Source organism: Deinococcus planocerae, from assembly GCF_002869765.1.
Classification (GTDB): Bacteria; Deinococcota; Deinococci; order Deinococcales; family Deinococcaceae; genus Deinococcus; species Deinococcus planocerae.
In genome coordinates, this window is the sequence record NZ_PNOR01000032.1 from 1 (window position 1) to 47,920 (window position 47,920).

45 protein-coding genes, 2 tRNA genes and 1 pseudogene are annotated in these 47,920 nt (G+C 69.9%); 26 read left to right on the top strand and 22 right to left on the bottom strand.

Going from position 1 to position 47,920, the window contains the following annotated elements; all coding sequences use genetic code 11:
* Positions 1 to 191: 191 nt before the first annotated feature.
* Together A7B18_RS16185 and A7B18_RS16190 are read right to left on the bottom strand one after the other, a co-directional pair.
* Entirely contained in the window at positions 192 to 1,010 is an 819-nt protein-coding gene (locus A7B18_RS16185) for a metallophosphoesterase (protein WP_102127741.1), read from the bottom strand.
* Positions 1,007 to 1,273, bottom strand: a complete 267-nt coding sequence (locus A7B18_RS16190; RefSeq protein ID WP_102127742.1) for a hypothetical protein — start codon at positions 1,271 to 1,273, stop codon at positions 1,007 to 1,009. The genes A7B18_RS16185 and A7B18_RS16190 overlap by 4 nt, the downstream gene beginning before the upstream one ends.
* A 131-nt stretch (positions 1,274 to 1,404) precedes the next feature.
* Here A7B18_RS16190 and A7B18_RS16195 point away from each other — a divergent pair, with 131 nt between their 5' ends.
* From A7B18_RS16195 to A7B18_RS16205, 3 genes are read left to right on the top strand one after another with little or no spacing between them, the layout of a single operon-like run.
* Positions 1,405 to 2,289, top strand: a complete 885-nt coding sequence (locus A7B18_RS16195; RefSeq protein ID WP_102127743.1) for a metallophosphoesterase — start codon at positions 1,405 to 1,407, stop codon at positions 2,287 to 2,289.
* Positions 2,290 to 2,316: 27 nt separating this feature from the next.
* Positions 2,317 to 2,907: a BglII/BstYI family type II restriction endonuclease gene (locus tag A7B18_RS16200; RefSeq protein ID WP_102127744.1), complete on the top strand. Its 591-nt coding sequence runs from the start codon at positions 2,317 to 2,319 to the stop codon at positions 2,905 to 2,907.
* 29 nt (positions 2,908 to 2,936) lie between these two features.
* Positions 2,937 to 3,605, top strand: a complete 669-nt coding sequence (locus A7B18_RS16205; RefSeq protein WP_219722147.1) for an MT-A70 family methyltransferase — start codon at positions 2,937 to 2,939, stop codon at positions 3,603 to 3,605.
* A gap of 4 nt (positions 3,606 to 3,609) precedes the next feature.
* On the opposite strand, the gene A7B18_RS16210 is transcribed toward A7B18_RS16205, so the two are convergent.
* The 3 genes from A7B18_RS16210 to A7B18_RS16220 form a co-directional block, all read right to left on the bottom strand.
* Positions 3,610 to 4,770, bottom strand: a complete 1,161-nt coding sequence (locus A7B18_RS16210) for an HD domain-containing phosphohydrolase (protein ID WP_102127746.1) — start codon at positions 4,768 to 4,770, stop codon at positions 3,610 to 3,612.
* Positions 4,771 to 4,871: 101 nt separating this feature from the next.
* Positions 4,872 to 6,104, bottom strand: coding sequence for a serine hydroxymethyltransferase (gene glyA / locus A7B18_RS16215; RefSeq protein ID WP_102127747.1), 1,233 nt, complete (start codon positions 6,102 to 6,104; stop codon positions 4,872 to 4,874).
* Between the two features lie 123 nt (positions 6,105 to 6,227).
* A complete protein-coding gene (locus A7B18_RS16220; RefSeq protein ID WP_102127748.1) occupies positions 6,228 to 7,691 on the bottom strand; it encodes a potassium/proton antiporter in 1,464 nt (487 codons plus the stop codon).
* 242 nt (positions 7,692 to 7,933) lie between these two features.
* Between A7B18_RS16220 and pheS the strand changes: the two genes are divergently transcribed.
* Positions 7,934 to 8,953: a phenylalanine--tRNA ligase subunit alpha gene (gene pheS / locus A7B18_RS16225; protein WP_102127749.1), complete on the top strand. Its 1,020-nt coding sequence runs from the start codon at positions 7,934 to 7,936 to the stop codon at positions 8,951 to 8,953.
* Positions 8,950 to 9,483 carry a GNAT family N-acetyltransferase gene (locus A7B18_RS16230; protein WP_219722148.1) on the top strand — a complete coding sequence of 178 codons (534 nt, stop codon included), beginning with the start codon at positions 8,950 to 8,952 and terminating at the stop codon, positions 9,481 to 9,483. Before pheS ends, A7B18_RS16230 begins: the two co-directional genes overlap by 4 nt.
* Before the next feature lie 62 nt (positions 9,484 to 9,545).
* On the opposite strand, the gene A7B18_RS16235 is transcribed toward A7B18_RS16230, so the two are convergent.
* Positions 9,546 to 9,908, bottom strand: coding sequence for an endonuclease domain-containing protein (locus A7B18_RS16235; RefSeq protein ID WP_281260166.1), 363 nt, complete (start codon positions 9,906 to 9,908; stop codon positions 9,546 to 9,548).
* Between the two features lie 144 nt (positions 9,909 to 10,052).
* Between A7B18_RS16235 and A7B18_RS16240 the strand changes: the two genes are divergently transcribed.
* Complete coding sequence (locus A7B18_RS16240; protein ID WP_102127751.1) at positions 10,053 to 12,512, top strand: phenylalanine--tRNA ligase subunit beta; 2,460 nt, start codon at positions 10,053 to 10,055, stop codon at positions 12,510 to 12,512.
* A 24-nt stretch (positions 12,513 to 12,536) separates the two neighbouring features.
* On the opposite strand, the gene A7B18_RS16245 is transcribed toward A7B18_RS16240, so the two are convergent.
* The gene (locus A7B18_RS16245) at positions 12,537 to 13,520 is read right to left on the bottom strand and encodes an NUDIX domain-containing protein (protein WP_102127752.1); all 984 of its coding nucleotides are present in this window, start codon (positions 13,518 to 13,520) and stop codon (positions 12,537 to 12,539) included.
* 40 nt (positions 13,521 to 13,560) lie between these two features.
* Between A7B18_RS16245 and A7B18_RS16250 the strand changes: the two genes are divergently transcribed.
* On the top strand, positions 13,561 to 14,850 hold the full coding sequence (locus A7B18_RS16250; protein ID WP_102127753.1) for an O-acetylhomoserine aminocarboxypropyltransferase/cysteine synthase family protein: 1,290 nt from the start codon (positions 13,561 to 13,563) through the stop codon (positions 14,848 to 14,850).
* Between the two features lie 24 nt (positions 14,851 to 14,874).
* Here A7B18_RS16250 and A7B18_RS16255 read toward each other — a convergent pair whose 3' ends face one another.
* The 5 genes from A7B18_RS16255 to A7B18_RS16270 form a co-directional block, all read right to left on the bottom strand.
* Entirely contained in the window at positions 14,875 to 15,858 is a 984-nt protein-coding gene (locus A7B18_RS16255) for a hypothetical protein (protein ID WP_102127754.1), read from the bottom strand.
* 172 nt (positions 15,859 to 16,030) lie between these two features.
* Positions 16,031 to 16,783 carry a TM2 domain-containing protein gene (locus A7B18_RS16260; protein WP_102127755.1) on the bottom strand — a complete coding sequence of 251 codons (753 nt, stop codon included), beginning with the start codon at positions 16,781 to 16,783 and terminating at the stop codon, positions 16,031 to 16,033.
* 79 nt (positions 16,784 to 16,862) lie between these two features.
* Positions 16,863 to 17,228 (bottom strand): GIY-YIG nuclease family protein, encoded by a 366-nt coding sequence (locus A7B18_RS21535; protein ID WP_146009566.1) that lies wholly within the window; start codon positions 17,226 to 17,228, stop codon positions 16,863 to 16,865.
* Between the two features lie 2 nt (positions 17,229 to 17,230).
* Positions 17,231 to 18,622 carry a nicotinate phosphoribosyltransferase gene (locus A7B18_RS16265; RefSeq protein ID WP_102127756.1) on the bottom strand — a complete coding sequence of 464 codons (1,392 nt, stop codon included), beginning with the start codon at positions 18,620 to 18,622 and terminating at the stop codon, positions 17,231 to 17,233.
* Between the two features lie 108 nt (positions 18,623 to 18,730).
* Positions 18,731 to 19,795 carry a bifunctional nicotinamide-nucleotide adenylyltransferase/Nudix hydroxylase gene (locus A7B18_RS16270; RefSeq protein WP_102127757.1) on the bottom strand — a complete coding sequence of 355 codons (1,065 nt, stop codon included), beginning with the start codon at positions 19,793 to 19,795 and terminating at the stop codon, positions 18,731 to 18,733.
* A gap of 113 nt (positions 19,796 to 19,908) precedes the next feature.
* On the opposite strand from A7B18_RS16270, the gene A7B18_RS16275 reads away from it, so the two are divergent.
* The 6 genes from A7B18_RS16275 to A7B18_RS22690 all read left to right on the top strand — a co-directional run bounded on the left by A7B18_RS16275 (position 19,909) and on the right by A7B18_RS22690 (position 23,811).
* On the top strand, positions 19,909 to 20,406 hold the full coding sequence (locus A7B18_RS16275; protein WP_102127758.1) for a YbjN domain-containing protein: 498 nt from the start codon (positions 19,909 to 19,911) through the stop codon (positions 20,404 to 20,406).
* A 60-nt stretch (positions 20,407 to 20,466) separates the two neighbouring features.
* Complete coding sequence (locus tag A7B18_RS16280; RefSeq protein WP_102127759.1) at positions 20,467 to 20,907, top strand: methylglyoxal synthase; 441 nt, start codon at positions 20,467 to 20,469, stop codon at positions 20,905 to 20,907.
* 102 nt (positions 20,908 to 21,009) lie between these two features.
* Positions 21,010 to 22,068: a PP2C family protein-serine/threonine phosphatase gene (locus A7B18_RS16285; protein WP_102127760.1), complete on the top strand. Its 1,059-nt coding sequence runs from the start codon at positions 21,010 to 21,012 to the stop codon at positions 22,066 to 22,068.
* A 48-nt stretch (positions 22,069 to 22,116) separates the two neighbouring features.
* Positions 22,117 to 22,494: a RidA family protein gene (locus tag A7B18_RS16290; RefSeq protein WP_102127761.1), complete on the top strand. Its 378-nt coding sequence runs from the start codon at positions 22,117 to 22,119 to the stop codon at positions 22,492 to 22,494.
* Between the two features lie 108 nt (positions 22,495 to 22,602).
* Positions 22,603 to 23,382, top strand: a complete 780-nt coding sequence (locus A7B18_RS16295) for a PSP1 domain-containing protein (RefSeq protein WP_102127781.1) — start codon at positions 22,603 to 22,605, stop codon at positions 23,380 to 23,382.
* 75 nt (positions 23,383 to 23,457) lie between these two features.
* Entirely contained in the window at positions 23,458 to 23,811 is a 354-nt protein-coding gene (locus A7B18_RS22690; RefSeq protein ID WP_245872926.1) for a hypothetical protein, read from the top strand.
* Between the two features lie 46 nt (positions 23,812 to 23,857).
* Here A7B18_RS22690 and A7B18_RS16305 read toward each other — a convergent pair.
* Positions 23,858 to 23,934, bottom strand: a tRNA-Pro gene (locus A7B18_RS16305).
* An 86-nt stretch (positions 23,935 to 24,020) separates the two neighbouring features.
* On the opposite strand from A7B18_RS16305, the gene A7B18_RS16310 reads away from it, so the two are divergent.
* Complete coding sequence (locus tag A7B18_RS16310; protein WP_102127762.1) at positions 24,021 to 25,247, top strand: aminopeptidase; 1,227 nt, start codon at positions 24,021 to 24,023, stop codon at positions 25,245 to 25,247.
* 252 nt (positions 25,248 to 25,499) lie between these two features.
* On the opposite strand, the gene A7B18_RS16315 is transcribed toward A7B18_RS16310, so the two are convergent.
* The 3 genes from A7B18_RS16315 to A7B18_RS16325 all read right to left on the bottom strand — a co-directional run bounded on the left by A7B18_RS16315 (position 25,500) and on the right by A7B18_RS16325 (position 27,288).
* On the bottom strand, positions 25,500 to 26,390 hold the full coding sequence (locus A7B18_RS16315; protein ID WP_245872927.1) for an ROK family protein: 891 nt from the start codon (positions 26,388 to 26,390) through the stop codon (positions 25,500 to 25,502).
* A 122-nt stretch (positions 26,391 to 26,512) separates the two neighbouring features.
* The gene (locus A7B18_RS16320; protein ID WP_102127783.1) at positions 26,513 to 26,776 is read right to left on the bottom strand and encodes a hypothetical protein; all 264 of its coding nucleotides are present in this window, start codon (positions 26,774 to 26,776) and stop codon (positions 26,513 to 26,515) included.
* 29 nt (positions 26,777 to 26,805) lie between these two features.
* Positions 26,806 to 27,288, bottom strand: coding sequence for an acyl-CoA thioesterase (locus A7B18_RS16325; protein ID WP_102127764.1), 483 nt, complete (start codon positions 27,286 to 27,288; stop codon positions 26,806 to 26,808).
* A gap of 50 nt (positions 27,289 to 27,338) precedes the next feature.
* Here A7B18_RS16325 and A7B18_RS16330 point away from each other — a divergent pair, with 50 nt between their 5' ends.
* The 3 genes and pseudogenes from A7B18_RS16330 to A7B18_RS23125 all read left to right on the top strand — a co-directional run.
* Entirely contained in the window at positions 27,339 to 27,722 is a 384-nt protein-coding gene (locus A7B18_RS16330; protein ID WP_245872928.1) for a cell division protein FtsB, read from the top strand.
* 25 nt (positions 27,723 to 27,747) lie between these two features.
* On the top strand, positions 27,748 to 28,068 hold the full coding sequence (gene cutA, locus A7B18_RS16335; protein WP_102127766.1) for a divalent-cation tolerance protein CutA: 321 nt from the start codon (positions 27,748 to 27,750) through the stop codon (positions 28,066 to 28,068).
* Positions 28,069 to 28,174: 106 nt separating this feature from the next.
* Positions 28,175 to 29,605, top strand: a pseudogene (locus A7B18_RS23125) (diguanylate cyclase domain-containing protein); the annotation flags it as partial.
* 103 nt (positions 29,606 to 29,708) lie between these two features.
* On the opposite strand, the gene A7B18_RS16345 reads toward A7B18_RS23125, so the two are convergent.
* Positions 29,709 to 29,784: transfer RNA gene (locus A7B18_RS16345), tRNA-Trp, on the bottom strand.
* Between the two features lie 341 nt (positions 29,785 to 30,125).
* Between A7B18_RS16345 and nth the strand changes: the two genes are divergently transcribed.
* From nth to A7B18_RS21540, 5 genes are all read left to right on the top strand, one after another.
* A complete protein-coding gene (gene nth, locus A7B18_RS16350) occupies positions 30,126 to 30,794 on the top strand; it encodes an endonuclease III (RefSeq protein WP_102127767.1) in 669 nt (222 codons plus the stop codon).
* A complete protein-coding gene (locus A7B18_RS16355) occupies positions 30,791 to 32,029 on the top strand; it encodes an MFS transporter (protein WP_102127768.1) in 1,239 nt (412 codons plus the stop codon). The genes nth and A7B18_RS16355 overlap by 4 nt, the downstream gene beginning before the upstream one ends.
* Before the next feature lie 76 nt (positions 32,030 to 32,105).
* Positions 32,106 to 32,822, top strand: a complete 717-nt coding sequence (locus A7B18_RS16360) for a zinc ribbon domain-containing protein (protein WP_102127769.1) — start codon at positions 32,106 to 32,108, stop codon at positions 32,820 to 32,822.
* 223 nt (positions 32,823 to 33,045) lie between these two features.
* A complete protein-coding gene (locus tag A7B18_RS16365) occupies positions 33,046 to 37,539 on the top strand; it encodes a TSCPD domain-containing protein (RefSeq protein ID WP_102127770.1) in 4,494 nt (1,497 codons plus the stop codon).
* A 9-nt stretch (positions 37,540 to 37,548) separates the two neighbouring features.
* The gene (locus A7B18_RS21540) at positions 37,549 to 38,436 is read left to right on the top strand and encodes a DUF4062 domain-containing protein (protein WP_146009567.1); all 888 of its coding nucleotides are present in this window, start codon (positions 37,549 to 37,551) and stop codon (positions 38,434 to 38,436) included.
* A 477-nt stretch (positions 38,437 to 38,913) separates the two neighbouring features.
* On the opposite strand, the gene hpt is transcribed toward A7B18_RS21540, so the two are convergent.
* Positions 38,914 to 39,441 carry a hypoxanthine phosphoribosyltransferase gene (hpt, locus tag A7B18_RS16370; protein ID WP_102127771.1) on the bottom strand — a complete coding sequence of 176 codons (528 nt, stop codon included), beginning with the start codon at positions 39,439 to 39,441 and terminating at the stop codon, positions 38,914 to 38,916.
* Positions 39,442 to 39,502: 61 nt separating this feature from the next.
* Here hpt and trpC point away from each other — a divergent pair, with 61 nt between their 5' ends.
* The 3 genes from trpC to A7B18_RS16385 all read left to right on the top strand — a co-directional run bounded on the left by trpC (position 39,503) and on the right by A7B18_RS16385 (position 41,598).
* Positions 39,503 to 40,291, top strand: a complete 789-nt coding sequence (gene trpC / locus A7B18_RS16375) for an indole-3-glycerol phosphate synthase TrpC (protein ID WP_102127772.1) — start codon at positions 39,503 to 39,505, stop codon at positions 40,289 to 40,291.
* 95 nt (positions 40,292 to 40,386) lie between these two features.
* Positions 40,387 to 41,115: an MBL fold metallo-hydrolase gene (locus tag A7B18_RS16380; RefSeq protein WP_245872930.1), complete on the top strand. Its 729-nt coding sequence runs from the start codon at positions 40,387 to 40,389 to the stop codon at positions 41,113 to 41,115.
* A 27-nt stretch (positions 41,116 to 41,142) separates the two neighbouring features.
* Complete coding sequence (locus A7B18_RS16385) at positions 41,143 to 41,598, top strand: hypothetical protein (RefSeq protein WP_102127774.1); 456 nt, start codon at positions 41,143 to 41,145, stop codon at positions 41,596 to 41,598.
* 466 nt (positions 41,599 to 42,064) lie between these two features.
* Here A7B18_RS16385 and A7B18_RS16390 read toward each other — a convergent pair whose 3' ends face one another.
* The 3 genes from A7B18_RS16390 to A7B18_RS16400 form a co-directional block, all read right to left on the bottom strand.
* Entirely contained in the window at positions 42,065 to 42,724 is a 660-nt protein-coding gene (locus tag A7B18_RS16390; RefSeq protein ID WP_102127775.1) for a potassium channel family protein, read from the bottom strand.
* A gap of 80 nt (positions 42,725 to 42,804) precedes the next feature.
* Positions 42,805 to 44,196: a TrkH family potassium uptake protein gene (locus tag A7B18_RS16395; protein ID WP_180970201.1), complete on the bottom strand. Its 1,392-nt coding sequence runs from the start codon at positions 44,194 to 44,196 to the stop codon at positions 42,805 to 42,807.
* Positions 44,197 to 44,199: 3 nt separating this feature from the next.
* Positions 44,200 to 45,597, bottom strand: coding sequence for a TrkH family potassium uptake protein (locus A7B18_RS16400; protein WP_102127777.1), 1,398 nt, complete (start codon positions 45,595 to 45,597; stop codon positions 44,200 to 44,202).
* Between the two features lie 52 nt (positions 45,598 to 45,649).
* Here A7B18_RS16400 and A7B18_RS16405 point away from each other — a divergent pair, with 52 nt between their 5' ends.
* Positions 45,650 to 46,723, top strand: coding sequence for a methyltransferase domain-containing protein (locus A7B18_RS16405; RefSeq protein WP_102127778.1), 1,074 nt, complete (start codon positions 45,650 to 45,652; stop codon positions 46,721 to 46,723).
* 7 nt (positions 46,724 to 46,730) lie between these two features.
* Here the strand turns inward: A7B18_RS16405 and A7B18_RS16410 are convergent, their stop codons facing one another.
* The gene (locus tag A7B18_RS16410; protein ID WP_102127779.1) at positions 46,731 to 47,360 is read right to left on the bottom strand and encodes a DNA-3-methyladenine glycosylase; all 630 of its coding nucleotides are present in this window, start codon (positions 47,358 to 47,360) and stop codon (positions 46,731 to 46,733) included.
* Positions 47,361 to 47,920: the final 560 nt, after the last annotated feature.

Consider the following 47,920-nt stretch of genomic DNA (forward strand, 5'->3'; position numbering starts at 1 on the left):
CGCGCCTGACCTTGCCGCCCGCCCCCGCCACGCGCAGCTCGGCCTGGGCGCGGCGGGTGAGCTTGCGGGCGGCGTGGACGGCCCCCGGGTCCCCGGCCTTGAGCCTGGGCCAGACGTCCTCCAGCCGGTCGGCGGTGGGGCTGCGTTTCGTCATGTCTCTTTCCCTCCAGACGGCGCCCGGGCGGGGGCGCTCAGTAGACGGCGGGCAGGGGCACGGGCCGGGTGGGCAGCGCCTCCCCGAAGGCCGCGTACCGCCGCGCCGCCCCGGGGTCCCCCGGACCATACAGGATGGTCACGGGCGGCGGCGAGAGCACGTTGACCGGCAGCAGGGCGAGCCGCCCGGTCTCGTAGGCCCCCAGGTCGAGGTAGACGTGGCGGTCCACCTGCACCGGGGACTGGACGGGCGTGTGCCCGTGCACGCTGTACGTCACCCCGGAGGGCAGCGGGAAGGGCCCGTCGAAGGGCCGCAGCCACAGCGCCGCCGCCTCGGGGTTGGGGTACTGGCGGTGCGGCACGGGCGGGCTCGCGTGCGCCACGAGGACGCTCAGCCCGGCGGGCGGCTCGCCCACCACCTCGCCGCTCGCGGTGACGTACACCACCCGGCGCAACACATCCAGGTATTCGGCGAGGGGGGCGGGGAAGCGTTCCAGGGTCAGCCCGCCGAGCTCGCGGCGCACGCTCTCGCCGCCGTTGCCCATCCACCAGCGGAAGCCCTCCAGCGCGCGGCGGTAGTCGCCGGGGTCGCCCGTCTCCTGGAAGCGGCGGTACCACTTGAGTCCCTCCCAGGCCATCCGCTCGTGGTTGCCCATCAACAGGGTCGCCCGGCCCTGGCGGTGCAGGTCGAGCAGAATCTCGGCGCAGTCCACGCTGTGCAGCCCCCGGTCGATGGCGTCCCCCAGGCTCAGGAAGTGCGTGTCGGGCCCGAAGGTGTCCCCCGCGTAGCCCACCGCCGCCGCGAGGAGGTCCGCCCGCCCGTGCAGGTCGGGGATGATGACGACGGGACGGTTCACGCGCCCTCCCCGTCATCCGGCGCGTCGCTGAAGTCGAGCAGGGTCTGTTTACTCCGTTCGCGCAGGAGGCGCGCGCCATCCGGGTCGGGGGTGAACTCCACGCCCCGGGCGGTCACGCTCACCCGGTAGGCCGCCCCGTCGCGCGCTCCCGGCAACCACTCCGCCGGAAGCTGGAACGTCCGGCCCCGGGTGTCCTCCACGTCCGCCAGGCCCGCGTCCTCGTCGAGTACGTCCACTACCAGTCCCTCGCCCGCCCACGTCATGCCCGCCAGTCTACCCGGATGAACACCGAACGCTTCCCCCTTTGGGGGGATGCCCCCCGCCCCCGCGTCTGCTGGGATGGGAGCGTGATGCCGCCTTCCCCCGCACGCCCCCCTGCCCTACCCTGGAGCCCATGACCCGCCCCGACTCCCCCCCCGTCACCCGCCGCCGGGTGCTGCGCGGCCTGCTGGGCGGCGGCGCGGCCCTGGGGGCCCTCGGCGGGGCGGGCGCGGCGCAGGCCTACGCCTTCGGCGTGACGCGGGAGCAGGCGACCCTGCCGGGCCTGCGTTCTCCCCTGCGCGCCGCCTTCCTCACCGACCTGCACTACGGGCTGTATGTCGGCCCCGGAAGCGTGCGCGCCTGGGTGGACGCCACGAACGCCGAGCGCCCCGACCTCGTGCTGCTGGGGGGCGACTTCCTCGACATCCCTTCCGGCGACTCGCCCGCCGCCCTCTTTCCCGAACTCGCCCGGCTGCGCGCGCCGCTGGGGGTGTACGGCGTGTGGGGCAACCACGACTACGACTCCTTCGGGCGCCGCGACTCGCGCCGGGGAGGCCGCGCCCGCCCCGACTGGGAGGCGCGGCGGGAGAGCCTGACCGCCGAGTTCGCCCGCGCGGGCGTCACCCTGCTCGTGAACACCGGGCAGGCGGTCCGGGACGACCTCTGGCTGGGCGGCGTGAACGACTTCTGGCAGCGCGACGCCGACCCGGCGGCGGCCCTGGCGGGGGCGGGGGAGCGGGCCACCCTGCTCCTGAGCCACAACCCCGACGTGCTGCCCGAGCTGCCCGCCCGCGTCGGCCTGACCCTGTGCGGGCACACCCACGGGGGCCAGATTCGCCTGCCGCTCGTCGGCGCCGTGCACGTGCCCAGCCGCTACGGGGGGCGCTACGCGATGGGCTGGGTGCAGGGGGCCTTCGAGAGCCCCGCCTACGTCAGCCGCGGCCTGGGCACGAGCGGCGTGCCAATCCGCAACCTCTGCGAGCCGGAGGTCACGGTGCTCACGCTGACGGGGGAGTGAGGGGCTAGTCTGGGACCGTGATGCCCTGTGGCGCTTGATTTGATTCCCGCTTCCCTCCGCGAGAAGTACGAGGTGCATGAGTGGAGGCACGCCTGCGCCATCCTGGCCGCCGACTTCCCAAGCGAGTGGAACGACCTGTTGGAACTGCTCGGCAGTTTTTGGCTGTGCCGGTCCTGGCTTACGTCGGGCGGGGGCAACAAGAGCCGCGTGGCCGACGCCATCGACCGGTTTTTGGCAGAGCGGGGCTGGCGCGAGAAGAAATTCGACACGGCGGTCACCGTGGACGGGGTACGCAAAGACAGCCCCACGCACAGGGTGGACTGCTTCAAGAATCGAGTCGCTCTAGAGGTCGAGTGGAACAACAAAGATCCTTTCTTCGACCGTGATCTGAACAACTTCCGGTTGCTTTTCGACCTGCGGGCCATCAGCGTGGGGGTCATCATTACCCGCTGTGATCACCTGCAAGACATCTTCAACCGTCTGGGGCGGGGAAGCAGCTACGGCATGAGTACCACGCACATGAGCAAGCTGCTGCCCCGCATTGAGGGCGGCAGCGGCGCGGGCTGCCCCATTCTGGTGGTCGGGATCAGCGAGCGGGTCTACCGGGAGGACTGCTGATGGCTGGGGAAGTCACCGTGGATGGGGCCGTGCCAACGCCTGCCGACGACTTCCGCCGGGACGTGCAGGGCCGCTTTGCCACCATCCTCGCCGCCCCGCCGTGGCAGTTCACGAACCGTACCGGCAAGGTCGCGCCCGAGCACCACCGTTTGAGCCGCTACCCGACGCTCGACATAGAGGCCATCAAGACCATTCCTGTCGCGGAGGTCGCCGCGCCCACCGCCCACCTCTATCTGTGGGTACCTAACGCCCTGCTGCCCGAGGGACTGGAGGTGCTGAGCGCTTGGGGCTTCACGTACAAGACCAACCTGATCTGGCACAAGGTCCGCAAGGACGGCGAGCCTGACGGGCGGGGGGTCGGCTTTTACTTTCGGAACACGACTGAAATCATTCTCTTCGGCGTGCGCGGCCCGAATGCCCGAACCCTGGCACCGGGGCGCAGTCAAGTCAACATCCTCAAAACGCAGAAGCGCGAGCACTCCCGCAAGCCCGACGAACAGTACCGGCTCATCGAGGCTTGCAGTCCCGGCCCCTACCTCGAACTGTTCGCGCGGGGCGCCCATCCCGGCTGGACGGTCTGGGGCAACCAAGCGGATGAGGCATACACGCCCACCTGGGACACTTACGCCAACCACTCCGGGGTGAAGCGGGCCGCGCTGAGATTGCCCTCCCTCTTCCACGACGGGGCCGACGACTGACCCGTCACGCTGACGGGGGAGGGGACGGGGTAAGGGGTCCCGGTCCCTCCCCGCCCAGCACCCGCAAGAAGGCCGCCACCACCGCCGGGTCGAACTGGGTGCCGCTTCCCGCCTCCAGGTAGCCCACGGCCTTCGCGTGGGTCCAGGCCCGCTTGTAGGGCCGCTCGCTCACCAGGGCGTCGTACACGTCGCAGGGGGCGAAGATGCGCGCGCCCAGCGGAATCGCCTCGCCCGCCAGCCCGCGCGGGTAGCCCGTCCCGTTCCACCACTCGTGGTGGCTCAGGATCACGTCGAGCGCCCCCCGCGGCAGGAAGGGCAGTTGCTCCGCGAGCCGCGCCCCGTCGAGGACGTGCTCCTCCATCCGGGCGCGGGAAGGGGGGTCCAGGCGGCCCGGGTGGTGCAGGATCGCGTCGGGAATGCTGATCTTGCCGAGGTCGTGGAGGTAGGCCCCCCAGCGCAGGGCCCGCAGCGCCGACCCCCTCAGGCCGAGCAGCGCGCCCAGCCGCACGGCGAGCGCCGTCACCCGGTCGGTGTGGCCCTGGGTCTCGGCGTCGCGGGCCTCCAGGGTCAGGCCCAGGACCCGCAGCGCCCCCTCGTGCGCGGCCTGCTCGCGTTCCTCGGCGTCGAGGCGGGCGGCGACGAGCGAGAGCAGCCCGGTCACGCCCGCGAAGAGGGTCCGCTCCTCTTCGGTCCACCCGTGCGGCGTGAAGGTGTGCGAGAGCAGCGCCCCGACGAGCCGCCCGCCCCCGTCGTGGATGGGCGCGGCGGTCAGGGCCAGCACCCCCAGGTCCGGAAAGCCCGCCGCCTCGGGGTGCCCGCGCGTGTCCCCGAAGAACAGCGCCCCCTGGGTCCCCACCAGCGCCCGCAGCAGCGGCAGGTCGGCGGGCAGCCCGTGGGCGAGCAGCGCCTCCATCACGGGCCCCGCGGGCATCTCCCCGCTCGCCGCCCGCGCGTGGAAGGTCAGGGTCCCCTCCCGCAACTGGAAGTACCCTGCCCCCACCGCGGCGGTGCGCTCCACCAGCGCGTCGAGGGCGGGCCGCATCGCGCCCCCCAGGTCCGGGGCCGTGAGCCCCAGGCGCGTGAGCCCGAGGGTCAGGTCGGCCACCGAGGTCGCCTGCTCTGCGCCGGGCACCGCGGTCGTCCGGGGGGGAAGGGAGCCTGCCATGCCCCCAGCGTACGGGCCGGGTCGTCGGAAAGGTTGTGAGGGCAACGGCGACGGGCGGCCCCCAACGCAAGGGGACCGCCCGGCCTTCGCCCGCCCCGTGCTCAGGGCAGCGGGAAGCCCCCGGCGAAGGCGTGGACCTCCGCCTTCACCTCCTCGCCCCTGAGCGCCCGGTCGATCAGATCGGCGACCTTGGGCATGTCCTCCTCCACCATGCCGCGCGTCGTCACCGCGGGCGTGCCAAGGCGGATGCCGCCCCCGTGCAGGATCTTTTCCGTGTCGTACGGCAGGGTGGACTTGGAGATGGTGATCGCGTTGGCGTCGAGCCGTTTCGTCGCCTTCGTGCCGTTGAGCCCCTGCGGGCGCAGGTCGAGCACGAGGAGGTGGTTGTCGGTGCCGCCCGACACCACCCGGTAGCCCCGGTCCTGGAACGCCTTCGCGAGCGCCTGCGCGTTGCGGATGACCTGCGCGCTGTATTCCCTGAACTCGGGCCTGAGCGCCTCCCCGAACGCGACCGCCTTCGCGGCGATGACGTGCTCCAGCGGTCCGCCCTGGTAACCGGGGAAGACGGCCCGGTCGATCTTCGCGCCCAGCTCCACGTCGTTGCTGAGGATGATCCCGCCGCGCGGCCCCCGCAGCGTCTTGTGCGTCGTGGAGGCGACCACGTGCGCGTGCGGCAGCGCGTTCGGGTGCACGCCCGCCGCGATCAGCCCCGCGATGTGCGCGATGTCCGCGAAGAGGATCGCCCCCACCTCGTCGGCCACCGCCCGGAACGCGGCGAAGTCGATGGTGCGGCTGTACGCGCTCGCCCCCGCGATGATCATCTTGGGCCGGTGCTCGTGGGCGAGGCGGCGCACCTCCTCCATGTCGAGGAGTTCGGTCTCCGGATTCACCTTGTAGCCGACGATCTTGTACCGCAGCCCCGAGAAGTTCACCGGGTTGCCGTGCGTCAGGTGCCCGCCGTGCGAGAGGTCCATCCCCAGCACCGTGTCCCCCGGCTCGATCAGCGCGTTGTAGACGGCGAGGTTCGCGCTGCTTCCCGAGTGCGGCTGCACGTTCGCCCACTCGGCGCCGAACAGCTCCCTGACCCGCTCGATGGCGAGGCGCTCGACCTGATCGACGACCTCGCAGCCACCGTACCAGCGTTTGCCGGGATACCCCTCCGCGTACTTGTTCGTCAGCACACTCCCCTGCGCCTCGCGCACGGCGGCGGAGGTGAAGTTCTCGGAGGCGATCAGCTCCAGCCCCACGCGCTGACGCTCGGCCTCCTGCGTAATCAGGTCGAAGACCGCCGTGTCGCGGACGGCGAGGGCGGGTTTCTCGGCGGTGCTCGTCATGGGGGTACGGTAACACCGCGGGGTGAGGCGCAGGAGGGGCCTGTCTCCGCAAAGGGGACGTGGGGCGCGGCACGGGGGCGGCACGGGGAAAGGACGGAGCTACGGCGTCCCGCGCACCGCTTCCTATGCCTCTCCCCCCAGCCTTCCCCGCACCTCCCGCAACTCCGCCTCGCCCGCGAGCACGAGCACGCTGTCGCCCGCCGCGAGTTCGGTCGCCCCCTTGGGAATCAGGAACTCCCCAGCGCGGTGGATCAGGATGACCAGGGCCTCCGGCGGCAGGTGCAGGTCCACGATGCGGGCCCCGTCGGCGTCGCTGCCTGCTCCCACCTCGACCTCGACCATCTCGTTCTTGCCCTGCCCGGTGGGGGTGTAGGTGATGGGGTAGGCCGCCTGGGGGGGCCGCGTCTCGCGCACGCCCAGCCAGCGGGCGACGAGGGTGAGGGTGGTGCCCTGGAGCAAGACGCTGGTGAGCACGATGAAAAAGACGATGTTAAAGAGGGTCTGCGCCTGCGGCACCCCGGCGAGCAGCGGGAAGGTGGCGAGCACGATGGGCACCGCGCCCCGCAGCCCGACCCACGCGACCATCGTCTTCTCGTTCAGGGGCATCCGCGCCCGGGCAAGGCTGAGGTACACGCTGACGGGCCGCGCCACGAAGACGAGCACCAGGGCGCAGGCGAGCGCGAGTCCGGCGGTGGGCAGCAGCTCGCGCGGATTGACGAGCAGCCCCAGCGTGAGGAACATGCCGACCTGCATCAGCCACGCCAGCCCGTCGTGAAACGAGATCAGGCTGCGCTTGTGCAGGAAGTCGGCGTTGCCCAGGATCGCCCCCGCGATGTAGACCGCGAGGAAGCCGCTGCCGCCCACCACCGCCGCCCCGCTGAAGATCGTCAGCGCGAGCGCGAGGCTGAGGACCGAGTACAGCCCCTCGAACTGGAGCTGCACCCGGTTGAGCACCCACAGCGCCGCCCGCCCCAGCACCACGCCCAGCACGGCCCCCAGGACCATCTGGCGCAGGAAGAGGGGCACGATGTCGAGGATGCCCGAGCCGGGATGCGAGATCAGCTCGATGATGCCGACCGTCAGGAAGACCGCCATCGGGTCGTTCACGCCCGACTCGAACTCTAGAAGGGGATCGATGTCGCCCTTCAACCCGAGGTTGCGCTCCTTGAGGACGGAGAACACGGCGCTCGCGTCCGTGCTGCTCACGATGGCGCCCAGGAGCCACGCGCCGAGCCACGAAAAGCCGAGGGCGAAGTGGGCGAAGACGGCCATCACCCCCGCCGTGAGGAGGACGCCCAGCGTCGCCAGACTCAGGCCGCGCCTGACCACGGGCCGCACGAGGCGCCAGTTGGTGTCGAGCCCGCCCTGAAAGAGGATGAAGCACAGCGCGACCGTGCCCAGCGCCTGCGCCAGCCGGAAGTCGGAGAACTGGATGCCCAGCCCGTCCGACCCGGCGAACATCCCCACGCCCAGGAAGAGCAGCAGCCCGGGAACGCCCAGCCGCCCTCCCAGCCGACTCACGACCAGGCTGGCGAGGAGCAGCACGCCCGCCACGAGCAAGAAGACCTCGACCCGAACCTCACCCATGCGCCGCATGGTGGCACGGGGAGGAGAGGCGGTGCCGCGGGCAACAGAAGAGGCCCGCGCCGCGTCCTGCCTCCCAACCTTGACCCCCACCCCCGCGCCCGCTACCCTGACCGCATGACGCCCCGCGCCGGTACACGTTCGCCCTTTACGGGCCGCGGGGCCACGCTGACCTGACACCCGGTCCAGCGCCTTGCCCCGCCGCTGTCAGGTGGCGGGGTTTTCTTTTTGTCCCAGGAGTCCCCATGAGAGAAGAAGCCCTGCAAGCCATCCGGGAAGCCCCCGACCTCGACACCCTGCAAGCCGTCAAGACCCGCTACGTCGGCAAGAGCGGCCTCGTCACCCGCGAACTCGGCACCCTCGGCAAGCTCCCCCCCGAGGAGCGCAAAAGCCGCGGCGCGGAGATCAACGCCCTGCGCCAGACCATCGACGCCGCACTGGGGGAGCGCGAGGTCACCCTCAAACGAGAGGCCCTCGACGCGAGGCTCGCCTCCGAGGCCATCGACGTGACCCTGCCCGGGTTGGGTCTCCCGGCGGGCGGGTTACACCCCATCAGCCGCGTGTACGACGACCTCGTGGGCCTCTACGAGCGGCTGGGGTACACGGTCGTGGAGGGCAACGAGGTCGAGGACGAGCACCACAACTTCGAGGCGCTGAACGTGCCGTGGTATCACCCCGCCCGCGACCTGCAAGACACCTTCTGGCTGGAGGACGGTCGATTGCTGCGGACCCACACCAGCCCGATGCAGGTGCGCTACATGGTGGACCACGAGCCGCCCCTCAAGGTCGTCGTGCGCGGCAAGGTCTACCGCTACGAGGCCACCGACGCCACCCACGAGGCGATGTTCCACCAGCTCGAAGGCCTCGTCGTCGGCGACGGCATCAGCATGGCCGACCTCAAGGGCACGGTCGCCGAGATGGCGCGCGGGCTGTACGGGCCCACGGCTAAGGTCCGCTTCCAGCCGAGCTATTATCCCTTCGTGGAGCCGGGTGCCGACTTCGCGGTGTGGTGGGACAACCCGCGCGGCGAGAGCAAGTGGCTCGAACTCGGCGGCTCGGGCATGGTCCACCCCAACGTCTTCAAGGCGGTGGACGACCTGCGGGCAGAGCAGGGCAAGCCCCGCGTGTACGAGGGCAAGACGGGCTTCGCCTTCGGGCTGGGGCCGGAGCGGATCGCCATGCTCAAGTACGGGATTCCCGATATCCGTTACTTCTACGCGAACGACCCGCGGGTGATCGGGCAGTTCCGGGGGGAGTTGGGGTGAAGGTTTCGGTGCGGCTGGCGACGTTGGCAGACGTGCCTGCGATTGTGCGGGTTTGCTCCGAAGGCTGGCGCGACACTTACCGTAATTTGCACAGTCCTGAGTACATAGAGGATGTCGTCGCCCGCTTTTACAATCTGGAGCGCATCGCTTCTGAGATCGGCTCGCGTGACGACTGGGACGGTTGGCTGGTTGCCGAGATGGCTGGTCAGGTCATCGGCGCTTCAGGTGGTGGAAAAACGGGCGAGAAAACTTGGGAGGTCTTTGTCCTGTACCTAGATCCATCCAAGCGCCGTCAAGGAGCGGGCCGCGCCCTATTGAATGCCATGACCTCTCAAGCTCTAGCACACGGGGCCATAGAGCAGTGGGTTGATGTGACGCAGGACAATCAGAAAGGTTTGCCCTTCTACGAAGTGATGGGCTTTGAGGTTCGTGAGCGGCGTGAGGTCCGGAGTCGGAAAACAGGGGAACCTGTTCGGTCTTTCCGCATGGCCCGCCTCTTGAGACAGGAAATCGTGGGGGAGTTGAGGTGAATGTTGGAAGGGTTGACCAGCCCGTTCACCCCCTCCCAACCTCCCCCCTCAAGGGGGAGGGGTTAGAGAGGCCTTCGAGCTTCCAGGACCTGCTGAATTCGTTCCAGCACGCTATTCAGGTTGTTCCTGACCTCGTTGTTCCAGAATCGCAACGTCTCGAAACCGTGCTCGGTCATGTCCGCGTCTCGTTCGCGGTCCGCCGCGCTGTTCAGGTGTTGGCTGCCGTCGAGTTCGATGATGAGTGTGCGCTCATAGCACACGAAATCCGCCACGTACCGCCCCATCGGTTCCTGCCGCCGGAAACTGACACCCAGGCCCTTGCCACGCAGATGCCGCCACAGCAACGTTTCTTCCGGTGTCATCCGCTGGCGCAAGGAACGCGCGATCTCCGAAGACGGACTGGTTCTAGCCCAACGCTGAGACACACGCCACCCTAACGCGCCCTTCCTTCTTTTCTCCTCTCCCTTGACTCGTAGAGCTGCGCAGCAGAGAGGGGAGGCCGGGAGGGGGTGAACCGTCCGAGCAACCCTTCCCCCTCTCCGCTCAACTCAACTCCCATTGAGGTCCCCATGAAACTCCCCCACTCCTGGCTCCAAGAACTCCTCCCCGGACTCCCCCCCGCCCCCGACCTCGAACCCATCCTCGCCAGCATGGGCCTGCCGCTGGAGGGCGTCGAGGAGGTCCCCGCTCCCCCCGAGGGCGTCCTCCTCGCCGCCATTACCGCCGCCGAACCTATAGAGGGAACCCAACTCACGAAACTTGCTTTGGATGTGGGGCCGCACGGCCCGCGCACCATCGCGTCCGGTGCCCCCAACGCCGTCGGCCTGCGCCCGGGCACGATGGTCGCCCTCGTCACGCCCGGCACCCGGCTCGGCGAGGTCGAGTACGGCGTTCGGCAGATGCAGGGCGTCGAGTCCTGGGGCATGGCCGCGAGCGCGAAGGAACTCGGCGTCGGCGAGAGCAGCGCGGGGATCATGCTGTTCCCGGCGGGCACGGCGGCGCCCGGCACGCCCATGCGTGACCTGTGGCAGGCGGACTCCGTGCTCGATGTGGAGGTGACGCCCAACCGCGCCGACGTGCTCAGCGCCCTCGGCCTCGCGCGGGACCTCGCGGCGTTCCTGAAGCTCGATCTGGTGGAGCCGGAGAAGGGGCCACGCCCCAGCGGTGAGGGCGAGATTCGCGTCTCCCTGCCGCCGCGTGGCGTCACCATCGAACGCGACCCTTCCCGCAAGATTCGCTTCGGCTGCGACCACTTCGCGGCACGGACGGTGAACGGCGTGCGGAACGGCCCCTCCCCGCTGTGGATGCAGCGCCGCATCACGCTCGCCGGGATGCGGCCCATCGACCTGATCGTGGACACCAGCAACTACGTGATGCTCGAACTCGGCCAGCCCACCGCCCTCTACGACCGCCGGGACGTGGTAGACGACCAGATCATCGTCTCCTTCGGCCTGCGCCAGGGCGAGACCGTGCGCGACCTGCTAGGGAACGAGCACACGGTCGGCCCCGAAGACCTCCTCATCCGCGACGGGGGAGAGGTCCACATCCCGACCGTGATGGAGGCCTTCGCCACGGCGGGCCAGCCCAAGCCGGGCCAGGGCGTCCTCGGCATCGCGGGCATCATGGGCGGCGACCACGGGCACGTGCGGGCCGACACGGCGGACGTGGTGATCGAGTCCGCCCACTTCGACCCCGTTCTGCTGCGGCGCACGAGCACCCGCCTGGGCCTGAAGACGGACGCCGTGTACCGCTACGAGCGCGGCGTGGACCCCCTCCTCGCCCCGCGCGGCGCGGACCGGGTGGCGGGCCTGCTGGCCGAGCACGGCGGCGGGCGGGCCCACCCCGGCGCCACGGTCGTCGGCACCCCCGACCTCCCTGGAGCCATCGAGGCGACGGGAGGACAGATTCGCGCCCTCCTGGGCATGGAGGTGAACACGGAGGAGATGGCCGACATCCTCACCCGCCTGGGCTGCCGGGTCGAGCGGGGCGGCGACCGCCTGACCGTGACGCCGCCCTCCTGGCGCATGGATATGAACATCTGGCAGGACCTCGCGGAGGAGGTGGCCCGGCTGCACGGGTACGGCGACCTTCCCGAGACGCTGCCGAACCTGCGGGTCCACGAGAGCAACCTGGGCGCGGAACGGGAGAGCACGGCGAGAACCACGCTGCGCCGCGCCCTGAGCGGCCTGGGCTTCCAGGAGGTCGTGACGTACACCTTCACGAGCGACGAGGAGGCGGGGCGAGCCAGGACCGAGACGCCCACCGTCCGCCTGCGTAACCCCCTCACCGCCGACCGGACGGGGATGCGCACGGCCCTCTATCCCAGCCTGCTGCGGGCCGCGCAGGTCCACCCCAGGGGCGAGCGGGTCCTCCTCTTCGAGATCGGGCGCGTCTTCCCCCAGGAGGGCGAGCGCGAACGGCTCGGTCTCCTGATGCGCGGTCCCCTCGCGGCGGACACGTACCAGCCGGGGGTGGCCGGGTCCTTCGGCGCTTTCCGGGGACTGGTGGAGGCGCTGGCGTCGGGCCTGGGGGCGAGTCTGGAGGTCCGCCAGCTTCGCGGGGACGCGGCGCCGCCCGCCCTGCATCCCGGAATCGCCGGGGAGGTCGTCTGGAACGGGCAGGCGGTCGGCTGGCTCGGCGCCCTGCACCCGGAGATCGCCGGGGAGTTCGGGCTGAGGGGCGACACCTTCCTGCTGGAGGCCGCCCTCCCGCTGCCGGGCCGCGCGTGGACCTTCCGCGACCCCAGCCGGGCCCCCGCCGCGTGGCGCGACCTCGCGGTGATCGCTCCCCAGGAGGTCAGCTACGGAGAAATGGCCGCCCTGCTGCGGCGCGAGGCGGGCGAGTTGCTGGAGAGCGTGGAGCCCTTCGACGTGTACGTGGGCGCCCCCATCCCGGAGGGCCAGCGCAGCGTCGCCGCGCGGCTGGTGTTCCGGAGCCAGCGGACGCTGACGGACGCCGAGGTGGACCCCATCATGGACCGCCTGATCGGGGCCGTGCGGGCGCAGGGGTGGAGCATCCGGGAAAAATAAGGACCGCGGAACAGGGGGTCGGGGCTACGTGCTCCGGCCCTCTTTCCATGCCTGGACCATCGCTTGGATGAGTGGGCCGCTCAACTCGTCCTCGACCGGCAACTCGTCGAGGGCGAACCAGGCCACGTCGAAGATTTCGCTCTCCTGCGACCGCAACTCGCCCGTCACGCTCTCCACGCGGTAGAGGACGCTGATGTTGTCGATCACGTCGCCGTGCGGGTAGGTGAAGCGGTACTCCGCCCCGGCGTGGAGGCGCAAGGGCTCCAGCCCGGCAGCACTCAGCCCCGTCTCCTCGCGCAGTTCGCGCCGGGCACACGCCTCAAAGCTCTCGCCCGGTTCCAGACTGCCGCCCGGCAAGGTCCAGCGGCCAGTCCCCTTGTGACCGAGCAGCAGGAGGTAGCCCCGCCCGTCCGTCACCAGCACGTTCGCGCCGGGAGCGAAGAGGGGGCGTGAGCCTACTAACTTCCTCAACTCCAGTAAGTGATTCCCGATCGGCGGCGGCTCCGGGAAGGGAAGGAGGGGAAGGGGCGGCAGGCCCGCACGGGCGCGCAGGGCGTTCAGGTTGACCCGGTTGATGTTCCCGCTCAGGGGCGGCAGGTCACCGAGCCCGAACCACGCGAGGTCCAGCGTCTCCCCGCTGTCGTCCGGCGCGGCGTGATCGAGGGCGGAGGCGGGCAGGGTCCCGTACACCTGCGCCCCGACGAGGTAGATCTCGTGCCCGTTCGGGTAACGGTGGTACATCGCCGGGCCGCTGATCAGGCCCTCCGTCAGCGGCAGCAAGGCGAGATCGGGGCACCTCAACCCCGTCTCCTCGCGCAATTCACGGTGGGCGGCCTCCAGGAAGCTCTCGCCCGGCTCCAGGCTCCCGCCCGGCACGCCCCACAGACCGTCGTCCCCCCGCCGCTGGAGGAGGACCCGCCCGGAGTCGTCCTGAAGGAGGACGCTCACGCCCACGGAGACCAGGGGCGCCGCTCCCCACACCGCGCGCAGTTCGGACAGGTAGGACATGGGCCGCACTCTAGCCGCCGCCTGCCCCTAGCATGACCGCATGACCGACCTGCGCGACGCCGAACCAGCCACCGAGGCACAGAACACCCCCGCCGGGACGGGCGGCTGGGGCTTTGAGACGACCGCCGTGCAGACCGGCGTCGCGCGGGGGCTGGGCCAGACGGTCGGCATCCCCATCCACCAGGCCGCCGCCTTCCAGTTCGAGACGCTGGAGCAGGCGCAGGAGGAGTTCCAGCTCAATCAGGGCCTCAGCTACGCCCGGCTCCAGAATCCCACCGTCCGCGCGCTGGAGGAACGGATCACGGCGCTGGAGCGCGGCACGGCGACCGTCGCCCTCGCCAGCGGGCAGGCGGCGACCTTCACGGCGATCCTCAGCGTGTGCCGGGCGGGGGACCACGTCGTCTCCACGGGCAGCCTCTTCGGCGGCAGCGCGGGCCTGCTGAACAACATCCTCCCCCTGATGGGCGTCACGGCGACGATCACCGAGAACACGCCGCAGGCCATCGAGGCGGCCATGCAGCCGCAGACCCGCCTCGTCTGGGCCGAGACCATCGGCAACCCCGCCGGGGACGTGCCCGACCTGGAGGCCTTCGCGGCCATCGCCCATGAGCGGGGCGCCCTGCTCGGCATCGACAACACCTGGGGCGGCGTGGGCTACCTGTGCCGCCCGCTGGAGCACGGCGCCGACATCGTGACCCACTCCCTGACGAAGTGGGCGGGCGGCCACGGCAGCGTGATGGGCGGCAGCGTCACGGTGGGCGACCGACACGACCTGACGCGCAACCCGATCTACACCGACGGGGGCGAGAGCGGCCTCCTCAGCGTCCGGGGGGAAGGGGCCCTCGCGTGGCGGCAGCGCTGGTTTGGTGCCCACCAACTCGGCATGACGCTCGCGCCGCACAACGCCTTCCTGCTCGCGCAGGGGCTCGAAACGCTCGCCCTGCGCCTGGGCCGTGAGTCGGAGACGGCGCTGGCGCTGGCGACGTGGCTCGAACGTCACCCCCGCGTCGGTCGCGTCTCGTACCCGGGCCTGCCCGGCAGCGCGCACCACGCCCTCGCCCGCCGGTACCTGCGCGGCGGCTTCGGGGCCGTGCTGACCTTCGAGGTCGAGGACCCCGCCGCCTTCCTCGCCCGGCTGCGCGTGCTGCGGATCGCCCCCAACCTGGGAGACAGCCGCACCCTCGTCGTCCACCCCTGGACGACCACCCACGGCAAGATGCCTGAGGCCGCCCGCCGCGCCGCCGGGGTCAGCCCCCACACCATCCGCATGAGCGTCGGGCTGGAAGACCCCCAGGACCTGCGCGCCGACATCGAGGGGGCGCTGGGGTAGGGGGGAAGGGGGCGAAGCGGCTTCCTACTCCCCCACGCTCTGCCCGTTCCTGGGCATCAGGGTGTAAGGCGTCCCCCGGGGCGACAGCTCGCCGCTCAGACGCAGCAGCAGGGCGTGGGCGGGCCGCCCGGCCCTTCCGTAGTCCAGCCGCTCCGCGTAGCGCCGGGCGTCCTGCCTCAAGTCGCCCGGGTCGCCCGTCAGCCGCAGGTGAACGAGGTCGTAGGGGAGGGCGAAGTGCAGCCGACCGTCCACGCCGGGCCGGGCCAGATCGAAGGCCAGCACGAGGGGACTCGCCCGGGAGGCGGGGTCGCGCGGCGGCAGATACATCACGCTGACGAGGGCGTACACGTCCCCCGCGCCCCCCGGTCCCCGCAGCGTGTGGGTGCGGTACAGCCTCACCCCACTCCAGCGGGCGCTGTACGCCTCGCGCACGCCCAGGTCACGCGCCAGGGGAGCGAGCCCCAGGCTGTAGAGGTTGTACCCCTGCACAGGCCGCGAGGCCGTGCCCAGCCGCAGGGCCACCCGCCCCACCCGGAGTTCGGGATTGACCCACCCCCGCACCCGCACGTCCAGCCCGGCGCCGATCAGCGACCGCGCCAACGTGTTCGCGTCGAGGTACACCTGCCCGCTTCCGTAGTCGCGCACGAGTGCCCGGCTCAGGTAGGGCCCAGGCGCGCTTCCCCCGGTCTCCACGACCACCGGACGGCGCGCAGTGGGGAAGGACAGGACGGGCCGGGTCGGCGGGCCCGACACCCCCACCCCCGCCCGCCGCAACTCGGCCTGGAGGCTCTGAACGTTCAGGTACGTAAAGGGCCCGGCGGGCAGGCTGTAGGTCGGTCGGTACCCTTGCACCTGCGCTCCTCCCCGCGACAGGTCCGTCACCGCCAGAAAGGCCCCGCAGCCCAGCAGAGCGCTCAGCACCGCCTCGCGCTTCGGCGTCGGCAGCCGGGAGCCCCACGAACCACGGGCCGCGCGTCTCAGGTCACGCCGTCCACCCTCGTCCCCCATACGCCCTCCCCGATGCTTGGAGATGCCCGCCGAACGTCTGGAATGCCCTGCTGGCCGATGGGGAAACCCAGGACCCTTTGCCGGTATCGTCCTCCCCGCATGGAAAGCCGTCTGTGACGCGGCGTGCAAAAGGTCGGCCCGGCGGGCGCGGAAGAGGTGACCTCGCGGCGGCTCAGAGCCAGGGCTTCTTGCCGAGAACGTACTGCCCGTAGAACTCCTCGTCGGACTTGGTGAGGTAGAGGATGCCCTCGACGAGGCCGAGCAGCCCGATGGCGCCGCTGATCAGGCCCGCCAGCGGCACGGTGATGATCAGCCCGAGGCCCAGCGTGATCAGGCCCAGCAAGAAGGCCAGAATCCACACGCCGATGTTGGCGCCGAGCATGATCAGGCCGGGCGTGTTCATCCCTAGGTAGAACTTGTGCACCCCCAGGCTCCCGAACACGATGCCGAGCAGCCCCGCGATCAGCCGCTTTTGCGCGATGTCGGCGGGCACGCTCGACGGCGCGGCGGAGTCGCTGCTCCGCGTCGGCTGGAACCATTCCTGCAAGCCGCCCGTCGGTGGGGGAACCACCTGCGGCCCGGTCGGCACCGTCGGATTCCTGGCCGCATTCCCCGTGCTCCGGGCGATCCAGTCGTCCTCGTCGGCGTGGGGCCGCGCGGTGGCCGTGACGACGGTGGGGGCGGGCTGGGGCCGGGGCGTCTCGGGAATGCGGAGGTCCCCACTCCCCTCGGCGGGCGAAGGGGTGGGCGCGGGCTGAGGGCCGGAGGCTTCCGGGATGCGCAGGTCGCCCTCTGCCTGGGGGGGGGTGGAGAGGTTGACGGGCTGGGGCTTCGGCTGGGCGCTCAGCACCTCGTCCACCCAGGACGGCACGCTGGACTTGGGGGTGGGTTCGTGGCCGGGGGTCGGGTCTTCGGGCTTGGTCATGCCGCTATTACGCGGTGGGGGGGAGGGGGGTTGCGTCGGTCGAAAGAGGGGAGTCGAGTTTGCTCTCGCCTTCAGGTGGTCAGGCTCGCAGATTCCAGGCTGGTGAAAGCTGCCGAATCAGGGCATCACGACGCTCTTTAAGCTCCTGTCTCGTCGCCTCAGGCATCACGAGTATTGCCGTTTCCACCCTTTGACTGGAGGACAGAGCAGACCGAATGCAGGGAGCTAATCGGTAATGGGTTTGTTGAGAGGCGGGAGGGTTCCTCAGCCCGTCCATGCGATGCCTGAAAGAGACCTCGCACGTGCCGACGTACATCACCTCGTCGTCCGCCAACAAGGCGAAGAGGCCGTGATGCTCATCTGTTCCAAGCGCCTTGAAGGTGAGTTGCGTGCCTTCGAGAATCCAGCTTCCGAACGGTTTGAATCCACCCAGCTTTGCGTTCATCCCTACGCCCTCCCCCTTATCCGCTCCAACGTGTCCCGCACCAGCACTTCCCCGTCCCGGTACACCGTCCGCATCAAGCTGCCCGGGAAGTCGGTGTCGAAGGTTCTGTACTGCCGCGTCACCATGCGGCCATTCTCCATCACGAGGTCGAGCACGCCGTCCTTGCTGCGCTTGCCTGGGTCGGTCACGGGGTCCTTGTAGATGCCCCGGTACTCGCCGCCGACGATGCCCGCGCTGGCCTTGTAGGCGAACTTCTGGGTGTCGCGGTCCACCTTTTGCAGCAGCGCGCCGCCCATGCCGAAGGCCACGTTCTCGGCGGAGAAGCCGTCCACGGTCAGGTTCTGGAGAATCTGGCGGATGGTCGTCTCGTCGATGCCGTCCCCCTGAATCACCCGGACGTGCTTGAGCACCCGGAAGCCCAAGACGTTCGTCGTCGTGCCGAACTTGGCGGCCAGCGCGTTCACGGCGAGGCGCACCATCGCGGGGGGATCGCCGGAGTCAGGGCGGACGACGAGGGTGGCGCCGCTCTCCTTGACCTCCCGCCGCAGGGTCTCGCCCCAGTGGACGTTGATCGCGTGCTTGAGGTCGTACGAGTCGCTGACGACCGCGAAGATGCCCCCCGGCTTGCCGAACTGCCGGACCATGTTGCGGTACGCCTCGGCCTCGCACTGCTGGCCCCAGCTCGTGACCGTAGAGTGCTCGGCAGCGGGGATCGAGAAGCCCGCCACGTCCGCCCCGTAGTGGTTGCGCGCCACCCGCAGCGCCTCCAGCGTGTCCGAGCCCAGGAAGTTGACGAGGTGCGCGAGGCCCCCGATGCCCGCGCTCTCGCGGCTGCTCACCCCCCGCGAGCCGAAGTCGTGCAGCTTGAAGGGCAGCTCCTCGGCGGCGCGGTCGCTCGTCTTCTCCAGCTCGGCGCGGATGATCTCGCGCAGGTGGTAGCTCTGGGTGCAGACGGTCGTTGGATACCAAACGCGCATGAGCATCGTCTCGAACCACCCGACGAGCCACGGCAGCTCGGGGTCGGTGTTCGTCACGCTCATCAGGACGTTGTGGATGGGCACCACCGTCCCCTCGGGCACGGCGCGGATTTCGAGGGGCAGCCGTCCGCCGTGGACCTCCACCACCCGCAGCCAGCCCTCGTAGGGGAAGGGCTCGCCGTGCGCCTCGATGAGCGCGCGGGCTTCTTCGACGTTCTCCCGTGTCACCCGCCGCGTCAGGTAGCGGTCGAGGAGGTACTGGAGCCCGAAAAAGCGTGTTGCCGGATACCGCCCCCCGCGCGACTCCAGGTAGGAGAACAGCCGCGTCGTCTCCGGCGGGTACTGGAGAAAGTGGCTGCTCTTGTACGAGTCGGTGTCGAGGATGAGGTTCTGGTCGTCGAGGTGCGGCAGCGTCATGGGGAGCCTCCTGGGAACTGTCCTCTGTGCTCATCTTTGCTCCTGTCCATTATGAGTTAGATGAATATAGAAGGTCCCCGCTGGGGGTACACATCCCCCGCAGCCCCCTTACCCGCGCATCAGGAAGTGTTCGATGATCGCGTGGTGGTCCTCGAAGAAGAGTTCGGGATGAGCGAGGGCTTCCGAGAGGGGCAGCCAGAAGGCGTCGGCGGCGTCGCTGGCGGCGCGCAGGATCGGAAGCTGGCCGATGCCGAGGTCGAAGTGGAAGGCGTGGGTGACCGTGCGCCCGCGCTGGCTGCGGTCGGGGTAGTCGAAGACGGCCTGGGCGCGCAGGGCCGCCCCGAGGTTCACGCCCTCGCCCAGCCCGGTCTCCTCGCGGACCTCGCGCACGGCGCAGTCGAGCAGGCTCTCGCCCTGCCCCAGGAAGCCGCCCGGCATGGCGAGCCGCCCGCGCCCCGGCAGCCCGGCCCGCCGTACGACGAGGACGTGCCCGCTGCGGGTCACCACCCCGTCCGCCGTGACGAAGACGGGCGGGAAGGGCGCGTCCTTCCACGCGGCGCGGTACTCGCGCAAGTAGTCGAACTCGGCGCGCAGCTCGGCGTACTCGGGCGTTCCCCGGAAGGTGGTCAGGAAGGCGTGGACGGCGGGCGGAACCATGCCCGACACGTCCTCCAGGCGGTCCTCGAGGTAGGCTTTCCGCACGTCGGTCGCGCTGAGGGGGCTGATGACGTGGGTGGGGATGAATTCCCAGCCGGGGAAGGAGCGCAGGTAGTAGCTGCTCTCGTCCTTGATATGCCCGATCAGGGCCACGTCGCTGCTGCCGCGCGTGTGCTCGCCGACGCCGCGCTGGACCTCGGAGAGCCACAGCCCCTCGTTGTAGAAGTAGTCGCGCACGTGGACGAACAGCAGGCGGCTGCGCGCCACGCCCGCCTCGCTCAGCATGGCGGTGATGACCCCCTGGCGTTCCTCCGCGGTGAAGGGGTTCTTGGTGTTCCGCGCGGCGCGGGCGCTCCCGATTACCACGATGAGCTTTTGCACGCTCCTCAGGGCTTCGAGCATCACGAGGAGATGGGCCTGGTGGGGCGGCTCGAATCTCCCGATGTAGACGCCGAAGGTGCGCCTGCGCCGGGTGGGCGGGGGAGAGGCCAGGGCGGGGTCGCGCGGGGCGGTCATGAGCCCACCATAAGACCTGGGGGAGAGGGGAAGGCGGGGGGCCTCCCCTGCGCGCTGCCCGGAAGATGAAGGTTTGCGGCCCACGTCCAGCCACCCAGGGCGTAGTGTGAGCCATGCACAGACTCGGCACGTCCGCAGCGGCCCTTCTCCTCACCGCCAGCCTCGGCGCGGCCCAGGCCGGGGGGGCGCAACCTCCCGCGCCGGGCGGCGGACAGGTGCAGGCGGCCACACCCGCCACCGTCGCCGCTACCCTGCGCGAGGCGGGGTACACGGTCACCGTCAACCCGGTCGAGGGCGACGACGAGCCCAGCCTGGCGGTGAAGGCGGGCGACTACGAACTCGACGTGTGGTTCAGCGGCTGCAAGGGCACGACCTGCGACCGCGTGACCGCGAGCACCAACTGGGATTACCGCGATGACGAGGAGAGCCTCGACACCGAGTTCGTCAACGAGTGGAACGGCAATTTCTTCACCCAGGCCTACGTGTACGAGGGCGGCTACTACCTCGACAGCACCCTCACCCTGCGGGGGGGCTACACCAAGGTGGCCCTGAGAGCCTGGATGGAGGATTATCTCGGCGACGTGGAGGACTTTGAGGCCGAGCTGCCCTGAGGCCGCGGTGCCTGGGCAAGGCCCCGCCCGCTCCCGACCCCCCGTGCCAGAATTGCCGCCATGACCGGAGCGGGAGCAGGCCCAGGCGCGGAGGCAGGTGCAGGCGGCACGCGGCGGCAGGTCGCCCTGATCGCGCACGACAAGAAGAAGCTCGAACTCGCCCTCTTCGCGCTCGCTCACCGGGAGGTCCTGGCGCGCTACCACCTCGTCGCCACGGGCACGACGGGCGGCATCCTCCAGAAGCAGACCGGTTTGAACGTCGAGCGGGTGCTCTCGGGACCCCTCGGCGGCGACCAGCAGATCGGCGCCCGGCTCGCCGAGGAGCGCATTACCGCCGTCTTCTTCTTCCGCGACCCCCTCACCGCCCAGCCCCACGAGCCCGACGTGACGGCCCTGGTGCGGCTGTGCGACGTCCACGACGTGCCCCTCGCCACCAACCCCGCGAGCGCCGAGGCCCTGGTGCTGTGGCTCAGGCAGCAGGAGGCCGGGCCGCCCGCCTGACCCTGCCGTCCCGTGCGGCGGGTCGGGTCGCCGATGGTGTGGTCCCCCGTTCAGTGGAGTTTTTCAAGCGCTCGGGGTAAAGGGTTCCCTTATATTGGTCACATGTGCGCCGCCGTGACGCCCCCGCTGTCCTCCGGTCTGCTGACCGACGTGGGGCGGCAACGGGACGTCAATCAGGACGCGGCCCTGGCCCTCGATCTGCCGGGGGGCGGGCTGTACGCCGTGGCGGACGGCATGGGCGGGCACGCGGCGGGCGAACTCGCGGCGACGGTGGCGCTCGACACGCTGGGCCAGCGCTACCTCGGCGGGCGCGGCCAGCCTCCCGAGCGGCTCGCGGAGGCGGTGCAGGCGGCCAACCTCGCGGTGTTGCGGCACGCGGTCGGCGAGTACGTCGGCATGGGCACGACCCTGCTCGCCGTTCTCATCGACCGGGGCGCGGCCCTGATCGCGCACGTGGGCGACTCGCGGGCGTACCTGCTGCGCGGCGGGGAACTCCACCGCCTCACCGACGACCACTCCTGGGTGGCCGAGCAACTGCGGCTGGGGCACCTCACCGAGGAGGAAGCGCGCGACCACCAGTGGCGCAGCGTGGTGAACAACGCGCTCGGCGGCGAGGAGCGGGTGCGGCTCGAACTCTTCGGCCTGCCCCTGCGCGCGGGAGACCGCCTGCTGCTGTGCAGCGACGGCCTGAGCGGGGTGCTCACCGACGCCGAACTCCTCGACCTGCTCGCGCGGCCCCTGCCGCCCGACGGGACGACGCGCCTGCTCGTGGACGCCGCGAACGACGCGGGGGGCCCCGACAACATCACCGCCGTGGTCGTGGACGTGCACCGCCCCGGTCGCCTGCCGCGCTACACCCTCCCCGAGCGGCAGGGGGACGGGCCCGCCTACGTGGACGTGCTCCTGAGCGCCCGGCGGGGCAGCAGTCCGCTGACCTACCTGCTGCTCACGGTCGCCTATTTCACTCTGCTCGGGGTGATGCTCGTTCCCGAGCGCCGCCTGTTGATCGGCCTCGTCGGCGCCCTGCTGCTGGGGGGGATCATCACCGCCCAGCGGGTGCTGCGGGCCCGGCAGGGCCATCCCCTCTTCCGGCGCTCGCCCCTGAACCGCGTTCTGCGCCCGGCCCGCTCCCGCCCGGCCCGCTTTCGGCGCGGGAGTTAGGGGCAGCCCCCCCCCGCCGTCCCGTTCCTCCCCCGCTAGAGTGGGGGCATGAAAGACATCGTGGAGACCGCGGGCGCGCCCGCCGCCATCGGCCCGTACAGCCAGGCCACCGTGCTCGGCACCCTCGTGTTCACGAGCGGCCAGATTCCGCTGCGGCCCGACGGCACCCTGGTCGAGGGCGGCGTCGAGGTCCAGACCCGGCAGGTGCTCGACAACCTGCGGGCCGTGCTCGCCGCCGCCGGAACGGACCTCGCCCGGGTGGTCAAGACCACCGTGTTTCTCGCCGACATGAACGAGTTCTCCACCATGAACGCCGTGTACGCCGAGTATTTCGACGCTCCCTACCCGGCCCGCTCGACGGTGCAGGTGGCCCGCTTGCCCCGCGACGTGCGGGTGGAGATCGAGGTCGTCGCCGAGCGGGAGTGAGCCTGCCCTTTGTGCCCCGTCTCTCCACGCCCGCGTGGGAAGCGTGACATCCTGCGGGGCGTGGTTGTCCTTCCCGTCCGCTTCGAACGCAGTCCCCGGCTGCACGCGATGCTCAGCCAAGAGCCGCACGCGGTGGGCACCCGCGTCGTCGTGCAGGGCAAGCGCGGCCTGGAGGTCGCCACCGTGCGCGGGGAAGCCTCCCCCCCCGACCCGCAGGGCCGCTACGGCACGGTGCTGCGCGCGGCTGGCCCCGAGGACCTCGCCCGCTGGGACGACCTCTTCCGCCAGGGCGAGGACCTGAAGTGGCTGCTGCGCGCCCGCGCCCGCGAGCGGCGGCTGCCCGTCAAGCTCGTCGCCGTCGAATTCACCCTCGACGAGAGCCTCGTGACGGTGAGCTACAGCGCCGAGGACCGCATCGAACTCGGCAGCCTGATTCAGGACCTCAGGTCACACACCCGCGCCCGGGTGAACTTCGCGGCGGTGGGCCCGCGCGAGCAGGCGCAGATGATCGGCACGCTGGGGGCCTGCGGGCGCGAGAACTGCTCGTCCAGCCACCTCCAGGAGTTCGCGCCCGTCAGCATCCGCATGGCGCGCGACCAGCAGCTTCCCCTCAACCCCGAAAAGCTCTCCGGCCCCTGCGGGCGGCTGCTGTGCTGCTTGCAATACGAGCACACCCAGTACCTCGACCTCCTGGGGGACCTGCCCCGCAAGAACGCCCGCGTCTGCCACGAGGGAAGCGGCGCGTGCGGCAAGGTCACCAAGCTCCATCCCCTCACCGGGACGGTGGACGTGCACACCGAACAGGGCATGATGCTGGGCGTGCCCGCCGCCGAGCTGCGCCGGATGCCCGACGCGCCGCAGGGCAAGGGCAAGAACGCCGAGGCGTGAGGACGGAAACGTCCCGGGAGAGGTCCTTCGCAGGAGGGGCCTCTTCTCATCTTGCCGCGCCGTGGAGCTGACGGCGTGAGCGTCGTGCTTCTCCTTCTGCTGGGCGTGGCGGGCTGGGCCGTCGCCTGCGCCTGGCGCTCCCGCAGTTCTCCCCGTTCCAGGCTGGAGGCTGGCTCGGGCTGGAAATCCCGGCCCGCCCGCATGACGACCGTGGGCAGACGCGTCTTCCCCAACCGCCTGATCGGCAGGGGGCGCCCCGGGACACCGCTCCTCCCCGTCCCCTTCCGCCCAGGCGACCTCGTGCGGGTGGACGGCGAGTGGTACCACCTCCCCACCCTGCGGCGGCTGCACCGGGCCGGGCGGCTCACCTGGGGCTCCCCGGGCTGGCGCGCGCTGGAACAGGCCGAGCGGGGAAGACGGCTCAACTGAGCCCCACCGGGCCAAAAAAAACTCCCTCTGAGAGGGAGCTTCGTGCTGGTCGAGGCGGCGAGATTTGAACTCACGACCCCTACCACCCCAAGGTAGTGCGCTACCAGGCTGCGCTACGCCTCGACGGCCAGCCCCAAGACTATAGATGCCCCCCACGCAGGCGTCAAGGGTGAGCGGATCGGCGTATCCTGCCCCCCGTGAGCAACCTAATGTTCGAGGAGAAGCTGCGGAATTACGCGCGGCTGGCGGTGCGGGTGGGTCTCGGCGTGCGGGAGGGGCAGCGCGTTCTGGTGCAGGCCCCGGTGGACACGGCGCCGCTCGCCCGACTGATCGTGCGCGAGGCGTACGCGGCGGGCGCGAGCTTTGTCGACGTGCGCTGGGACGACGACGACGTGCAGCTCGCCCGCTTCTCGCTGGCGCCGGAGGGGTCCTTCGACGGGCTCAGCCGCTGGCGGGTGGACGCCGAGAAGGAGACGGCGGAGGCGGGCGGGGCCGTCATCGCCATCCGCGCGACCAACCCCAACCTCTACGCGAACGTGGACCCGGCGCGGGTGACCACCCACCAGCGCGCGCTCGCCGCCTACCGCAAGCCCTATACCGAGCAGGTGATGACCAACCGCCTCAACTGGAACCTGATCTCCGCTCCCGTGCCCGAGTGGGCGGCGCTGATGTTCCCCGGCGTCTCCCAGGAGGAGGCCGTTCAGCGGCAGTGGGACGCCATCTTCGCCGCCACCCGCGCCGACCAGCCCGACCCGGTGGAGGCCTGGCAGAGCCACCTCGCCGACCTGAAGCGTCGCCGCGAGACCCTGACCGGGCGGCAGTACGCGGCCCTGCACTTCCGGGGCGGGGAGACCGACCTCACCGTGGGGCTGGCCGAGGACCACATCTGGGGCGGCGGCGCGGCGGACACTCCAGGCGGCATCACCTTCACGGCGAACATCCCGACCGAGGAGGTGTGGACCGCCCCCCACCGTGAGCGGGTGGACGGGGTGGTCGTGAGCACCAAGCCTCTGTCGTACAACGGCGTGCTCATCGAGGGCATCCGCATCCGCTTCGAGGGCGGGCGGGTGGTGGAGGCGACCGCCCGGCAGGGCCAGGAGACCCTGCGTCAGATGATCGACACCGACGAGGGCAGCCACCGCCTCGGCGAGGTCGCGCTCGTGCCCCACTCCAGCCCGATCAGCCGCTCGGGCCTGTTCTTCTTCAACACCCTCTACGACGAGAACGCCGCCTCCCACATCGCCATCGGCAACGCCTACCGCTTCAACGTGAAGGGCGGGGTGGACATGAGCGTGGAGGAATTCAATGCGAGGGGCGGCAACGACAGCCTCACCCACGTGGACTGGATGATCGGCTCGGGCGAGATCGACGTGGACGGGATCACGAAGGACGGCGGACGCGAGGCGGTGATGCGGGGAGGGGAGTTCGTGATCTGAGCCTGCGGCGGGTGGCTTGTCGCTTGTGGAGGCAAAGTGGAGGGGCGGCCTGGATTTTCTGGGCCGCCCCCTCCCGAACTGGGCCAGAGCATTGGACACAAGAATACTGTCATGCTGAGCGCAGCGAAGCATCTCCAACGGGCCTGACGAGACCCTTCACTTCGCTCAGGGTGACAATTTTCGTCAAATGCTTTGGAGCTCAGGCCCACGCCCCAGCCCTCCTCAAGCCACCCGCTCCACGCCACCAGCCCCCTACCCCTGCCCCGCCGCCAGCGCCGCCCCGATCACCCCCGCGTCGGGGCCGAGCTGGGCGCGGCGGATGGTGACGGGAGCGAAGGACGCGGCGTACTCGTCGGCGGCGGCCTGCACCCCCTGGAAGAAGGGGTCGCCGACGCTGGCGACGCCGCCGCCGATCACGAAGACTTCGGGGTCGAGGATCTTTTGCAGGTCGGCGAGGGCCACGCCGATGGCCCGCGTGGCCTGGTTCACCACCCGGCGGGCGGCGGGGTGGCCCTGGGCGGCGAGCGAGAAGGCCTCGGCGGTGGACACGTCGCGGTTCAGGGCGTAGCTCGCGTCGCGGGCGATGGCGGTGCCGCTGGCGACGGCTTCGAGCGCCCCGTCGAGCCCCGCGCCGCTCACCGGCCCGCCCGGCATCACCGTGATGTGCCCGATCTCCCCGGCGATGCCGTGCCTCCCCCGCCAGAGTTTGCCGTTCAGCACGATCCCCGAGCCGATGCCGGTGCTCACCGTCACGTACACGCTGCTCTCGGTGCCCCTCGCCGCGCCCAGGTACGCCTCCGCCAGGGCGGCGGCCTTGGCGTCGTTCTCCAGCACCACGCGCTGAGCGAGGCGGTCGCGCAACCCGTCCACGAGAGGCACGTCGATGAAGCCGTAGATGTTGGGGGCGAACTTGACCCGGGTGCGGTCGCTGTTCAGGGGGCCGGGCACGCCGACGCCGACGAGGGTGGCGTCCGGGTGCCGCGCCTGAAGCTCGCGCACCTGGGCGGCCACAGCGTCGAGGACGGCCTCCCAGCCGGTCTCGGGAGTGGGCTGGACGTGGCGGTCCTGGAGTTCTCCGTTCCGGAGAACGCCCGTGGCAATCTTGGTGCCGCCGACGTCCACGCCGATGCTCGTTTGATTCACTTCGTTCACCTCGCAGGGGGAGTGGGGCGCGGCCCGGAGTCTGGAAGGGCTTCCAGCCTGCGGGCCCGGGGGCGCGGCGGGGCCCTGCGGCCCGCACTCTACCCCGGGCCCCGGCGGGCGGGTCAGGCCCGCTCTATGTCGGGCGCGTCCCCGTCCCCGCCGCCGAGGAGCGCGAGCGCCTCCGGAAGCTGCACCTCGGGCACGTACAGACCCACGTCGCCCATGTACCCGCCCGTCTCGATCTCGATGACCGGGCTGCCCATCGCCCACTGGAAGGGGGTGCGCACCACGCTGACCACGCCGCCGTCCGACAGGGTGCGCCGCCAGCCCTCGGCGAGCAGCCGGGGCAGGGTGTCGAGGCGCCCCCACACGTCTCCCTGGTACATCCCCCGGTCCTCGAAGTGGGGCCCGCCGCTCACGTCGGCGCGCTTCCGGGGACGAGCAGCGGGGCGAGGACCGCGCGCACCCGCTCGGGCAGGGGCTCGGGGCGGTGCGCCTCGTCCACCCGGACCTGCACGGTGCGGGCGTAGGCGCAGGGCTCGCCGTCGGCCAGGAGGCGCGAGACGACCGTCCAGCTCGTGCGGCCCAGGCGCTCGACGAGGTTGTCCACCCGGACCCGCTGGCCCCAGAGCACCTCGCGGCGGTAGTCGAGCTCCAGGCGGGCGATCACCGAGTGGTCCTCGGTCTCCCGCACGCCGAGGTCGCTCATCAAGACCACCCGCGAGGTCTCCAGGTACTGCACGTACACGGCGTTGTTGAGGTGGCCCATCGCGTCGATGTCGCCGTAACGCATCTGGATCTCGGTGCGGTGGGCGCGGGTCCAGTCGAGCTCGGCCAGGTGGAGGGGCGCTGGCGGTTCGGCGGCGCGCGCGGAGGGGGAGGGGGTGCCGCTCGTCATGGGGCCATTATGCCGGGGCCGCCCCCTGCTGCGGCGCTATGCTCTGGCCCATGACCGCCCCCGACCCGCCGCCCTCCCACCCGGCCCACGGCCTGCGGGCGCGCTGGCGTCAGGTCCGGCGCCTGCCCTTTACCCTGATGCTCGCCTCGCTGCTCGCGGGGCTGGGGATCGTGCAGCTCACCTTCCAGCTCGGCAACCTGGGCTACCGCAGCGTGACCTGGGTGCGCGAGACCCGCGAGACCCAGGAGCGCGTCGAAGGTCTCGAGCGCGACGTGCGCGTCCTGAAGGAGGGCGTGGCCGCCGCCGAGGACCCTGCCTACCTCGAACAGCTCGCGCGCTGCCAGGGCTTCGTCGGGGTGGAGGAGGACGTGATCGTGGCGGTGGGGGCCCCCGAGACCCCCGGCGAGAACTGCGCGGCGCGGCGATTGCCCTGAGCCGGGCGGGCGTATGCTTCGGGGTATGTCACTCGTCGTGCTGGTCACCGTGCCTCCCGAACGCGCCGGGGAGATCGCGCGCACCCTCGTCGCCGAGCGGCTGGCGGGCTGCGTGAACGTCGTGGGGGGCCTGCACAGCGTCTACCGCTGGGAGGGCGAGATCGCCGAGGACCCCGAATCGCTCCTCATCATCAAGACCACGGGCGAGCGCTACCCCGACCTCGAGGCGCGCGTGCGGGCCATGCACCCCTACGAGGTCCCCGAAATCATCGCCCTCCCCTTCGACCGCGCCCTCCCCGAGTTCCAGAGCTGGCTCCTCGCCTCCACCACCCTGAGCGGAGGCTAGACCCCGGCCCCGGCCCCGGGCCTCGCCCCTCTGGACTGCGTTCAACGTTGAAGCTCTTGCATGCACTTTCATAGATGAACTCCAGCTCAAGACCCTACACTGGGGTATGACCGTGCACCGGGAGGAGGCGCAGCGGACTCAGGCCACGACGTCTGGCCGGTCCACGGCGCGGGCGGCCTCCCCGACCCCGGTGCCCCTGGAGGGGCTCGCCCTGCTGGAGGGCAGCGACCCCACCCTGATTCTGGAGCGGGTGGGGGAGCCCCTCCCCGGCGAGGCCGACTGGCCGGGAGGGGCCTGGCGGGGGGCGTTTGCCAACCACACCTTCGCCCGGCTGCTGGGGCAGACGCCCGAGCTCCTGCGCGGGGCGAGCCTGGAGGCCCTCTTCGCGGGGGCGGGGGAGAGCCTGCGGGCGGCGTTTCCGGAGGCGGCGGAGCTGGCCGCCCGGGGGCAGCCCTTCCGGGTGGACCTGCCCCTGCGCTCGGAGGACATCCGCTGGATGGAGGCCCAGGTCACGCCCCTGCGGCTGGGGGAGGGCGCGGGGACGGTGACCCACTGGCTGGCCGCCCTGCGCGACGTGACGGCGCAGCGCCAGGCGCTCGCGCTCGCCACCGGGCACACCCGCGCGATGCACCTCGCCGCGCAGGGGGCGCCCCTCCCCGAGATCCTGGGTGCCCTGATCGCCACCCTCGACGAACGCCTGCCCGGCAGCGCCGCCTGCGCCTCGCTGTGCGACGGGGACGACCTCGTGCTCGTGGGCCCGCCGCGCCTGCCCCCGCTCGCCGGGGGGGCCCGGCAGCCCGCGCGGGAGACGCGCGCCTTTTCCTGCGGGGGGGCCGTCTTCGAAGAAAAGCCCGTGCTCGCCCTGACCCCGCAGGGCTTTCCGGACGCGCTGCGCGGGCCCCTCGTCGAGGCGGGCTACCGCCGGGCCTACAGCGTTCCCATCCGCGAGGCGGGCGGGCCGGTGCTCGGCGCCCTGACCCTCTACGGACGCCGGGCCACCCCGCCCCACCCCACCGAGGCGGGGCTCCTCGCGCAGTTCGCGGACCTCGCCGCCCTCCTGATCGCCCGGCGCCTGGCCCTGCGCCGCCTGGAGTACCTCGCCTTCCACGACGGGCTGACCGGTCTGCCCAACCGGGCGCGCTTCATGGCCGTGCTGGAGGAGGCGTGCGCGGCCCTGGCGGGCCCGGCGCGCGCACCCCGGCGGGCGGGCGCGGAAGCCTTCGCGGTGGGCGTGCTCGACCTCGACGGCTTCAAGCTCGTGAACGACGCGTACGGGCACGCCGCCGGAGACGGGCTGCTCGTCACGCTCGCCGGGCGGCTCACCGCGGCCCTGCCCCCGGGGGTGCTCGTGGCGCGCATGGGCGGCGACGAGTTCGCGCTCTTCGTGCCGGGAGGTGGCCCCCGTCGCCTGGGGGCGGTGCGGCGCCGGGTGGCCGCCGCCCTGACCTCCCCCTTCACGGTCGGGACGACCCCCGTGCGGGTGGGCGGAAGCCTGGGCTGGAGCCGCGCCCCCGCGCAGGCCCGCACCCCCGACGCCCTGCTGCGCCACGCCGACCAGGCGATGTATGGAATCAAGCGCGTGACGCGCGCCGCCCTCGCCAGTGCCCACAAAAAAGCGCCCCCCGGCTGGGAGGCGACCCTGGCGGGCCCTGAAGGACTTGAACCCTCGACCTACGGTTTTGGAGACCGCCGCTCTACCAACTGAGCTAAGGACCCACGCGCTGCCCCGGAACACGTCCCCGCCAGCGAGCCCGGGCAGCATAGCAAAGGCCCCGGCGGGCGCGCAAGGGTGGACGCCTGAGCCGCCGAGCCGCCGCGAAGTCCTGGGTTTGGGGACGACCCCTGTGCGGGCCGCTCGCCGGGTCAGTCAGCTTCGCCGACCGCTCCCCCGAGCCTGGGACTGCTCCACAGGAGAGGGGAGCCACGGGGCGAGAATCTTGGGGAAGAAAGCCTGAGAAGGGGGGTGTCCATCCATCCGGACCCCTCATAGGGGAGAGCTCTCCTGCGGCGTCCTCCGTCACGACTCCAGACCCCCCACCCGAGCTAGGCTGCGCCGCGTGCCCCCCGACCCCAAGACCCGGCCCCTCCCCGACGGAGCGCGTGAGCGGGCGCCGCTCGTGCTCGCGGCGCTGGAGGCCCTCTACCCGGACGCCCGCACCGAACTCGTCTTCCGCACCCCCTTCGAGCTGCTCGTCGCCACGGTCCTGAGCGCCCAGGCGACCGACGTGAGCGTGAACGCCGCCACGCCCGCCTTATTTACCCGCTACCCCGACGCCCACGCGATGAGCACGGCGGGCGCCGAGGATCTCGAACCGTACATCCGCGCCATCGGGCTGTCCCGGGCCAAGGCGCGCAACCTCGCGGCCCTCGCCCGGCTGCTCGTCGAGCGGCACGGGGGCGAGGTGCCGAACGACTTCGGGGCCGTGGTCGCCCTGCCCGGCGCGGGGCGCAAGACGGCGAACGTGGTCTTGAGCAACGCCTACGGCTACCCCGCCATCGCCGTGGACACCCACGTGGGCCGCCTCGCCCGCCGCCTCGGCCTGAGCGTGCAGACCAACCCCGACCGGGTGGAGGCGGACCTCGGGGGGCTTTTCCCGCGTGAACGCTGGGTCTTCCTCCACCACGCCCTGATCTTCCACGGGCGCCGCGTCTGCGTGGCCCGCCGCCCGCGCTGCGCCGAGTGCGTGCTGCTCGCCTTCTGCCCGCAGGTCGGGGTGGAGGCGTGAACTGGCGCTTTTCGCGTCAGCTCTGGCTCTACCTTGCCTCGGCCTTCACCTTCGGGCTGTCGCAGGCGTTCGCGGCGCTTTTCCTGAACTTCTCCCTGCGGGCGCTGGGCCTCGGCGCCGAGTGGCGGGGGCTCGTCACCGCCCTCCCGGCCCTCACCCTGGCGGGGCTGGGCCTGCCCGCCGTGGCGCTGGCCCGCCGCATCTCCAACGCCCACACCCTCAAGCTCGGCAGCGCCTTGAGCGTGATCGGGGCCGTGATCCTGGCGCTGGCGGGGGGACCGGGGGCCGCCATCGCGGGGGCGCTCGTGCAGGGGGCGGGGGCGGCGCTGCTCTCGGTGGCCGGGTCCCCCTTCATGGCGAACCACAGTGACGAGACCAACCGCGTGACCCTGTTCAGCGTGCAAAGCGCCCTGATGACCGGCGCGGGGTTCGTGGGCAACCTGCTCGGCGGGCAGGTCCCGGGGGCGTACGCGGCGGCGACGGGCACCGCCCCGGACGGCCTGGAGGCGCTGCGGGCGGCGCTGCTCATGTCGGCGGGCTTCCAGCTCGCGGGCCTGATCCCGGTCCTCCTGCTGCGCCCCAGCGGGAAACCGCGCTCGCCGGGCCGTTCCCTCGCCGTGCGCGACAAGCTCACGATGATCCGGCTCGTCGCGCCCAACGTGCTCGTCGGGCTGGGGGCGGGGGCGACCATTCCCTTCCTCAACGTCTTTATCGAGGGCAAGTTCGACGTGGACTACGCCGGGCTGGGCACCCTCTTCGCCTGGACGAGCCTTGCCACGGCGGCGACCGCCCTCCTGCAACCTCTCCTCGTGCGGCGGCTGGGGCAACTGACCGCCGTCCTGATCGTGCAGGCGGCGAGCCTCCCCTTCCTGGCGTTGCTGGGTTTTGCCCCGCAGCTCTGGATGGTGAGCGCGGCTCTCTTTACCCGCGGCGCCCTGATGAACGCGGCGGGCCCGGTCTATTCCGCCTACGCGATGTCCGCCCTGCCGGAGGAGGACCGCCCGATGTACTCCGGCATCAACCTGATCGCCTGGGACGCGGGCTGGGCCGTGAGCAGCCTCATGTCCGGGGTGGTGCGGGGGGCGCTGCCCTTTTCCGTCGCCTTCAACGTGCTCTTCGCCTGGACCCTGCTGATGTACGCGGGGAGCGTGGTCTTGATCTACCTGGGCCTGTACCGCCCCGCGCGGCGCAGCGGACACCCGGCGGCGCGGGCGAGCGCGGGGCCCACCTCCTGAGGGCCCCCGTTGCGGGGCCACTCTCTGAAGGCCTTCCCGGCGCCCGGCACCTGGGGCGGGGGTACACTGAGCCCCGATGAGTGACACCGGACCCTTTCAACGCCTGTACCGCGTGCAGCAGCTCGACCTGGACCTCGACCGGCTGCGGGCGGAGGAGGCGAGCATCCCGGGTGACCTGCGGGAGGCCCGCGCCGAGCAGGAGCGCTTGAACAACGAGCTGGAGGACACCGAGATCACCCTGGAGGGCGTCGAGAAGAGGCTGCGCCAGCTCGAACAGGACCTCGCCGGAACCCGCGAGCAGGTGCAGCGCGCCCGCGAGGAACAGGACAAGAACGCCTTCGACGCCCGCACCCAGTCGCAGTACGGCAGCCGCATCCAGATGCTCGGCGAGCGCGCCGAGGAGATGGAAGAAGACCTCACGCCGCTGCGCGAGCGTGTCCGCGACCTCTCGACCCGGGCCGCCGAGCTGCGCGCCGAGCACCGCGCCCTGCGCCCCCGCCTCGCCGAGCTGGAGGCCCAGGACGAGGCCCGCGTGAGAGGGTTGCGCGACCAGGGCGCCGGAATGCGTGACGAGCGGGCCACGCTCGTCGCCGCCCTCGACTCCCGCACCGTCAAGGAATACGACCTGATCCGCAAGTCGAAAAAGGGCCTGGGACTGGCCGAAATCCAGGGCGGACGCTGCACCGGCTGCAACGTCAACCTGCCCGTCAACGTCCAGCAGCGCGCGGCCCAGGGCAAGTTGCCCCCCGTCAAGTGCCCGTCGTGCGGGCGGTTCCTGATCAAGCTGGGTTAAACGGCGGCAGGGGCACAACCGGCTTGCGCGAGGGCCAGTCTCTGGACTTCTCCCGAGGCCTGCCCACATCTAGTACCCGATCCTGAAGAGGCCTACAATCTCTTGTACCCGGGAGCGTGTACAGTCACCCGACAAAAGTAACCGAATCGTGATTCGGCCCTGACCAAGCGCACTCCCTCACCGGGGAGTGGGGCTATCCCTGTCATTTCAAGGAGACTTCGCCATGACCACCGCGCCCGACCGCAACCTCAGCAACTTCGACGAGAACGCCCACCACATCGCCAGGCGGCAGTACCTCCAGCCCGGCGACGGCGACCTCGGCGGCATGTTCCGCCGCATCGCCGACTGGGTGGCGGGGGCAGAGACCCCGGAGGCGCGGCTGGCGTGGGCGCAGAAGTATTACGACCTGATGGCGGAGAAGAAGTTCTGCCCGGGTGGGCGCGTGCTGGCGGGAGCGGGGACGCAGCACGGGAACGTTCTCAACTGCTTCGTGCAAGGTGCGACAGATCACAGTCCTGAGAGCTTCGACGGCGTGATGGAAGTCGCCAAGAAACTCGCCCTGGTGACCAAGGTGGGGGGCGGCAACGGGGTGAACCTCGACGTTTACACGCCCCGCGCCGAGAGCAGCCGCCCGGACGCGGGGGTGCGCGGCTGGGCATACATGAGCGCCGCCCACCCCGATGTGTCCGACTTCATCGACGGGTTGATGCGGCCCCCCACCCAGCCCGACGGCGAGAAGCAGCCCGTCGCGGTGCGCAACTGGACGCGGGTGGTGTACGGCCACGCGATTCCCCCCGAACTCGTCGCCTCCGCCCGAATGAGCGGCGTGCAGATCGTCCGCGCGCTCCCCGACGGCGTGCAGCCCGTCGCCGACGACATGGGCGGCATCATCGACGCGGCCCGCGCGGTCGCCGAGAGCGCCAAGGTGGGCGTCGAGCCGCGCATCGACCTCTCCGAGATGCGGCCCGAGGGAGCGCCTATCAAGGGCTCGGGGGGCACGAGCAGCGGCCCAGTCTCCTTCTTGATGGAGATTTTCGACAACTTCCTGGAGTGGGCCAACCGGGGCGGGGAGACGAGCGGGCCGATCAACACGCTGCGGTTCGTGTACGCGCCAGTCCTTCGAGTTGTGAGGCAGGGCGGCACCCGACGCGGCGCTGGGATGGCGACCATCTCCATCGAGCACCCCGACGTGCTGGACTTCCTGACCGCCAAGGACCTCGACCGCGAGGCCGCCGAGGGCGACATCTCCACTTTCAACATCTCCATCCTCGTCACCGAGAAGTTCTGGCAGACGCTTTCTGGCGACGGGCTGTGGCACGTGGACGTGCAGGACGTGCCCGGTAAGTATTACCTCGAAGCGCAGGGCGGGATGTACGACGGGCGCCTGCCCACCCTCCCCGAACGGGCGGAGGACGGGGCGCGCGGGGTGCCGCTGTACCGCACCGCGCCGCAGGGCCGCTACAACCCCGCCGACAAACGGCCCGGGATTCCGGCGAAGTGGCTGTGGGACCAGATCGCGCAGCACGCCTGGGCGACGGGGGAGCCGGGCTTGATCTTCGTGGACCGGGTGAATGAGTACTCGGCGCTCAAGAACCTGGGGAAGCGGTACGAGATCAGGAGCACGAACCCGTGCGTGACGGGGGATACGCTCGTCGCGGTGGCCGACGGACGGGGCGCGGTGAGCTTCCGTGAGTTGACCGAGGCGGGCGTGGACGTGCCCGTGTACACGAAGGACGACCGGGGCAACGTGGCCGTGCGCTGGATGCGCAACCCGCGCGTGACGGGCTACGACCAGCCCATCTATGAGGTGACGTTCGACGATGGGCTGAAGGTCCGGGTGACGGGAAACCACCGATTCAACCTGACGGACGGCACGGCCCGGGAGGCGCTGGCGCTCCAGCCGGGGGACTCGGTGGCGTCGCTGACGCGCTTTCATGCCAAGTTCGACGAAGTGCTGCCGCACATGACGAAGACCCGGAGCCAGAACTACGTGTGGCTCACCAGCGGCAAGGGTCAGCCGAAGGGCGAGCACCGCCTCATCGCTGCCTTCGCCCTTGGCCGCGCTCTCAAGACGGGCGAGGTCGTACATCACCGCGACTACGACGCGCAGAACAACCGTCTCAGCAACCTAGCAGTCATGACGGTGGAGGCGCACGACAACCTGCACCGGGCCGACATGCTGGGCGACAACAACCCCATGCGCGAGCGGTGGTGGGGCCAGCTCACGGACGCTGCAAAGGACGCCTACCGCAGCCGTATGAGTGCCGTGACCTCCGGCGAGCGCAATGGCCGCCACTCGGGGCTGAGTCACAACGAGCTGGTGGAGGCCGCCCGGGAACTCGCCCGAGCCCTGGGCCGAGGGTTCACGAACCGCGAATGGCAGACCTACGCCAAGGAACGCGGCCTCCCTCAGAGCTTCTCTGATCACCGCGAGGCGGAGCTGGGGAGCGTGAACGCCCTCTCCGAGCGGGTGGCCGCCGAACTGGGTCTGCCTGCCCTGCCGCGCGGTGTGGGCCAGTCCCGTCAGGCCGTCCATAACTTCGACCTGTACCAATCGGCGCTCGCCTCCGGTTACGTGGCCGTGCGGCACGAGGGCAACTTTTACCCCATCGTCACCCGCGCCTGTGAGGACTGCGGCACGCACTACGAGCAACCCTGGAACCGCCGCGAGGTGAGCTACTGCCGTCCCTGTGGCCTGAAGCGTGCCTCCGCCGCCGGACGTGAAGGGGCGCGGTCCACGATGGGGCGGGTCAGCGAGAACACCAGCGAGCGCCAGGTGCGGGCCTTCAACGACTTGAAGTTCCGCCTAGGCCGTCGTCCGCTCAAGACGGAATGGGAAGCCCACTGCCGTGAGGCAGGAGTGCCCGTGCGTCTCCATCCGGGCGGCTTGCCGACTTACGCCTCTCTGACTGAGCGCGCCAGCGTGGCGAACCACCGCGTCGTGGCGGTGGAGTGCGTAGGGCAGGAGGACGTATACAACGGTACGGTGGACGAGTTCCACAATTACTACATCGGGCACCACACTGTATCTGCTCAAGGCGAAAAACCTCGCTTCAGTTACGTAAATACCCGACAGTGTGGTGAGATCCCACTTACAATTGGAGAACCCTGTGACCTCGGCGCCATCAACCTCGCCGCCTACGTGAAGGGCAGCACCTTCGACTACCCGACCTTCCGCGCCGACGTGCGGACCTGCGTGCGCTTCCTCGACGACGTGCTCGACGTGAACGTCTTCGCGCTGGAGGACAACCGGGTCGCCTCCCAAGACCTGCGCCGCCTCGGCCTGGGCGTGATGGGCCTCGCCGACGCCCTGATCAAGATGGGGCTGCGCTACGACAACGAGGCCGGACGACAGGCGATCTACGACATCATGAGTGCCCTGCGGGAAGAGGCGGTCGCCGAGAGCGAACGGCTGGGTCAGGAACGGGGCGTGTACCCCGTCTACCAGCGTAACGCGAAGAAGGTTCCGCACGGGCCGCGCCGGAACGTCGCCGTCCTGACCGTTGCACCAACCGGCACGACTAGCATGCTCATGGGCGTCTCCTCCGGCATCGAGCCCGTCTTCAGCCCCTTCATCTGGCGCAAGATCGGCTCGGAGTACCGGGCGCTGCTGGCCCCCCTGTTCGTGGAGCTGCTCAACCAGTACCCGGCCCCCGCAGGTCTTGAGAAGGACGGCGGCTGGGACTGGGACAAGGTGACGGAGGCGATCAGCGAGAACCACGGCTCGGTGGTGGGCCTCGCCTTCATCCCCGAGGCGCTGCAACAGGTGTTCGTGTGCGCCCACGACATCAAGCCGGAGGACCACGTGCGGATGCAGGGCACCGTGCAGCGGGCCTTCGACGACGGGGGGCAGCACGCGTCGAACAGTTTGTCCAAGACGATCAACCTGCCCAATTCCGCCACCGTGGAGGACGTGCAGGGCGCCTACAGCGAGGCGTACAAGACGGGCTGCAAGGGCATCACCGTCTACCGCGACGGCTCGCGCCAGTTCCAAGTGCTCTCCACCAGCAAGAAGAAGGAGAAGAAGGCCGAGGAGACGCCCGCCGAGGCGGTGGCCGAGGTGATGGGGGAGAAGACCGAGGAAGTCGTGACCCAGCCCGAAGTCCAGAGCGTCCCCGCGCCCGCCGCCGTGTCCGTCCCCCTGCCCAGGCCCACGGCCCACAACCCGCAGCCCACCACCCCCGTCTACGAGCGCCCGGTCCGCCTCCAGGGCATCACCGACATGGTGAAGCTCACCGACCCGACGAGCGGGCATCGGCGGTCCTTCCTGGTCACCGTCAACCACCTGGGCGGCAAGCCCATCGAGGTCATGGTGATCAGCGGGCGCGCGGGCGACGAGGCGAACGCCGACTCCGAGGCGCTGGGCCGTGTGGTCTCCATCGCCCTCCAGCACGGCGTTCCCGCCCAGGCCCTGATCAAGACCCTGCGCGGCATCAACGGCGGCCTCTACGGCAGCTACAACGGTCGTCTGGTGGGCTCCAAGGCCGACCTGATCGCCGTCGCCCTGGAGACCTTCCAGAAGGACATGGATGCCGCCGCTCTGCCGCCCCTCGCCGGGGCCAGCGTGGACGCGCCTGCCCTCGCCCCCGCTGCCCCGAGCGGCGTCAGCGTGGAGGGCCTGAGCCGCGAACGCTGCCCGGTGTGCGAGGAGCGGGCCGTGATCCGGGAAGAGGGGTGCCTGAAGTGCCAGGCGTGCGGGTACTCGAAGTGTGGCTAAGGAGATAAAATGCCTTTTAACGCGAAAGCTTATAACGTGGTAATTGCATCACCTTCAGATGTGACAGAAGAGAGGGACGCCGTTGAAAACACTGTATTGAAATGGAACACTGAAAACGCTGAGCACCATAAGTTAATTTTTCTACCCGTTAGGTGGGAGAATAACACACTGCCTGAGTATGGAAGGAGGCCCCAAGAGGTAATCAATAGTCAGATAATTAGAAATAGTGACATCTTAATTGGCATCTTTTGGACGCGTCTTGGGAGTTCAACAGGAAGAGCTGACTCAGGAACCATAGAAGAGATGCAAGAAATGTTAGAAGCGGGCAAAAGAGTAATGCTTTATTTCTCTTCAAAGAGGTCAGACACAGATTCCATAGATGCGGATCAGTATGCTGCCGTCAAAAAATTTAAAACTGAGGCGAGTCAGAAGGGTTTGCACGACTCGTTTTCAACTACAAGCGAGCTCATAGAAAAGTTGCGTCGCCACCTTGATAAATTGGCAAGATCGTTGGATGGCTATGCGGATGTAGATGGAGCTGACACAACCGTAAATCGGCCCAACAGGGACTTAAGCATGATAGATCTAGCTATTAAGAACGTCGGCTCCCTCAAGTATCAGTTTGAAATCGAGCGAGATAGTGAACCCATTAATGAAAGACAGGGTAAAGTCATACTGAGAAAAGCGAAAAGTATATTGATGTCTATGCACGATGTACCCCCAAGCGACCATTCAACGGCTAGAGCACTTCGTGAACTTTTGATCGCATTTACAAAGATGGATGAGTTTGGTATCTATGCGGATGGAGGTGAAAGCTGGAGGCAGTTCTGGGTTAGTGGTGTAGAAGTGTTGGATGAGTCCAGAAAAACTTTAGAGGAGCTGAAGAAAGTTGCTTAATGCTGATAAAATCACCCAATCTATATATGAGAGACTGGCAGGTTTGCTTGAGGAGGAGTATTGTCGAGTGCATGGTAAATTTGCGGAAGCGGCTGTCGAGGATGGAGAACTCAAGGTGAGGTGTTGTTGCGAGGATTTAATGGGCCGCTGTAAAGAGAAAATCTCGGGTGCCTCTTAGGAGCCTTAGTAATATGGGCAGCGTATGGTTTGGCAAGGAAACGTGTTGTTAAGATCATTTCAAAAGCCTCTCTTGCTGATTTCACTGTTATCAGTGCCTACAAAAACACCTTTATAGCCTCGCAATCGGCGACGCCACCGGCCTAATGGTCTGCCCCTGCGCGATGTCGAGGAGTGAATCAATGGTGTCTCATCATTGATTCTCGGTGGAATCATATCTATCGAGAATCAATGGTTCACTTGAACGGTGAAGGGAATGCCTGAGACCTGCCTTGCTTTCTGAACAGGCTTTTCTCCCCCTCAATCCTGACTCGTGATGAACGGCAGGTTGCGGTCGAATTGGGCGCGGTCGAGGCCGTAGCCGTAGACGAAGGCGTCGGGGATGGTGAAACCCAGGTACTCGACGGGGACCTCGACCTTGCGGCGGCTGGGCTTGCTCAGCAGCGCGGCGACCTTGAGGCTGGCGGGGCCACGCCCCTGGAGGTAGTGCAGGAGGTAGTTCATCGTGATGCCGGTATCCACGATGTCCTCGACGAGGAGGACGTGCCTGCCGCTGATCGGGAATTGCAGGTCCTTGACGAGCTTGACCTCGCCGCTCGTCTGCTTGGCGTCACCGTACGAACTGGCCTGGAGAAAGTCGATGGTGCAGGGCAGGCCAAGCGAGCGCACAAGGTCGGCGTGGAAGAGGAAGGCGCCGTTGAGGACGCAGATCAGGTGGGGGTCCTTGCCCTGGTAGTCGGCGCGAATCTTGCGCCCGAGCTCCTGAATGCGGGCCTGAAGCTGCTCGGGCGTGATCTGCACGGGGCCGTTGCCGGGGGCGAGGCTCATATCGCGCCCAGGCTAACACGCGGCCCCCGGTCTCTCTCTGCCCGCCCGTATACTCCGCCCCATGACGGGCGGGTTTGCGGTGAATGTCGAGCGGGTGCCGGGCGTCCTGGGCCGCATCGTGCGCGAGCGGGTGCAGGACTACGCGGGGGCAGAGGAGACGCCGGGTCCACCCCGTCCCCGCCAGCGGAGGTTCCACGCCGCCCTCTCCGGCCCGGCCCTCGCCCTGGTCGCCGAGGTCAAGCGGGCCAGCCCCAGTGAGGGCGCCATCGCCCCCCTCAACCCGGCGCAGGCCGCCCGCGCGTACCAGGCGGGGGGTGCCTCGGCCATCAGCGTCCTCACCGAGCCCCGCCACTTCGACGGGAGCCCGGAGGCGCTGCACGCGGTCGTGGCCGGGGTGGACATTCCGGTCCTGCGCAAGGATTTCGTCGTCCACCCCGCCATGCTGCGCGAGGCCGCCGACTGGGGAGCGTCCGCCGCCCTGTTGATGGTCAGCGTGCTCGGCGAGGCGGTGGGCGACTACCTGCGGACGGCCCACGGGCTCGGCCTCGACGCGCTCGTGGAGGTCCACGACGAGGCGGAGCTGGAGGTGGCGCTGGCGGCGGGGCCGGAGATCATCGGGGTGAACAACCGCGACCTGACCACCCTAAGTATCGACCTCGGGGTGAGCCCGCGCCTGATCCGCCGTGCCCGGGAGGCGGGCTTCACGGGCGTCCTCGTCGCGGAGAGCGGCTACCGCACGCCGGAGGACCTGGCCGGAGTGCGTGACCTCGCCGACGCCGTGCTCGTAGGGAGCAGCCTCGCGGGCAGCGGCGACCTGGAGGGGGCGGCCCGGCGCCTGCTGGGGCGTTGAGTCCCACGCTCCGCTTCCTGGGCACAGCGGACAGCAAGGGCGTGCCGCGCTTCTGGTGTGGCTGCCCCGTCTGTCAGGAGGCCCGGACGGAAGGCGTGAACCGCCGCACCCGCAGCGCCGCCCTCGTCCGTGGAGCAGGTCAAACCCTGCTCCTCGATTGCGGCCCGGACCTCCACGGGCAGCTCGCCCGGCTGCCGGGGCCGCTTGTGCCGGACGCGGTGGTCGTCTCGCACGCGCATAACGATCATCTGCTGGGACTGGGGGACCTGCTGGACTATGCCGTCTACGCGGGGGGGGACCTGCCCATGAACGGCGCCCTGGCCGGGCAGACGGCGCTGGCTCCCCTGCCGGTCTACGCGCCCGCCGAGGTTCTGCCCCAGATCGAGGACCGCTTCCGGTACGCCTTCCGCAAAGGCCCCCGCGTCCATCCCTTCCCCGAGGAGGGCCTGCGAGTCGCAGGGGTCCACGTCCGCGCCTTCCGCGTTCCCCACGGGGCGAACGGGCACAGCCACGCCTTCCGGCTGGACGGCCCCGGCATCCGCACCGCGTATGTGACCGACGCCATCGACATCCCCGAAGAGACGGTGCGGACGTGGTTGACGGGCCTCGACCTCCTGATCCTCGGCACGTCCTTCGCGGACGAGTCCGGGGCCGTTCACGCCACCCGCAGCGTGTACGACGTGCGCGAGGCGGTGGCGCTGCCGTGGGCGCGGGCGGCCCGCCGCGTCCTCCTCACCCACCTGTCGCACGACGTGGATGTGCGGGCCGTGGGGCTGCCGGAGAGGTGGGCCTTCGCGCGGGACGGGCTGGAGACCCGGCTCTAGCCTCTGGCCCCGCTCTACACTGCCCCCATGCTCGCCGCCCTGTACCTGCTCCTCACGCTCGCCTTCGCCGGGGTGCTGCTCGCGCTCCTCCTGCGGCCCGGCGCGGCGCGGGCGGGCGCGGTGTGGGGACTGGCGGCCCTGCTGCCCCTGCTCGCGGCCTGCGCGGGAGCCCTGGTGGGGCAGGCGCGCGCCGCCCGGGTCCTCGCCGGGTTTGAGGCCCGCCCGGTGACGGTCACGGTCACGAACGGGGACGCCTCCCGCACCCTCACCCTGAGCGCTCGGGATGCCGCCTGCGTCGAGCGGGCCGTGCGGCTCCATACCCGTAGCGAACTGCTCACTCCTGAAGGATCGGTGCCCCTCCTCCCAGACACACGGGTGACGGGTTCCCTCCCGCCCCAGGCCGTCGTGGAGGCGCTGGGGGTGCGTGGGGGGCTGAGCTGCCCGGGGTTGCGCGCGTTGCCGGGGGAGGATGCCGGGGAGTGAGGTTGGGCGGGGAGGGGCGCTGAGGGGCGCTTCGGTTCACCCCCTCTGCTCCGCAGCTTTTCGAGTCCCAGCCCCCCTCTGCAAGCAGCTCTGCGAGTCAAGGGGGAGGGGCGGAAAGATGGGGAGTGGGCGGTAAGCGGTGTTGGGGTTGGTCACGCGCCCCCTCACCCCGACCCTCTCCCGCAAGGGGAGAGGGAGCGAAGAAGCCAAAGCTTTTGCGCTTTTCAAAACGCAAATCCGGATGGCCGATGAGTGGACGGTCCTGGCCCACCACCACGTCGGCTCGCGCAGCGAGACGGTGGGCTCGCAGATGGGACACGACAAGTTCAGACATTGCGCCCAGAAAGACACGACCACCCACGCCGCCCGTAGACCCTTGCCGAGCGCAGCGACAAGCTCCCCCTGCCCTCCTGGGGGTAGGGGGCGGGGGGGTGGGGGCAAACCGTCGCAAGTCGCCCTGCCCCCTTCACTCCCCCAGATACCGCCGCAACTCATCCAAACTGTGCCCCGTCCCGATCACCACCAACTTGTCGTGAGGCCGAAGCGTATCCTCCGCCCGCGGCGTCACCTCCACCTTCCCCGCCCGGCTGATGGCGATGACCTGCACCCCAAACCGCCCCGTCAGGTTCAGGTCCCGCAGCGACCCCCGCAACCGCTCGTTCGCCTCGATCTCGACGATGGCGTAGTCCCCCCCCAGGTCGAGCGTATCCACGATGTTCGGCGTGGCGATCTGCCGCGCGAGCCTTACCCCCATGTCGTGCTCGGGCCGGATCACCAGGTCGGCCCCGATCCGCTCCAGCACCCGCCGCGCCATCTCGTCCACGGCCTTGGTAACGACGTAGGGCGCGCCGAGGCTCTTGGCGTTCATCGTGGCGAGGATATTCGCCTGCACGTCCGTGCCGATGGCGACGACCACCACGTCGAAGTCGGCGGCGCCGATGCTCCGCAGCGCCCGCTCGTCGGTGGCGTCCACGATGGCGGCGTGGGTGACGCGGTTCATCACCCGCTCCACGTTGTCCTCGTTGTGGTCGATGGCGACGACCTCGTGGCCCATCTCGTAGAGGGTGGTGGCGACGGCGGAGCCGAAGCGGCCCAGGCCGATCACCAGGCATTGTTTGGTCTTCATTCGGGCGGGCCTCTTTTCGGGAGACAGGGTAGCGCGGGGCAGGCCGGAATGGGGAGGTCGTCGGGGTGCCTCCCCGCCCCCTACCCGACCAGAATGTCGCGCTCCGGCGGATACTGGACGCCCCGTGTCTGACTGCCCCGCAGGCTGAAGGAGGTGGCGAAGGTCAGGGGGCCGATGCGCCCGAGGTACATCAGCACGCTCAGGATCACCAGACCGGGGTCGTTGATCAGGTGGGTGGTGTTCATGCTCAGGCCGACGGTGGCGGCGGCGCTCACCGTCTCGAACAGCAGGTGGGTGAAGCCGAGTCTCGGGTTGGTGGCGAGCATGGCGAAGAAGGCCGAGGCCACCATCAGCGTGTAGAGGGTGGTCACGGTCCCCGCCCGCACCAGGTTTTCCGGCTCCACCCGCCGCCCGAAGACGATCAGGTCGCCGCGCCCGCGCACCATGTTCCACGCGCTGCCCACCAGGATGGCGAGGGTGCTCGTCTTGATGCCGCCCCCCGTTGAGCCGCTGTTGGCCCCCACGAACATCAGGGCGATCAGCAGGAAGAGGCTCGCGCTCGTCATCGCGGAGATGTCCACCGTGGCAAAGCCCCCCGAGCGCGGCGTCACGCTCTGGAAGAAGGAGGCGAGGAGCTTGGTCCCGAGGTCGAGCGGCCCGAACGTCCGCGCGTTCGTCCACTCCAGCACGAGCAGGAGGACCATCCCCACGAGGAGCAGCACCCCGGTCGTCAGCAGGGTGAGCTTGGAGTACACCAGGAGACGGTTGCGCCGGGGATTGAGCAGGTGGGTCACCGCGTTGAGCTGCACCAGGAAGCCCAGCCCCCCCAGGATGATCAGCGTGCTGACCGTGAGGCTCACGAGGGGGTCGCCCACGTACTGCCCCATCCCGCCCGGCACGACCACGAAGCCCGCGTTGTTGTAGGCACTCACCGCGTGGAAGACCGCCTGGTACAGCCCCTCGCCCCACCCGAACTGCGGCACGAAGCGCAGGGCGAGGAGCACGGCCCCCGCCCCCTCCGCCACGAAGGTGTACAGGAAGATGATGCGGATGAGGGACACCACCCCGCCCACGTCGAGCGCGTTGATCTGCTGGACGAGGTGCTGGCGCTCGGTGAAGTTCACCCGCCGCCCGGTCAGGAAGGCGAAGAGGGTCCCGAAGGTCAGGATGCCCAGCCCGCCGATCTGCGAGAGCACCAGGATGATGACCTGCCCGGCCCGCGTGAACGTCTCGCCCGTATCCGCCACGACCAGCCCGGTGATGCAGATGGCGCTCGTGGCCGTGAAGAGCCGGTCGATGGAGTTCAGCGCCGCGCCGGGGGCGGTCACGCCGGGGAGGTGCAGCAGCCCGGTCCCGAGCGCGATCCCCACGAGGTACACCACGGCGATGAGCTGCGGCGGCGTGAAGCGCGACATCAGCGACCGCCGGGGCGGGCCGGACGGGCGCGGGGCTCGGGGAAAGGGAATCAGCATGGGTTACCCGATCAGGATGTCCTTTTCCGCCGGGTACTTCACCAGGTCCTGCTCCCCCCGGCTGTTGAAGGCCACCGCGAAGGTCAGCGGCCCGATGCGCCCGAGGTACATCAGCCCGATCAGGACGATCTCCTGCGCCGGGTTGAGGAGCGGCGTGGCGTTCATGCTCAGGCCCACCGTGGCGAACGCACTCACCGCCTCGAAGAAGAGCTGCACGAAGAGGACGTTCGGGTTGGTGTTGAACACCAGCAGCAGGATGAACATGACGTTCACGAGCCCGATGCTCAGCAGCCCCACCGTCATCGCGCGGATCACCGTCTCGCGGTCGATGCGGCGGCTGAACAGCACGATCTCGCCCCGCCCGCGCACCATGCTCCACGCGGAGGCCATCATCACGTAGAAGGTGCTCGTCTTGATCCCGCCGCCCGTCGAGCCGGGATTCGCCCCGATGAACATCAGGATGATGGAGATAAAGAGGGTGGCGAGCCCCATCGCCCCGTAGTCGAGGGTGTTGAAGCCCGCCGTGCGCGTCACGACGCTCTGGAAAAAGGAGGCGAGCAGCTTGTCCTCCAGCCCCAGCGGCGCGAGCGTGCGCGGGTTGTTCCACTCCAGCCCCAGGTACGTCAGCGTGCCGATCAGGAGGAGCGCTCCCGTCATCGTCAGGGTCAATTTGCTGTGGACGAGCAGGCGGTTGCGCCGGCGGTCGAGGAGGTGCGCGACCACATTGAGCTGCACCAGAAAGCCCAGCCCGCCCAGGATGATGAGCCCCGCGGTGACCATGCTCACGAGGTCGTCGCGCACGAAGCGCAGGTAGTTGTCGCTGTAGAGCGCGAAGCCCGCGTTGTTGAAAGCACTCACCGAGTGGAAGACGGCGTAGAAAAGCCCCCGCCCCCACCCCTCCAGCGGCACGAAGCGCAGGGCGAGGAGCAGGGCGCCGACCCCCTCGATCACGAAGGTGTACAGGAAGATGTTGCGGATGAGCGGCACCACGTCCCCCGCGCTGAAGGCGCTGATCTGCTGGGCGAGCCGGATGCGCTCGCTGTAGTTCACCCGCCGCCGCGTGACGAGCGCGAACACGGTCCCGAAGGTGATGATGCCCAGCCCGCCGACCTGAATCAGGATCAGGATGATGACCTGCCCGAGGCGGTTGAAGTCGCGCCCCGGGTCGATGACGTTGAGCCCGGTCACGCACAGGGCGCTCGTGGCCGTGAAGAGGGCTTGCAGGAAAGTCACGTCGCGGCCCGGCCCGTGGGTGACCGGCAGGGTGAGCAGGACCGCCCCCACCAGGATCCCTACCGCGAACGAGAGCGCGATCAGTTGCGGCGGACTGACCCGCGAGAAGAGCCCTTTGCGGACGCGCGCCGCCGGGTCGGACGTTCGGGGGGGAGGGGAGAGTGCCATAGGGAAACGGGCGATTCTATCACCGGCCCCCCGCCCTCTATACTGCCCTGCTATGCCGCGTTCCCCCCGCTCCGGAAGTGCCCGCCCCCACCGCCCGAAACGCCCGCAGGGAGACCACCGCGCCCGCCAGCCCGCCCACGAGTACGTCGCCGAGGCCCTGCCCGGTCTGGAGGAGGTCGCGGCGGCGGAACTGGGGGCCGTGCCCCTGGCGCGCGACATCCGCGGCCTGCGCTTCTGGTACCCCGGCGACCCCGAGCGCCTGACCCGGCTGCGCGGCCCGGTCGCCGTCTACCGGGTGCAGGCCTGGGACGTGCCCCGCCCGCGCGGCCTGCTGGGGCACCAGCAGTTCGGGGAGCTGACGGCCTACCTCGGCGAGGTCGTGCGCCTCGGCGGGCACCGCTCCTTCCGGCTGGCGGCGGCGGGGCGCGAGTCGAGCGTGATGGGGCGCATCGCGGACGAACTCCAGTCGGCCCTGGACCTCCCCTTCGACCCCGAGGAGGGCGAACTCCTGATCCGCCTGCGCCCCCAGGAGGACGGCCCCGGCTGGGAGGTCCTGGCGCGCATCACGCCCCGGCCCCTCTCCGCGCGCGCGTGGCGGGTGTGCAACCTGGGGGGCGGCCTGAACGCCACGGTCGCCTTCGCCCTGCACCGGCTCGCCGGGCAGCGTGAGGAGGACCGCATCTTCAACCCCATGAGCGGCAGCGGCACCCTGCTCGTCGAGCGGGCGCTGATGGGTCCCTCCGCCGCGATGGTGGGGGTGGACACCGACCCCCGCGCCGTCGAGTGCGCCCGCGCCAACCTTCAGGCCGCCGGGCGCGACGTGGAGGTCGCCCAGGTGGACGCCCTGCAAACGGGCCTCCCCGCCCGCTCCTTCGACCTGATCGTCTCCGACCTTCCCTGGGGCGACGCCATCGGCGACCACCGCGCCAACGCGGCCCTGTACCCCGCCTTCCTTCAGGAGATGCACCGCCTGTGCAGCCGCCACGGGCGCCTGGTGGTCCTCACCCACGAGATTCGGCTGTTCGAGCGGCTTTTGCGCGAGCAAACCCATTGGCACGCCCGCGAGCTGTTCCAGGTGTACAGCGGCGGGCACCATCCGAAGGCGTACCTGCTGGGGAAGACCTAGAAGAGACTCACCCCTCCGCCCCCCTCAGCCCCGCGCTGAGGTCCATGCTGGGCACCCCGGGCGACACCCACGGGTTGCCCCGGATCAGGAAGCGCCACGGCAGGTTCTTCCCCGCCAGGATGCCGACCCGCGCCGTGACCTCCACCCGCTCGTCGGGCAGGGGCTCGCCGGGGAGGAGGTGCAGGGCAGGGCCGGTCACGGGCAGGCCCGCCACCGCCGCCGGGTCGAGGCCGAGGGCGTAGACGAGCTTGGCGGGCCCGTTCGTCAGGTCGCGCTCGCGGGTCACGGGGCGGTGAGTGAGCATGGTGCCCAGGCCCTCCAGCGGTTCCAGGGCGCGGATCAGGACGCTCGCCGAGACGCCTTCTTCGCGGCAGGCGACCTGCAACAGCGGGTGCCCGTGCGCCGACCAGAAGAGCCAGTGGCCGGGCGCAATCGCCATCGCCACGGTGCGGACGAGGTGGAAGCGCCCGGCGGCGCAGGCGGGGTCGCGCGGGCAGTCGTACGCCTCGGCCTCCACCACCCGGCCCGCCAGCCGCTCGCCACCGGGCAGGACGCGGACGAGGGTCGCGCCGAGCAATTCACGGGCGACGCGCGTGGGGTCGCGGTCGAAGAAGGCGGGGGGGAGGGGAGAAGTCAAAGGCTCATTCCTCTCGGCGCGGCAGGCGGAGGTAGATCACGGCTCCCAGGAAGAGGAGCGCTGCGACAAGCATCATGCCCGTAGAGAGCAGATCATCGCGTGTTGCTGGCCGCGACGTGACCGGGTGAGCGTCAGTCCTCGGCCATCCCCAGGCGAGCGTCAGTGCCACCTGAGTCGTCAGAAAGACCTCCACCCAACCTGGGGCACTCATTCGGCTTGCCCCCCAACCCCGCCACCATCCATATGCAAGGACGCCCAGGGCCAGCCCCCTGAGGCCCGTCGTGACATCGAGGGTGAGGTCTGACAGCAGCACCAGCGTGCAAAACCACGTCACCGTCCCCAGCCACAGGGTCGACAGAACCCGACGCCGGAGCCTGACCCGTTGTGTCCGTTGTGCCTCCGAATTGAATCTCAGACCGACTCCTTCCGTACTACTCAGAACTTGCACCTGAATAGGTAGCGAAAAAGCGCTCCCAGGGGCGAGAAAGAGGGTGTGTGGAACCTCAAGCTTCGCGGGGAGCGCGCTCGTATTTTGGCAGATGCGCTCCTCGCTGTCCCGA

What these genes read in the sequence shown, in the direction of transcription:
- A7B18_RS16190 (WP_102127742.1), bottom strand. Translation starts at nt 1,273, where the DNA reads ATGACGTGGGCGGGCGAGGGACTGGTAGTGGACGTACTCGACGAGGAC.
- A7B18_RS16195 (WP_102127743.1), top strand. Translation starts at nt 1,405, where the DNA reads ATGACCCGCCCCGACTCCCCCCCCGTCACCCGCCGCCGGGTGCTGCGC.
- A7B18_RS16210 (WP_102127746.1), bottom strand. Translation starts at nt 4,770, where the DNA reads ATGGCAGGCTCCCTTCCCCCCCGGACGACCGCGGTGCCCGGCGCAGAG.
- glyA (WP_102127747.1), bottom strand. Translation starts at nt 6,104, where the DNA reads ATGACGAGCACCGCCGAGAAACCCGCCCTCGCCGTCCGCGACACGGCG.
- A7B18_RS16220 (WP_102127748.1), bottom strand. Translation starts at nt 7,691, where the DNA reads ATGGGTGAGGTTCGGGTCGAGGTCTTCTTGCTCGTGGCGGGCGTGCTG.
- pheS (WP_102127749.1), top strand. Translation starts at nt 7,934, where the DNA reads ATGAGAGAAGAAGCCCTGCAAGCCATCCGGGAAGCCCCCGACCTCGAC.
- A7B18_RS16240 (WP_102127751.1), top strand. Translation starts at nt 10,053, where the DNA reads ATGAAACTCCCCCACTCCTGGCTCCAAGAACTCCTCCCCGGACTCCCC.
- A7B18_RS16245 (WP_102127752.1), bottom strand. Translation starts at nt 13,520, where the DNA reads ATGTCCTACCTGTCCGAACTGCGCGCGGTGTGGGGAGCGGCGCCCCTG.
- A7B18_RS16250 (WP_102127753.1), top strand. Translation starts at nt 13,561, where the DNA reads ATGACCGACCTGCGCGACGCCGAACCAGCCACCGAGGCACAGAACACC.
- A7B18_RS16255 (WP_102127754.1), bottom strand. Translation starts at nt 15,858, where the DNA reads ATGGGGGACGAGGGTGGACGGCGTGACCTGAGACGCGCGGCCCGTGGT.
- A7B18_RS16260 (WP_102127755.1), bottom strand. Translation starts at nt 16,783, where the DNA reads ATGACCAAGCCCGAAGACCCGACCCCCGGCCACGAACCCACCCCCAAG.
- A7B18_RS21535 (WP_146009566.1), bottom strand. Translation starts at nt 17,228, where the DNA reads ATGAACGCAAAGCTGGGTGGATTCAAACCGTTCGGAAGCTGGATTCTC.
- A7B18_RS16265 (WP_102127756.1), bottom strand. Translation starts at nt 18,622, where the DNA reads ATGACGCTGCCGCACCTCGACGACCAGAACCTCATCCTCGACACCGAC.
- A7B18_RS16270 (WP_102127757.1), bottom strand. Translation starts at nt 19,795, where the DNA reads ATGACCGCCCCGCGCGACCCCGCCCTGGCCTCTCCCCCGCCCACCCGG.
- A7B18_RS16275 (WP_102127758.1), top strand. Translation starts at nt 19,909, where the DNA reads ATGCACAGACTCGGCACGTCCGCAGCGGCCCTTCTCCTCACCGCCAGC.
- A7B18_RS16280 (WP_102127759.1), top strand. Translation starts at nt 20,467, where the DNA reads ATGACCGGAGCGGGAGCAGGCCCAGGCGCGGAGGCAGGTGCAGGCGGC.
- A7B18_RS16285 (WP_102127760.1), top strand. Translation starts at nt 21,010, where the DNA reads ATGTGCGCCGCCGTGACGCCCCCGCTGTCCTCCGGTCTGCTGACCGAC.
- A7B18_RS16290 (WP_102127761.1), top strand. Translation starts at nt 22,117, where the DNA reads ATGAAAGACATCGTGGAGACCGCGGGCGCGCCCGCCGCCATCGGCCCG.
- A7B18_RS16295 (WP_102127781.1), top strand. Translation starts at nt 22,603, where the DNA reads ATGCTCAGCCAAGAGCCGCACGCGGTGGGCACCCGCGTCGTCGTGCAG.
- A7B18_RS16310 (WP_102127762.1), top strand. Translation starts at nt 24,021, where the DNA reads ATGTTCGAGGAGAAGCTGCGGAATTACGCGCGGCTGGCGGTGCGGGTG.
- A7B18_RS16320 (WP_102127783.1), bottom strand. Translation starts at nt 26,776, where the DNA reads ATGTACCAGGGAGACGTGTGGGGGCGCCTCGACACCCTGCCCCGGCTG.
- A7B18_RS16325 (WP_102127764.1), bottom strand. Translation starts at nt 27,288, where the DNA reads ATGACGAGCGGCACCCCCTCCCCCTCCGCGCGCGCCGCCGAACCGCCA.
- A7B18_RS16330 (WP_245872928.1), top strand. Translation starts at nt 27,339, where the DNA reads ATGACCGCCCCCGACCCGCCGCCCTCCCACCCGGCCCACGGCCTGCGG.
- cutA (WP_102127766.1), top strand. Translation starts at nt 27,748, where the DNA reads ATGTCACTCGTCGTGCTGGTCACCGTGCCTCCCGAACGCGCCGGGGAG.
- A7B18_RS16360 (WP_102127769.1), top strand. Translation starts at nt 32,106, where the DNA reads ATGAGTGACACCGGACCCTTTCAACGCCTGTACCGCGTGCAGCAGCTC.
- A7B18_RS16365 (WP_102127770.1), top strand. Translation starts at nt 33,046, where the DNA reads ATGACCACCGCGCCCGACCGCAACCTCAGCAACTTCGACGAGAACGCC.
- A7B18_RS21540 (WP_146009567.1), top strand. Translation starts at nt 37,549, where the DNA reads ATGCCTTTTAACGCGAAAGCTTATAACGTGGTAATTGCATCACCTTCA.
- hpt (WP_102127771.1), bottom strand. Translation starts at nt 39,441, where the DNA reads ATGAGCCTCGCCCCCGGCAACGGCCCCGTGCAGATCACGCCCGAGCAG.
- trpC (WP_102127772.1), top strand. Translation starts at nt 39,503, where the DNA reads ATGACGGGCGGGTTTGCGGTGAATGTCGAGCGGGTGCCGGGCGTCCTG.
- A7B18_RS16385 (WP_102127774.1), top strand. Translation starts at nt 41,143, where the DNA reads ATGCTCGCCGCCCTGTACCTGCTCCTCACGCTCGCCTTCGCCGGGGTG.
- A7B18_RS16390 (WP_102127775.1), bottom strand. Translation starts at nt 42,724, where the DNA reads ATGAAGACCAAACAATGCCTGGTGATCGGCCTGGGCCGCTTCGGCTCC.
- A7B18_RS16395 (WP_180970201.1), bottom strand. Translation starts at nt 44,196, where the DNA reads ATGCTGATTCCCTTTCCCCGAGCCCCGCGCCCGTCCGGCCCGCCCCGG.
- A7B18_RS16400 (WP_102127777.1), bottom strand. Translation starts at nt 45,597, where the DNA reads ATGGCACTCTCCCCTCCCCCCCGAACGTCCGACCCGGCGGCGCGCGTC.
- A7B18_RS16405 (WP_102127778.1), top strand. Translation starts at nt 45,650, where the DNA reads ATGCCGCGTTCCCCCCGCTCCGGAAGTGCCCGCCCCCACCGCCCGAAA.